The 55,731-nt window shown below is 69.6% G+C and carries 55 protein-coding genes and 1 pseudogene (2 of these 56 only partly in view); 26 read left to right on the plus strand and 30 right to left on the minus strand.

The window, feature by feature from the left end:
* A protein-coding gene (locus NRB56_RS32235; protein WP_153348114.1) for an MFS transporter crosses the window boundary here: on the minus strand, positions 1-1,087 show its 5' portion. Its footprint begins 155 nt before the window's first position; only the first 1,087 of its 1,242 coding nucleotides appear in the window; the start codon lies at positions 1,085-1,087; the stop codon falls past the left edge of the window.
* Between the two features lie 85 nt (positions 1,088-1,172).
* On the opposite strand from NRB56_RS32235, the gene NRB56_RS32240 reads away from it, so the two are divergent.
* Positions 1,173-1,526, plus strand: a complete 354-nt coding sequence (locus tag NRB56_RS32240) for an ArsR/SmtB family transcription factor (protein WP_153348115.1) — start codon at positions 1,173-1,175, stop codon at positions 1,524-1,526.
* A 9-nt stretch (positions 1,527-1,535) separates the two neighbouring features.
* Here NRB56_RS32240 and NRB56_RS32245 read toward each other — a convergent pair whose 3' ends face one another.
* Together NRB56_RS32245 and NRB56_RS32250 are read right to left on the minus strand one after the other, a co-directional pair.
* Entirely contained in the window at positions 1,536-1,724 is a 189-nt protein-coding gene (locus NRB56_RS32245; protein ID WP_153348116.1) for a hypothetical protein, read from the minus strand.
* A complete protein-coding gene (locus NRB56_RS32250; protein WP_153348117.1) occupies positions 1,721-1,933 on the minus strand; it encodes a hypothetical protein in 213 nt (70 codons plus the stop codon). The genes NRB56_RS32245 and NRB56_RS32250 overlap by 4 nt, the downstream gene beginning before the upstream one ends.
* A 219-nt stretch (positions 1,934-2,152) precedes the next feature.
* On the opposite strand from NRB56_RS32250, the gene NRB56_RS32255 reads away from it, so the two are divergent.
* Both NRB56_RS32255 and NRB56_RS32260 read left to right on the plus strand, forming a co-directional pair.
* Positions 2,153-2,632, plus strand: coding sequence for a hypothetical protein (locus tag NRB56_RS32255; protein ID WP_153348118.1), 480 nt, complete (start codon positions 2,153-2,155; stop codon positions 2,630-2,632).
* 40 nt (positions 2,633-2,672) lie between these two features.
* Positions 2,673-3,692, plus strand: coding sequence for a hypothetical protein (locus tag NRB56_RS32260; RefSeq protein ID WP_153348119.1), 1,020 nt, complete (start codon positions 2,673-2,675; stop codon positions 3,690-3,692).
* On the opposite strand, the gene NRB56_RS32265 is transcribed toward NRB56_RS32260, so the two are convergent.
* On the minus strand, positions 3,650-4,315 hold the full coding sequence (locus NRB56_RS32265) for a bifunctional 4-hydroxy-2-oxoglutarate aldolase/2-dehydro-3-deoxy-phosphogluconate aldolase (RefSeq protein WP_153348120.1): 666 nt from the start codon (positions 4,313-4,315) through the stop codon (positions 3,650-3,652). The two genes, NRB56_RS32260 and NRB56_RS32265, sit on opposite strands and share 43 nt — an antisense overlap.
* A gap of 39 nt (positions 4,316-4,354) precedes the next feature.
* Positions 4,355-5,683 (minus strand): type III PLP-dependent enzyme domain-containing protein, encoded by a 1,329-nt coding sequence (locus NRB56_RS32270; protein WP_319943846.1) that lies wholly within the window; start codon positions 5,681-5,683, stop codon positions 4,355-4,357.
* Between the two features lie 608 nt (positions 5,684-6,291).
* Between NRB56_RS32270 and NRB56_RS32275 the strand changes: the two genes are divergently transcribed.
* Both NRB56_RS32275 and NRB56_RS32280 read left to right on the plus strand, forming a co-directional pair.
* Entirely contained in the window at positions 6,292-6,648 is a 357-nt protein-coding gene (locus NRB56_RS32275) for a helix-turn-helix domain-containing protein (protein WP_319943847.1), read from the plus strand.
* A 141-nt stretch (positions 6,649-6,789) separates the two neighbouring features.
* A pseudogene (locus NRB56_RS32280) lies at positions 6,790-7,466 on the plus strand (PAS and ANTAR domain-containing protein).
* A 150-nt stretch (positions 7,467-7,616) separates the two neighbouring features.
* Here NRB56_RS32280 and NRB56_RS32285 read toward each other — a convergent pair.
* On the minus strand, positions 7,617-7,772 hold the full coding sequence (locus NRB56_RS32285; protein ID WP_153348121.1) for a hypothetical protein: 156 nt from the start codon (positions 7,770-7,772) through the stop codon (positions 7,617-7,619).
* Positions 7,773-7,953: 181 nt separating this feature from the next.
* Positions 7,954-8,376, minus strand: a complete 423-nt coding sequence (locus NRB56_RS32290) for an Hsp20/alpha crystallin family protein (protein ID WP_153348206.1) — start codon at positions 8,374-8,376, stop codon at positions 7,954-7,956.
* A gap of 135 nt (positions 8,377-8,511) precedes the next feature.
* On the opposite strand from NRB56_RS32290, the gene NRB56_RS32295 reads away from it, so the two are divergent.
* A complete protein-coding gene (locus NRB56_RS32295; protein WP_406603555.1) occupies positions 8,512-8,868 on the plus strand; it encodes a MerR family transcriptional regulator in 357 nt (118 codons plus the stop codon).
* A 217-nt stretch (positions 8,869-9,085) separates the two neighbouring features.
* Positions 9,086-9,289 carry a cold-shock protein gene (locus tag NRB56_RS32300; RefSeq protein ID WP_067806012.1) on the plus strand — a complete coding sequence of 68 codons (204 nt, stop codon included), beginning with the start codon at positions 9,086-9,088 and terminating at the stop codon, positions 9,287-9,289.
* A 98-nt stretch (positions 9,290-9,387) separates the two neighbouring features.
* Here the strand turns inward: NRB56_RS32300 and NRB56_RS32305 are convergent, their stop codons facing one another.
* Together NRB56_RS32305 and NRB56_RS32310 are read right to left on the minus strand one after the other, a co-directional pair.
* Positions 9,388-9,552, minus strand: a complete 165-nt coding sequence (locus tag NRB56_RS32305) for a hypothetical protein (RefSeq protein WP_153348122.1) — start codon at positions 9,550-9,552, stop codon at positions 9,388-9,390.
* 193 nt (positions 9,553-9,745) lie between these two features.
* Complete coding sequence (locus NRB56_RS32310; protein ID WP_319943848.1) at positions 9,746-10,639, minus strand: phosphatidylinositol mannoside acyltransferase; 894 nt, start codon at positions 10,637-10,639, stop codon at positions 9,746-9,748.
* A 152-nt stretch (positions 10,640-10,791) separates the two neighbouring features.
* Here NRB56_RS32310 and NRB56_RS32315 point away from each other — a divergent pair, with 152 nt between their 5' ends.
* A complete protein-coding gene (locus tag NRB56_RS32315; RefSeq protein WP_153348123.1) occupies positions 10,792-11,523 on the plus strand; it encodes a TetR/AcrR family transcriptional regulator C-terminal domain-containing protein in 732 nt (243 codons plus the stop codon).
* A gap of 212 nt (positions 11,524-11,735) precedes the next feature.
* A complete protein-coding gene (locus NRB56_RS32320; RefSeq protein ID WP_153348124.1) occupies positions 11,736-12,977 on the plus strand; it encodes a fatty acid desaturase family protein in 1,242 nt (413 codons plus the stop codon).
* 15 nt (positions 12,978-12,992) lie between these two features.
* Here the strand turns inward: NRB56_RS32320 and NRB56_RS32325 are convergent, their stop codons facing one another.
* On the minus strand, positions 12,993-14,432 hold the full coding sequence (locus NRB56_RS32325; RefSeq protein WP_153348125.1) for a carotenoid oxygenase family protein: 1,440 nt from the start codon (positions 14,430-14,432) through the stop codon (positions 12,993-12,995).
* 85 nt (positions 14,433-14,517) lie between these two features.
* Here NRB56_RS32325 and NRB56_RS32330 point away from each other — a divergent pair, with 85 nt between their 5' ends.
* Entirely contained in the window at positions 14,518-15,066 is a 549-nt protein-coding gene (locus NRB56_RS32330) for a TetR/AcrR family transcriptional regulator (protein ID WP_319943849.1), read from the plus strand.
* Between the two features lie 52 nt (positions 15,067-15,118).
* Here the strand turns inward: NRB56_RS32330 and NRB56_RS32335 are convergent, their stop codons facing one another.
* Genes NRB56_RS32335 through argC form a run of 6 tightly spaced genes read right to left on the minus strand, consistent with a single transcriptional unit; the run spans position 15,119 to position 21,008 of the window.
* Positions 15,119-15,616, minus strand: coding sequence for an arginine repressor (locus NRB56_RS32335; protein WP_319943850.1), 498 nt, complete (start codon positions 15,614-15,616; stop codon positions 15,119-15,121).
* Complete coding sequence (gene argF, locus NRB56_RS32340; protein WP_406603556.1) at positions 15,613-16,557, minus strand: ornithine carbamoyltransferase; 945 nt, start codon at positions 16,555-16,557, stop codon at positions 15,613-15,615. The genes NRB56_RS32335 and argF overlap by 4 nt, the downstream gene beginning before the upstream one ends.
* Positions 16,554-17,777, minus strand: coding sequence for an acetylornithine transaminase (locus NRB56_RS32345; protein ID WP_153348127.1), 1,224 nt, complete (start codon positions 17,775-17,777; stop codon positions 16,554-16,556). The genes argF and NRB56_RS32345 overlap by 4 nt, the downstream gene beginning before the upstream one ends.
* On the minus strand, positions 17,774-18,703 hold the full coding sequence (argB, locus tag NRB56_RS32350) for an acetylglutamate kinase (RefSeq protein ID WP_153348128.1): 930 nt from the start codon (positions 18,701-18,703) through the stop codon (positions 17,774-17,776). Before argB ends, NRB56_RS32345 begins: the two co-directional genes overlap by 4 nt.
* Positions 18,700-19,917, minus strand: coding sequence for a bifunctional glutamate N-acetyltransferase/amino-acid acetyltransferase ArgJ (argJ, locus tag NRB56_RS32355; protein WP_319943863.1), 1,218 nt, complete (start codon positions 19,915-19,917; stop codon positions 18,700-18,702). Before argJ ends, argB begins: the two co-directional genes overlap by 4 nt.
* A gap of 11 nt (positions 19,918-19,928) precedes the next feature.
* Complete coding sequence (argC, locus tag NRB56_RS32360; protein WP_153348129.1) at positions 19,929-21,008, minus strand: N-acetyl-gamma-glutamyl-phosphate reductase; 1,080 nt, start codon at positions 21,006-21,008, stop codon at positions 19,929-19,931.
* A 115-nt stretch (positions 21,009-21,123) separates the two neighbouring features.
* Between argC and NRB56_RS40320 the strand changes: the two genes are divergently transcribed.
* Positions 21,124-21,540: an antitoxin VbhA family protein gene (locus NRB56_RS40320; protein WP_153348130.1), complete on the plus strand. Its 417-nt coding sequence runs from the start codon at positions 21,124-21,126 to the stop codon at positions 21,538-21,540.
* On the plus strand, positions 21,537-22,106 hold the full coding sequence (locus NRB56_RS32370; RefSeq protein ID WP_153348131.1) for a Fic/DOC family protein: 570 nt from the start codon (positions 21,537-21,539) through the stop codon (positions 22,104-22,106). Before NRB56_RS40320 ends, NRB56_RS32370 begins: the two co-directional genes overlap by 4 nt.
* Before the next feature lie 30 nt (positions 22,107-22,136).
* Here NRB56_RS32370 and NRB56_RS32375 read toward each other — a convergent pair whose 3' ends face one another.
* The 4 genes from NRB56_RS32375 to NRB56_RS40325 all read right to left on the minus strand — a co-directional run bounded on the left by NRB56_RS32375 (position 22,137) and on the right by NRB56_RS40325 (position 26,390).
* Entirely contained in the window at positions 22,137-22,901 is a 765-nt protein-coding gene (locus NRB56_RS32375) for an SDR family NAD(P)-dependent oxidoreductase (protein WP_153348132.1), read from the minus strand.
* A gap of 67 nt (positions 22,902-22,968) precedes the next feature.
* Complete coding sequence (locus tag NRB56_RS32380) at positions 22,969-23,550, minus strand: TetR/AcrR family transcriptional regulator (protein ID WP_153348133.1); 582 nt, start codon at positions 23,548-23,550, stop codon at positions 22,969-22,971.
* A 68-nt stretch (positions 23,551-23,618) separates the two neighbouring features.
* On the minus strand, positions 23,619-25,088 hold the full coding sequence (locus tag NRB56_RS32385) for an alpha/beta hydrolase (protein WP_194291068.1): 1,470 nt from the start codon (positions 25,086-25,088) through the stop codon (positions 23,619-23,621).
* Between the two features lie 432 nt (positions 25,089-25,520).
* Entirely contained in the window at positions 25,521-26,390 is an 870-nt protein-coding gene (locus NRB56_RS40325; protein WP_319943851.1) for an AraC family transcriptional regulator, read from the minus strand.
* 150 nt (positions 26,391-26,540) lie between these two features.
* On the opposite strand from NRB56_RS40325, the gene NRB56_RS32395 reads away from it, so the two are divergent.
* Positions 26,541-27,545 carry a saccharopine dehydrogenase family protein gene (locus tag NRB56_RS32395; RefSeq protein ID WP_153348135.1) on the plus strand — a complete coding sequence of 335 codons (1,005 nt, stop codon included), beginning with the start codon at positions 26,541-26,543 and terminating at the stop codon, positions 27,543-27,545.
* Positions 27,546-27,550: 5 nt separating this feature from the next.
* On the opposite strand, the gene NRB56_RS32400 is transcribed toward NRB56_RS32395, so the two are convergent.
* Positions 27,551-27,919: a MerR family transcriptional regulator gene (locus tag NRB56_RS32400; protein WP_153348136.1), complete on the minus strand. Its 369-nt coding sequence runs from the start codon at positions 27,917-27,919 to the stop codon at positions 27,551-27,553.
* A gap of 64 nt (positions 27,920-27,983) precedes the next feature.
* On the opposite strand from NRB56_RS32400, the gene NRB56_RS32405 reads away from it, so the two are divergent.
* Positions 27,984-28,853 carry a polysaccharide deacetylase family protein gene (locus tag NRB56_RS32405; protein ID WP_153348137.1) on the plus strand — a complete coding sequence of 290 codons (870 nt, stop codon included), beginning with the start codon at positions 27,984-27,986 and terminating at the stop codon, positions 28,851-28,853.
* Here the strand turns inward: NRB56_RS32405 and NRB56_RS32410 are convergent.
* Together NRB56_RS32410 and NRB56_RS32415 are read right to left on the minus strand one after the other, a co-directional pair.
* Positions 28,829-29,470, minus strand: a complete 642-nt coding sequence (locus NRB56_RS32410; RefSeq protein ID WP_153348138.1) for a TetR/AcrR family transcriptional regulator — start codon at positions 29,468-29,470, stop codon at positions 28,829-28,831. The genes NRB56_RS32405 and NRB56_RS32410 overlap by 25 nt on opposite strands.
* A gap of 10 nt (positions 29,471-29,480) precedes the next feature.
* Positions 29,481-30,338, minus strand: coding sequence for an SDR family NAD(P)-dependent oxidoreductase (locus NRB56_RS32415; RefSeq protein ID WP_153348139.1), 858 nt, complete (start codon positions 30,336-30,338; stop codon positions 29,481-29,483).
* 116 nt (positions 30,339-30,454) lie between these two features.
* Between NRB56_RS32415 and NRB56_RS32420 the strand changes: the two genes are divergently transcribed.
* The 3 genes from NRB56_RS32420 to NRB56_RS32430 all read left to right on the plus strand — a co-directional run bounded on the left by NRB56_RS32420 (position 30,455) and on the right by NRB56_RS32430 (position 33,894).
* Positions 30,455-31,429, plus strand: a complete 975-nt coding sequence (locus NRB56_RS32420; RefSeq protein WP_153348140.1) for an alpha/beta hydrolase — start codon at positions 30,455-30,457, stop codon at positions 31,427-31,429.
* 388 nt (positions 31,430-31,817) lie between these two features.
* Positions 31,818-33,287: a WS/DGAT/MGAT family O-acyltransferase gene (locus NRB56_RS32425; protein WP_194291069.1), complete on the plus strand. Its 1,470-nt coding sequence runs from the start codon at positions 31,818-31,820 to the stop codon at positions 33,285-33,287.
* A 214-nt stretch (positions 33,288-33,501) separates the two neighbouring features.
* Positions 33,502-33,894: a hypothetical protein gene (locus NRB56_RS32430; protein ID WP_153348142.1), complete on the plus strand. Its 393-nt coding sequence runs from the start codon at positions 33,502-33,504 to the stop codon at positions 33,892-33,894.
* Between the two features lie 38 nt (positions 33,895-33,932).
* Here the strand turns inward: NRB56_RS32430 and NRB56_RS32435 are convergent, their stop codons facing one another.
* Complete coding sequence (locus NRB56_RS32435; RefSeq protein WP_153348143.1) at positions 33,933-34,100, minus strand: hypothetical protein; 168 nt, start codon at positions 34,098-34,100, stop codon at positions 33,933-33,935.
* 523 nt (positions 34,101-34,623) lie between these two features.
* On the opposite strand from NRB56_RS32435, the gene NRB56_RS32440 reads away from it, so the two are divergent.
* From NRB56_RS32440 to NRB56_RS32465, 6 genes are all read left to right on the plus strand, one after another.
* Positions 34,624-35,391 carry a hypothetical protein gene (locus NRB56_RS32440; RefSeq protein WP_153348144.1) on the plus strand — a complete coding sequence of 256 codons (768 nt, stop codon included), beginning with the start codon at positions 34,624-34,626 and terminating at the stop codon, positions 35,389-35,391.
* A gap of 265 nt (positions 35,392-35,656) precedes the next feature.
* On the plus strand, positions 35,657-36,403 hold the full coding sequence (locus NRB56_RS32445) for a hypothetical protein (RefSeq protein WP_153348145.1): 747 nt from the start codon (positions 35,657-35,659) through the stop codon (positions 36,401-36,403).
* Positions 36,404-36,509: 106 nt separating this feature from the next.
* A complete protein-coding gene (locus NRB56_RS32450; protein ID WP_153348146.1) occupies positions 36,510-37,712 on the plus strand; it encodes an argininosuccinate synthase in 1,203 nt (400 codons plus the stop codon).
* A gap of 265 nt (positions 37,713-37,977) precedes the next feature.
* Positions 37,978-38,874, plus strand: coding sequence for a class I SAM-dependent methyltransferase (locus NRB56_RS32455; protein ID WP_153348147.1), 897 nt, complete (start codon positions 37,978-37,980; stop codon positions 38,872-38,874).
* A gap of 17 nt (positions 38,875-38,891) precedes the next feature.
* Positions 38,892-40,313, plus strand: coding sequence for an argininosuccinate lyase (argH, locus tag NRB56_RS32460; RefSeq protein ID WP_153348148.1), 1,422 nt, complete (start codon positions 38,892-38,894; stop codon positions 40,311-40,313).
* A 48-nt stretch (positions 40,314-40,361) separates the two neighbouring features.
* Entirely contained in the window at positions 40,362-40,685 is a 324-nt protein-coding gene (locus NRB56_RS32465) for a DMT family transporter (protein ID WP_153348149.1), read from the plus strand.
* Positions 40,686-40,893: 208 nt separating this feature from the next.
* Here NRB56_RS32465 and NRB56_RS32470 read toward each other — a convergent pair whose 3' ends face one another.
* Both NRB56_RS32470 and ilvA read right to left on the minus strand, forming a co-directional pair.
* Positions 40,894-44,262 carry a serine/threonine-protein kinase gene (locus tag NRB56_RS32470; protein ID WP_227838503.1) on the minus strand — a complete coding sequence of 1,123 codons (3,369 nt, stop codon included), beginning with the start codon at positions 44,260-44,262 and terminating at the stop codon, positions 40,894-40,896.
* Positions 44,263-44,373: 111 nt separating this feature from the next.
* Positions 44,374-45,594, minus strand: a complete 1,221-nt coding sequence (gene ilvA, locus NRB56_RS32475; protein WP_153348213.1) for a threonine ammonia-lyase — start codon at positions 45,592-45,594, stop codon at positions 44,374-44,376.
* 261 nt (positions 45,595-45,855) lie between these two features.
* Here ilvA and NRB56_RS32480 point away from each other — a divergent pair, with 261 nt between their 5' ends.
* Positions 45,856-47,346: an NCS1 family nucleobase:cation symporter-1 gene (locus NRB56_RS32480; protein WP_153348151.1), complete on the plus strand. Its 1,491-nt coding sequence runs from the start codon at positions 45,856-45,858 to the stop codon at positions 47,344-47,346.
* A 103-nt stretch (positions 47,347-47,449) separates the two neighbouring features.
* Here the strand turns inward: NRB56_RS32480 and idi are convergent, their stop codons facing one another.
* The 4 genes from idi to NRB56_RS32500 are packed head-to-tail and all read right to left on the minus strand — an operon-like array spanning position 47,450 to position 51,777.
* On the minus strand, positions 47,450-48,040 hold the full coding sequence (gene idi / locus NRB56_RS32485; protein WP_319943852.1) for an isopentenyl-diphosphate Delta-isomerase: 591 nt from the start codon (positions 48,038-48,040) through the stop codon (positions 47,450-47,452).
* Positions 48,037-48,909 carry a geranyl diphosphate 2-C-methyltransferase gene (locus NRB56_RS32490; protein ID WP_153348152.1) on the minus strand — a complete coding sequence of 291 codons (873 nt, stop codon included), beginning with the start codon at positions 48,907-48,909 and terminating at the stop codon, positions 48,037-48,039. The genes idi and NRB56_RS32490 overlap by 4 nt, the downstream gene beginning before the upstream one ends.
* Positions 48,910-48,957: 48 nt before the next feature.
* Positions 48,958-50,352, minus strand: a complete 1,395-nt coding sequence (locus tag NRB56_RS32495) for a family 2 encapsulin nanocompartment cargo protein terpene cyclase (RefSeq protein ID WP_153348153.1) — start codon at positions 50,350-50,352, stop codon at positions 48,958-48,960.
* An 18-nt stretch (positions 50,353-50,370) separates the two neighbouring features.
* Positions 50,371-51,777 carry a family 2B encapsulin nanocompartment shell protein gene (locus NRB56_RS32500; protein WP_153348154.1) on the minus strand — a complete coding sequence of 469 codons (1,407 nt, stop codon included), beginning with the start codon at positions 51,775-51,777 and terminating at the stop codon, positions 50,371-50,373.
* Between the two features lie 428 nt (positions 51,778-52,205).
* On the opposite strand from NRB56_RS32500, the gene NRB56_RS32505 reads away from it, so the two are divergent.
* Positions 52,206-52,994 (plus strand): bestrophin-like domain, encoded by a 789-nt coding sequence (locus tag NRB56_RS32505; RefSeq protein ID WP_153348155.1) that lies wholly within the window; start codon positions 52,206-52,208, stop codon positions 52,992-52,994.
* Between the two features lie 131 nt (positions 52,995-53,125).
* Positions 53,126-55,731: the 5' portion of an AMP-binding protein gene (locus tag NRB56_RS32510; protein ID WP_319943853.1), read on the plus strand. 349 nt of this gene lie beyond the right edge of the window; the window shows 2,606 of its 2,955 coding nt (coding positions 1-2,606); the start codon lies at positions 53,126-53,128; its stop codon lies off the right edge, out of view.

The raw sequence follows: 55,731 nt of genomic DNA on the forward strand, positions 1-55,731 counted from the left end.
GAACGCCGGTGCCGAGGTAGAGGACCACGAGGAAGGTCGACGCCACCTCGGCGTGCCGCCCGGCGGGCGCGGCGTGGTTGACGGCGGTGAGCCCGCCGAGGAACACCAGGCCGTGGCCCACCCCCGCGGTGACGGTCGCGACGAGCAGCAAGGTCAGCGACGAGACGCTGCCGGCCACCGCCAGCAGGATCAGCCCCACCGCCACCAGCGGCAGGCCCGAGAGTTGCAGCGCCCGAGCCGATCTCCCGTAACCCAGGACCTGGGCCACGGCCGAGCACGCCAGCACCGACGCCACCGCCGCCCCACCGAGCAGCAGATTCCGGCTGCCGGACAACGTCGCCACGTAGGTCGGGACGAGCGTGAGCGCGAGCCCCACCACCGCGAACGCCAGGAATCCGGCCGAGCCGCTGGTGGCGAAGATGCCCCGCATCGCGACCGGGATCTCCGGCCGCCGCGGCCGCCACCGCGCGGTCACGGTGGTAGCCGGCAGCAGCGCGACCGTCACCGCGGCCGGGATCAGCAGCACGATCTCCAGCCCGAACGGGGTCACCCGCGGCGCCGGAAAGTATTGCGCCAGAAGACCTGCCAGCAACGGCCCGGTACCCAGCCCACCCACCGACGCGATCGTCGAGACCAGCGAGGCCCGGCGCCGATCACCGTTCGGTTCCAACTCGTTGAGCGCCGCGGTCAACGGCCCCGATGCGGCCCCGAGCGCGACACCCTGCAGAATCCGGGCCGCGAACAACCAGACGACATTCTGGGCCAGCGCGAACGCCACCGACCCGAGCACCGCGAGCGCGACCGCCGGCACCAGCACCCGCCGCCGCCCGACCGCATCCGACAAGGGCCCCGCGACCAGCAGCGACGGAATCAACACGGCCACATAGACGGCGAAGATCAGGGTCACCGTCAACGCCGAGAAACCGAACTTCAGCTGATAGCCGTGATACAGCGGCGTCGGCAGATTGGTCCCGATGAGCAGGATCAACAGGGTGTAACCGGCGGCCCAGAACCGAAGCCCGCCAGCGGCTTTCGATGGCTCCGCCCCGGCCGAGCGGAACGTGGACGAGGTACGAGTGTGCGCCATGACGTCTCCCCAACGGTCTATGTTCGATTTTCCTGAACATAACACATGTTCGGATCTGTCGAACATGAGTGGCTATGCTGTCCACATGGCGAGCCGTACTTCCACCGAACTGGTCCACCCCGATGTGGCCGACCTCGACTTCGCGACCGTCCTGGCCGCCCTCGGTGATCCGGTCCGGCTGGCCATCGTCGCCCGCCTCGCCGATGCCGATCCGGCTGTCGGACTCGCCTGTACCACTTTCGCACTCCCGGTCAGCAAGTCCACCCAGAGCGGCCATTTCCGAACCCTCCGCGAGGCCGGCATCATCCGCCAGCGCGACGAGGGCACCCGCCGCTACAACAGCCTCCGCCGCACCGACCTCGACGCCCGCTTCCCCGGCCTCCTCACCCTCGCGATCCCGCAGGGCCGCAAGGTGATCGAGAACTGGTGCGAGCGGTGAGCCGCCCCGCTACCGCGACCGCGCGCGAATGCCGGGGTCGTCGTAGCCGGGCGGGGCGAGGTCCGGCCACTGCGGGCCGAGGATGCCGAGCAGGCGTCTCGCCTCGGCGCACACGGTCGGATGGCAGTTCTCGTGGAACCGCATGAGCGCTTCGGCGCTGGCTTTCAGGACGTCGTCGGCGCGTTCGGGCACCATCACCGCACTGCCTTCAAGCCGAGCGTGCTGATGGACCATCGGGCTTCGCCTTTCGGCGAGGCGATCCAGCCGCGCCGGGCGAGCGTGCTGATGGCCTTCCGGGCGGCATGGCCGGTCAGCTCTGCCTGCCGGGCGATCTGCCCGCTGTCGAGCAGTCCGCCGGGTGCGAGCAGGCGGAGCACCTGTTCTTCCGGGTAAGCGCGAATGGGCATCGCGGCTCCTGTCGTGTGTATGCGAGAGGTCCCGGCGCTGCCCGGCGGGATCCGGGCTGCGGCCACAGAGTTGTCAGCGCCGGGACCTGGTAATGAGCGTCACAGGTACCCAGGGTGACCTCAATGGCACTGCCGCCGTAGTGGCAACGGAAGTGCCACAAGTGGCATCAAGAAGTGTTGTGGTGGTTGATGTTCCGCTTGCGAACATATATTGGACCCATGTCGGAAATCAGTGATGTGACGGCGGTGCTGGCGGGATTGTCGGACGACGATCTGCTGGCCGTGGTGCTGGGGGCGACCACCGGGCGGCCGCGGCTGGATCGGCTGCACCTGGTCGCGGCCGACCTGGCGGCGCAGGGTGGTCATGCGACGCCCGGAGTCGCTGTGAGTTCCGCCACCGAGCTGCCGGAAATCGTGGTGGAGCCGATCGTCGAGGAGCCGTTCGGGCAGGTCGGGGGCGCGGCCGGGATTCCCGGGGTGGCCGTTTCGGGCGGCCTCGGTGCGTACGGTCCCGGCGGCGTACCTACTTGGGAGTCAGTTCGGGATAAGGTCGAGCAGCGGTTCGGGACCGCGCAGGGGATGGGGGAACTGTCCTCGCAGGCGCCGACCGGCCGCACCGTGGAAGAACAGTGGGACGCGCGGGAGAAGGCCGCGCGCGAGCGCCTGGATCGGATCCGCAAGTCGATGCACGACGAGTGACCGGGCCTCCGGCGGCCCGGAGAGGATGAGGGTGGGTTCGATGACCGAGCCGCGGGAGATCGCCGCACGACTGCTGGACGCGCAGGTCGACTTCCTGCTGGCGGAGGTGAGCGGTGACCGCCTCGCGGAGGTGGTCGCGCGCGATGTCGCCGATGCCCTCGTCGTCGCGGACACCGTCGTCTTCCGCGATGTCGTGGGGATCGAGCAGGCCAAGGCGACCGTGCGCAAGGTCGTCGACCGTTCCGACAGTCCGCTGCTGCGGGACCTGGCCGGCGTGCTGTCCGACGCGTTGTACGACCACATCGTCGGCAACGAGGAGTACACCCTCGGCGACGTGGTGGACCGCGATCCGGTCGAGGCCCTGGTGGAGAAGCTGCTGGGCCTGCATCACGCGCAGGAGCGGCTGCTGGACCGCCTCGGTGAGGCGCCGCTGGCCGCGCCGGTCGCTTCCAAATTCGTCGACATGCTCGTCGACGACATTCTCGAGGCGAACAAGAAGGTGGTCGGCAAGGTGCCGGGCATGACGTCGCTGATGTCGCTCGGCCAGTCCGCGGTCAAGAGCGCGAAGAAGGCCGCGGAGGGCAGCTTCGTCGGCGATATGGCCAACCGCGGCACCCTCTACGCGCTCCGCCGCGTCACCAACGCCATCCGCGAGACCCTGCGCGAGGCGCCCGTGCACGGCGCCGCCATGCAGTTCTGGGATCTGCACGCCGGTGAGCCGGTCAGCGGGCTGCGACAGTATTTGACCCAGCACGACCTGCGCGAACTCGTGCTGATCGGGCATCGCGTCGCCACCGGCACCCGCAACAAGGAATACGTCGGGCTGCTGCTCGACGAGGCGGTCGAAGTCTTCTTCACCAAGTACGGCGACCACACCCTCGCCGCGCTGTTGCCGGAACTGGGCCTGACCGCCGACGACATCACCGAGGAGATCCTGCGATACGGCCCGGCCGTGATCGAGGCCGCGAAGCGCGACGGCGTACTGGCCGAACTGATCCGGTCCCGGCTGGAGCCGTTCTACACCTCGGACGCGGTGCTGGAGATCCTCGGCGCCGCCTGAGCCGGGCCCAGAGCGCGGACGAAATCCGCTGCGCGCGCGGCTATCTCGTTCCATCGGGCCGCGGCCACCGCGGCGGGCGGCACGACCCCGGTGCCCGCGGACACCGCGATCGCGCCGTGCGTGAGGAATTCGGCGGCGTTGCCGGTGTCGACCCCACCCGACGGGATCAGCGGTACATCGGGGAAAGGGCCGCGCAGATCCGCGAGATAACCCGGGCCGAACAGCCGCGCCGGAAAGATCTTCACGGCGGCGGCGCCGAGATCCAGTGCCTGGAGTACCTCGCTCGGCGTGAGCGCACCCATCACCACCGGAACATCATGCCGGGCAGCGACTTTCGCGACCTCCGGCCGCAGGCCCGGCGTGACCAGGAAACGCGCCCCGGCCGCGACGGCCGCTTCTGCCTGTTCGGCGGTGAGCACCGTGCCCGCCCCGAGCACGGCGATCGCGGAGCCGGCCGCCGCCCGCAGCGCCTCGACCACACCGGGTGTGGTGAAAGTGAGCTCCACGGCGCGGATTCCGGCCCCGGCGAGCGTGTCGGCGAGCGCGCGTGGATCGGGGATGTGCGGGGCGCGCACGACCGTCAGCGCCCGGTCGGCGCGAAACACCTCCACAGCCGTCGTCATGGCCTGTGACTCTCCCTCGCGCGCAAGCTGTTTCGCCGATCAGAAAAAGGTGTGCAGGAAGTCGACCACCCGGGGGCGCTCGGCATCGGCGTCGTCGATCACCGGGATCAGCCGCCACTTGTCGAATGCGGTGCAGGGGTGCGACAGTCCGAGCCGCACCACGCTGCCGATCGGGACATCACCACCGCCGGGCAGCCGCAGGAATGTGTGCTGGTCGTTGAGTTTCGACACATGTGCCGCCGCCGACATCGTGCCCGCAATCCGCTCCGCCGTCACCGCCCCGGAACCCGAAACCGACTGCGGCACGGGCATTCCCTCGTCGTACGGCAGATCCCGCTTGCCGGCATCGAGCAACGCGAGCTCCGGCTCCGGCCGGGAGACGGTACGCGCCCACCCGTGCATCGCCGACCGCAGCGGCCGCTCGGTCCGACCGGCGATCAACGGCGACAGTCCGGCGTAGAAACCGTCGTCGTGGATCAGATAGGCACCGGATCGCAGCACCACGGTGGTGGGCACCTCGGCATCGGCGGCCGTCCGGGCCAGCCGCTCCGCCGCCAGGTCCGGAAAGGCGCTACCGCCCGCCGTGACGATCGCCCGACGCGGATACCGGCCACGCAATTCCCCGTGCAGCCGCGCCAATTCGTCGAGATACCCGCGCACGGCCGCGAGCCCGGCGGGGGAGCGGTCCCGAGCGAACGGACCCTCGTAACCGCCGACGCCCGCCAGCTCCAGATGGGCGGATCGCTCGATCGCCGCGGCAACCTCCAGCGCCGCCGCGACACTACGCGCCCCGGTGCGGCCGCGCGGCCCGCCGAGCTCGACGAGCACCGACACCCGCACCCCGGCCGGAGCGCCGGCCAGATGCCGGTCCATCGCCTCGACGGTCACCACGTCGTCGGCCCAGCAGAGCAGATCGAAGGACGGATCGTCCGCGAGTTCGGCGGCGGCCCAGGCCAATCCGACCGGATCGACCAGCGTGTTGGCGATCAGGATGCGCCGCACCCCGAACCGCCGCGCCACCTGCGCCTGCCAGCCCGTGGCCAGCGTGACACCCCAGGCCCCGGCCGCGAGTTGCTCGCCCCACAACTGCGGGGACATCGTGGTCTTACCGTGCGGGGCCAGCCGCACCCCGGCAGCGCCCACCCACTCGGCCATCACGGCGAGATTGTTGTCCAGCGCACCACGGTCGATGGTGAGCACCGGCGTCTGCAACTCGTCGAGATGCGGTGTGGTGGCGAGGTATTCGCGAACCGTCCGCCCCCACGCCACCGGCGGCAGTGCCTTGTGCTCGGGCCCGATCACCCGATCGTGCAGGGCCCGCACCGCTGCCGGCCGGATCGCGGGGACGGTACCGGTGTCGCCGATCACGGTGAGCTCCTTCGAGTCTCGCCCCCGCCGGGGATGTCACTGCGTGACGGGCAACGGCCGCCGGGTTCCCGGCAACGACCGTCATTGTCACGACCGGCCGCGATGCGCACAAGCCCACCCGTACCTCGATGCCGCGCCGCTGCCGCCCGCAACAATCCGAAACCACTTCGGCGACGTGACATAGACATCCGCACCGGTAGGCGAAAATCTGTCGTGTCGGGTGTAGACATTCGTTGCGGTCCGATATACAGTCACTGTCGTTCGAAGAGAAGAGTCCAGAGGCCGGGCAGGTGAACTGCCCGGAGTACACAGTTCCACCGCCCCCTCCGGCGGAGACGGGAACCCGGCGCAATCGGCCGGCCCGCCGGAGGCGGGGCGGGAACAGCACGACCGAGTGAACAACGCGGCAGAACCCCGCAACCCAGGAGGTGGTGAGTACTGAGTAGATATCTTTCGGTTCCGCATTCCCGGGAAGTGCCGGGTGCGATGCAAGGGACCGGCCCGCACGGCCGGTGAACAGAATTGACAGTTGATCCCCCTCTTCCGATAACCCCGGGCCCCGGCGCACACGCGCCGGGGCCTGCGGGCGTTGAACAACGAGAGGTGCTGTGCAGCAACCGAATACCGACCCCACCGGCGACCGCAGCGCCGCCGACAAACTGGACGACGACACCTACCCCGCCTACAGCATGGGACGCGCCGCGGAAATCCTCGGCGTCACCCCGGCGTTCCTGCGCGGACTCGACGCCGCCGAGCTGCTGACCCCCCAACGCTCCGCCGGCGGGCACCGCCGCTACTCCCGCTACCAACTTCGCATCGCCGCCCGCGTGCGCGAACTCGTCGACGCCGGCAACCCCCTCGACGCCGCGTGCCGCATCGTCATCCTCGAGGACCAGCTCGCCGAAGCGCAACGCCTCAACACCGACCTGCGACACACCCTCGACCAACACACCGACCCCCACTGAATCGCCGAGCCACCCCCAGCGCAGGCACCCGACGACCGGCGAGGGGGCCGGCGGACCGCGACCCGTGAGCGGTGGCTGGTTCCCGGGGCGGGTGTGTCGGATAATTTGTGCGTGACACAGAGGAAGGCGACCACGGACAGCGTGCCGGGCCCGGCGGTGGAGCTCATCGCGGCGGGCCGGTCGCAGAAGGTCGGTAGTTTCCGGTTCTGGTTCGATGGGCAGCGCTGGGAATGGTCCGACGAGATCGCCCGGATGCACGGCTATATGCCCGGTGTGGTGACACCGACGACGGAATTGCTGCTGGCGCACAAGCATCCCGACGACCGTGCCCAGGTCGCGGACGCGATCGCGCATTCACTCGACACCGGGGAGCCGTTCTCCTCGCGGCACCGGTTCCTCGACACCGCGGGCGTGTGCACCACGTGATCGTGGTGTCGGACCGGCTGCTCGACGACACCGGCACCGTGACCGGGACCGCCGGTTATTACATCGACGTCACCGACACCTTCGCCGAGCACCGCCGTGAGGTGATCGCCGACGCCCTGCCGGAGGTGTTCGAGGACCGCGCGGTCATCGAACAGCTCAAAGGCATCCTCATGTACGTCTACCGCATCAGCGCCGACCGGGCCTTCGACGTGCTGCGGTGGCGATCGCAGGAGACGAACACGAAACTGCGGGACCTCGCGGCCCGGATCGTCACCGAACTCGACACCCTGCCACCGGGGCCACCGGCCAGCCGTAGCCAATTCGACCACCTACTGCTCACCGCCCACGAACGCATCCCCCGACATACCGACCGGCACACCCGACCCGCGTGACACCCGCACCCGGTCTCGGGTCGGGCACACCGTCGGCATTCCGCGAACGGGTCGGCCACCCGACCGACCTGCCCGGCCACCGCCGCAGCCGATCGCTCGACGACCCACGGGCAGCCGGCTCGAGACCCGCCGCCGCGCGTTGCCGGGGTGTCACGCGGGTGTGAGCTGCTCGGTACGCACGAAGATCGGGTAACGGGCACGCTGATCACCGGGCACCCCGATCACCACATGCTCGTCGTCGATCACCGCGGTGACGACGAAGACCTGGGCACCGGTCCCGATCCGTACCCGATCCCCAATCTGCACAGGCGGCAGCCTAGCGGGGCCGTGGATCCTCCCACGCCAGGGTGCATCGATAGCGCATCGTTTGCTCGCGATGGCCGGTCGGTGGTGGATTGTCCGCCCGGCGGCGGGTCTCTTCACCTAAGTCGTGGTCGACCTCGCGCACCGGGCGGGTTGCGGCCTGAGTGCCGCGCGCACGATCCGGTCAGGCGTCGATGGCCTGGCGATCGGGCTCGGCGCGGGAAACCTCGATCTTGCGGGGTTTGGCCTTCTCCGCGATCGGGATGCTCAACCGCAGGACACCGTCGCGGTAGTCGGCGCGGATCGAATCGGTGTCGAGGTTCTCGCCCAGGAACAGCTGCCGCGAGAACACTCCGCGGGTGCGTTCCGCCGCGATCATCGAGCGGCCCGGATCCAGTTCCGGGCGTGCGGCTTTCACGGTGATCACATTGCGTTCGACATCCAGGTCGAGGGAATCGGGGTCGATGCCGGGCAGGTCGAACTCGACGAAGAAATCGTCACCGTCCCGCCAGGCGTCCATCGGCATCACCACCGGCCGGGCCGGCGTGCCGAAGACCTGCTGCGTCAGGCGATCCAGGTCGCGGAAGGGATCGGTACGCATCAGCATGGTCGCCATCGTTAGCTCACTCCATTCTCGATCGAAGGGTGCTCAGATAATCTATGTCATCTGGCATAGATAATATTTATCACTCGAGCCAGTTGAGTGCAAGCGTGGGTGAGAGATAACTTCAGGTAGGTGACCATGAGTGAGAAACGGGAGACACGGCAGATGCCGGCAGACGCACCCGGCCATCTGCCGGCGGCCGGGCAGGCGGTGTACGCGATCTCGGTGGCCGCGGAACTGGCGGGCGTCGGCGTGCAGACCCTGCGCCTCTACGAGCAACACGGATTGATCCACCCGGTCCGTAGCGGCGGTGGCACCCGCCGCTACAGCAGCGACGATCTCGCGCGGCTGGCCCGCATCGCCGCCCTGGCCGGGCAAGGGGTCAACCTCGCCGGGATCGCGCGCATCCTCGACCTCGAAGACGCCAACGCCGCGTTGCGCGAGAGCAACAACGCCCTAGCCGCTGAGCGGTCCCGTGGTCCACATCCCGCCTAGCGGGCCGGTCGCCGACTCGGTGGATACACCGCCTCGGGCCGTGCCGTGCGGAAAGTGACTGTCCCGGTGCGACTTTCAGCCTTGGGAATGCCCATGGGCCGGGCCCCGAACTGCCCGATGCGGCGGACTGCCGATGATTGTGGCATAGTGGGAGGCTGAGAACGGGCTTCTTACAAGGATGGGCCCGGCTCACTACAGAAAAGAAGTTGTTTACAGCATGGCTCAAGGCAGTGTGAAGTGGTTCAACGGTGAAAAAGGCTTCGGCTTCATCGCTCAGGACGGAGGCGGCCCGGACGTCTTCGTGCATTACTCGGCCGTGAGCGGCTCGGGTTACAAGTCCCTCGATGAGGGTCAGCGTGTCGAGTTCTCGGTGGAGCAGGGCCAGAAGGGCCCCCAAGCCCAGGACGTCCGCGCGATCTGATTCAGCGCGATCTTCTGTGAAGAGCTTCGCACCGTCATCGGTGCGAAGCTCTTTTCGTTCGAATGGTTGAAACCACGGCAGGCCCCGGCGGGGGATGGTCAGCGGCCGTGCCGGTCCCGCTTGCGTACTTCGGCGTAGTGCTCCCTGATCGCCCGGTCGAGTTGGGCGCGGGTCGCGTGGTCGGCGGTGGTGGCGAGTGCCCTGCGGAACGCCGCGATATCGCGCATCAGCTCGAGATAGTCCTTCTCAGTCACTGTGCGCATTGCGCGGTCCTGTTCGCTCATGTGCCCGCCGGTCGCCGGAGGGGAGTGATGGGCTTGCCGGCCGTGCCCGGGCGACTCCGATTCCGCGACCGGGCGGGGGTGAATACCGTTGCAGTGCAACCGATCCGATTCGATTGGGGCATCACGCCGAAGATCCCGTCCAGCCCGGAACAGCCGGGTCTACAGCGTTACTCTACACTGCGCTGTTCGGAGTTCCGTGGAGATCGGCTGTCCACAGCGGCTGAAACATGTGCCAGTCGGCGGGGTGGGCGGCGATTCCCGCGGCGAATCGGTCGGCGAGGTACTGCGTGGTGCGCCCGATACCGCCACCGGTATCGAGGGGTGCGTCGATGTGGAAGCCCCAGCCGGTGGGCGTGAACCAGCACCGGACGGGCAGTAACGGTGCGCCCGTATCGATGGCCAGGCGTGCGGGGCCCGAGGGCATCCGGGCCGGCTCCCCGAAGAAGGTGACCGGCACACCGGTGCCGGACAGGTCGCGTTCGCCGAGCAGGCCAACCACCCGACCTCGATGAAGGCGGTCGATCAGCGTCGGGAAAGGAGGGGTGGCGTCGCCGGTGCGGGGGATGATCTCGAAGCCGAGCCCTTCGCGGAAGCGCACGAAACGCCGGAACAGCGACTCGGGGGCGAGTCGTTCGGCGACGACGGTGGGCTGTCCGATGCGCTCGACGACCCAGATTCCGGCGAGATCCCAGTTCCCGCTGTGGGGGAGGGCCAGCACCGCACCGGTGCCACGGTCGATCGCGTCCCGGATGTGCTCGAGGCCGGTCGCCGAGTCTTCGATGGTGTCGGCCAGGCGAGCCGGATCCATCCTGGGCAGCCGGAACGCTTCGCGCCAGTAACGGGCGTAGGAGCGCAGGCTCGCTCGCACGAGTCCGGCCGGGACGCGGTCGGGCGTGGTGCCCAGCACCCGGGACAGGTTGAGCCGCAACTGCCGGTGTCCGCCGCGCCGGGACGCGCGGTCGGCGGCCGCGTCGAACAGGCGAACGGCCGGCCGCTCGGGCAGGAGCCGGATCAGCTGCCATCCGGCCGCGTAGCCGAGGTCCCAGGCACGACCGGTCGAGGTCACCGATCCATCGTCCCCTTCTCCTCCGGGAGTGCCGACGCCGGGCTTCGCTCCCGGCCGCGAAGGCCGGTCGGAACCGGTGTCGAACAGACGTCAACAATGTAGGTCTACACTATCGGAGAATTTCAGCAGCTCACCAGGAGGCCCTTCCCGTCATGGCCGAATCGCCGATCGACAATGCATCAACCCCGTCCGGAACCGAGCCGGCGGCCGGTCGCCGGCGCAGTCCGGTGACGCGCGAGGCGGTGTTGCGGGCCGCGCTCGGGATCATCGACCGCGACGGGGTCGACGGTATGTCGATGCGGCGCCTGGCCGATGCGGTGGGACGCGATCCGATGGTGATCTATCGGCATGTGTCGAACAAGGCCGCGGTGCTCGACGGGGTGGCCGAAATCGTGTTCGAGCAGCTGTCGGTCGACGCCGGCGCCCCGGACTGGACATCCCAGTTGCGGGTGGTGGCAAGGGATTTCCGCCGACTGGCACTGGACCATCCGAAAGTGGTCCCGCTGCTGGTGACCCGGCCGTTGGCGACGCCGCTGGGACTGCGGTCGCAGGCGGTGCTGCGGCCGCTGGAGGACATGCTCGCGTTGCTGATGCGTGCCGGATTCTCCGGCGCCGACGCGCTGCATGTCTATCGGGCCTTCTTCGGATTCCTGTTCGGGCACGTTCTCAACGAACTGCAGGAGGTCGTGGAGAATCCCGAGGAGACCGACGGCGTGCTCCGCCTCGGGTTGTATCGACTGCCCATCAGCGAGTTCCCGCTGTTGCGCGAACTGGCACCGGTCCTCGATGCCTACGACGGCACCGCCGAACTCGAGCGCGGGCTCGACATCCTGTTGACCGGCCTGGCCGCGAACCTGTCGAACGGCGATCCGCATCGCGGATGACCTGGCCGGACCGGGTGTGTTAACAACGTTACACTACATTGTAGATATATATCGTTAGGGCACCTACGCTGGCGGTAACCGGGTCATGTGTCGAGCGACCGCCGATCCGGCAGGTCGCGCGACCGGAACCGAGCCAGGGCGAGGTCGTAGCCATCGAGGGCGCGATCATCACTTCCCGCGGCACAGCTCACAGGAACCCGAGGGTAGGAACAATGGCAATTACCGACGTCGCCGTCTACGCACATCTGAGCGCGGCCGATATCGAGGCGCTGGGAAGCGAACTCGACGAGATCCGGCGCGATATCGAGGACTGCCGCGGAATTCGGGACGCGACCTACATCCGCCGCACGATCGCTGCCCAGCGCGGTCTCGATGTCGCGGCACGGCTCGTGATCATGTTGAGCCGCAACCGGATCGGGCTCACCGTGGGCACCGTCGCGCTGGCCGTGGCGAAGAGCATCGAGAACATGGAGATCGGCCACAACGTCAGCCACGGCCAGTGGGATTGGATGAACGATCCCGAAATCCATTCCACCACATGGGAATGGGATATGGCGGGCTCGTCGGCGCAGTGGCGCCACGCGCACAACTACCGCCACCACGTGTTCACCAACGTGCTCGGCATGGACGACGACATCGGTTTCGGCGTGATGCGGGTGACCCGGGATCAGCGGTGGCGGCCGTGGATGCTGCTGCAGCCGCTGCAGAACATCCTGTTGGCGGTCGCCTTCGAGTGGGGGATCGCCATCCACGGCTTCGACGCCGAACAGGCCCGGGCCGGCACCCGGGACGAGAAGTTCGCGCAGGCCAGGATCGTGTCCGGGAAGATCGTGCGGCAGGTCGCCAAGGACTACCTGTTGTTCCCCGCGCTGAGCGGCCGCCGCTGGCGGCGCACGCTGACCGCCGTGCTCGCCGCGAACGCGCTGCGCAATGTCTGGGCCTATCTGGTGATCTTCTGCGGTCACTTCCCCGACGGCGCGGAGAAGTTCACCGCCGCGGCGATCGAACAGGAGACCGCGCCGGAGTGGTATCTACGGCAGATGCTGGGTACCGCGAATTTCGACGCCGGACCGGTACTCGCCTTCCTCAGCGGCCATCTGAGTCATCAGATCGAGCACCATCTGTTCCCCGATCTGCCCGCCAATCGCTACCCCGAGATCGCCGTGCGAGTCCGCGCCCTCTGCGACAAATACGATCTGCCCTACACCAGCGGTCCGCTCTTGCGTCAGTACCTCCTGGTCATGCGCACGGTCCACAAACTCGCCCTACCGGACCGCTTCCTCATCGCGACCTCCGACGACGCGCCGGAGACCGCTTCGGAACGAAAGTTCCTCGGCTCCACCGCGATTGCCGCCGACGGCACCGGATACCGCGGGCTGCGCACGGCCCTGCGCCGGCGCGCTCTGCGGGCAGCGGAACGTCGTATCGATCGAACGCCGGCACCGCGGAGCTGAGGTGCTGCCCGGCGGTCAGCGCCGTGCCGGAACGAACGCACCGTGGAAGGTCATGGGCACGTGGTGGCGGAGCCGGATCGTGGCGATCGGGCCACGGTCGGGCCGATCGGCCGGAAGTACCTGCACGCGAGTCCGTTTCGTGGCGGGCTGGTGTTCGAAGGTGAGTAGCCAGCCGTCGCCCTCGGTGCCGCCCTCGGAAGGGGCGAACAAGGGTTCGCAGACGGTGTCGCCGGGCGCGGTCGTGTAGGTGTGGCTGCGGCCGGTGTCGTGATCGATGGTCGTGATCGAATCCGGATCGCCGCCGTGGGCCGAGGCGGCGGCGACGTAGCTGTATCGGTGCGGCCGCGTGGCATAGCGCTGGTCAAGTTGGGGGAATTCACAACCGTTGTCGTGCAGCACTTCTCGGGTGACCCGGGTGCTGCGCCGGTCGATCGTCAGGCGGGTCAGCTGTCCGCCGAACGCGGGGCCGGGGTCGGTGCGGTAACGGCGGAGGTGGCCGTTCCAGCCGGACCAGCCGCGGCCGGGATCGTGGGTCACCAGTTCGACGGCGGTGGCGGTGTCGGTCTCGTAGGCGTTGGTGACGTGGAAGTGGAACAGTGCCTCGGTCTCGACGGTGATCGGGGCGCCGCCGGCGCGGGGTACGAGGACGATGGTGGTGCCCAGGCGCGGTTCGTAGGACATCGCGCGGTCGATCGAGCTCAGGCCGAGGACCGCCGAGATCGGGCGGTTGACCACGATCGGGGCGATCACGAAGACCAGGTGACGTTCGGTGAGCGCGAAGTCGTGCACGAAGCTGAACTGCCGGATCGGCACGGACGCGATATCTTTCAGCCGGCCGCCGGTCAGCCGATAGCAGCGGATCATCGGCCGCGGGAAGAAGTCGAAGCCGAAGTTGTAGATCTCGCCGCTCACGGGATCGCGCTTCGGGTGGGCGGAGAAGGCGCCCATGCGTTTCAGGGCGCCGCCGAAACTCTCCGCGCCGTGCGTCTCCAGGGTGCGCGGGTCCAGGCGGTAGGGGCGGCCGCCCTCCCACAGCGAGTAGAGCCGATCGTCGTGGACGAGCACGTTCGTGTTCGACATGTTCGCCGGCGGACGGAAGGCGTTGGCGAGCGCGCCACCGGCGCGCTGGGTGCCGAATCCCCGGCCGAGCGGGGCGCCGGCCGAGGTCCTGCGGTACTCGCGGGTACGAACGTACCGGTTGCGGAAGTGCACTCCGTGCTCGTCGATGGCGAGGCGCGAGACCATCCCGTCACCGTCGAAGACGTGCGCCACCGGATGCGCTCCGACGTCGAATCGACCGGGGCCGATGCGGTACAGCTCCCCGCGGAGTCCCTCGGGCAGCCGCCCTTCGATCTCGTCGACCCGATAGCCGAACTCCTGCGGTTGCGAGTCCCATGGGGACCGGCCGCCGAGGTCCGTCACAGCGGGGTCACGGAGAGATTTCGAAACGAACATGCCGGAAAGTGTCGCAAGAATGAGACACATATAGCAAGTGATGTCTCAAACCAGGGGCTCTTGCGGGGGCTTTATACTCGGCCCGGTGTCGAACGAGGATGTGACCGCGGCGGCGCGTGCCGTCGTGCGCCGGGTGGGTATCACCGCGCTGACCCTGGCCGCGGTCGCGAAGGAGGCCGGGATCAGCCGGGCTACCATGTATCGGCGCTTCGCGTCCCGGGACACCCTCATCGCGGCCGTGATCGGCGCGGAACTCGACGCGCTGGAGAAACTGGTGCTGGCCCGGCTGCGCTTCGCCGATCAGCCGCGCGAGACCACCCACATGCTCGTCCGGGAGGTTCTCGACTACCTGACCAATCATGCCGCGCTGCAAGCCGCTATCCACATCGACGGCTCGGCGCTGCTGCCCTGGCTGATCAAACGGGACGGCAGGCCGACCCTGGTCGACATCGTCACCGACCGCGCCCTCGCCCATATCGAGGGGTCCGAACTCGCCGCGCACCTGAGGCCGAATCCCGGTGCGGCCGTGGAGTTCATGGTCGGCGCGGTCTACACGCAGCTGGTCTCACCCAGCCGGTATCTCACCCATGCGAACATCGCGACGCTCGTGACCGACGCCGTCGTCGCGCCCTGACCCGTACCGCACAAGGCGAGGGCGGCCCTCGATTTCACGGGGACGTGACCGCTCAGGCCAGCTGTTCGATCTTCGCGGCCAGCTCCGCGCCGGTCAGTGGCTCGCGGGCGATGACCGCGACGGTGTCGTCGCCCGCGATCGTGCCGACCACCTCGGCCAGGGCCGCGCGATCCAGGGCGCTGGCCAGGTAGTGGGCGGCGCCGGGCGGGGTGCGCAGGACGGCGATGTTGCCGCTGTGATCGGTGGAGACCAGCAGGTCGCCGAGCAGTTTCGACAACCGGGCGGTGCCGCCGGTGACGCCGCGGACCGGGCTGCCGTCCTCGGGGACCACGTAGATGCCGGCGCCGCCGTCGGCGGCGCGCAACTTGACCGCGCCCAGTTCGTCCAGGTCGCGGGACAGCGTGGCCTGGGTGGTCTCGATGCCCTCCGCCGACAGCAGGGTCGCCAGCTCGGTCTGGCTGCGGACGGCGTGCGCGGTCAGCAGGTCGACGATGCGTTGCTGCCGGCCGGCGCGGGTACGAGCGATGGCCGGGCCGGCTCTGTCCGTCACCGGTGATCCTCCTCCGAGCGTCGCTCCAGCAGCCAGGCCAGCAGCGCCTTCTGCGCGTGCAGCCGGTTCTCCGCCTCGTCCCAGACCACGCTGTGCGGACCGTCCAGCACCGCGTCGGTGATCTCCTCGTTGCGGTGGGCCGGGAGGCAGTGCAGCACAACGGCATCCGGCTTCGCGTGGGCGAGCAGGTCGTCGTTCAGCTGGAAGCGGCGGAACGGGCCGACCCGGTCCAGCCCGTCGTTCTCCTGGCCCATCGAGGTCCACGCGTCGGTGACCAGGGCGTCGGCGCCGGTGGCGGCGGCGATCGGGTCGTCGGTGACGGTGATGGTCGCGCCGGTCTCGGCGGCCCGCTTCTGCGCGTCCTCCCGGATCCAGTCGGCCGGCTCGAAACCCGCAGGGGCGGCGATGGTCACGTGCAATCCGGCGGTCACGCCGCCGAGCAGCAGCGAATGCGCCATGTTGTTGGCGCCGTCGCCGAAGTAGGTGAGCCGGCGGCCGGCCAGGTCACCCTTGTGCTCCTGCAGGGTCAGCAGATCCGCCAGCACCTGGCACGGGTGGAATTCGTCGGACAGCGCGTTGACCACCGGAACCGTTGCCGCCGAGGCCATCTCGTCGAGCCGCTGCTGTTCGAAGGTGCGCCAGACGATCGCGTCGACGTACCGGGACAGCACCCGGCCGGTGTCGGCGAGGGTCTCCTCGCGGCCCAGCTGCGTCACGCGGCCGTCGACGACCACCGCGTGCCCGCCCAGTTGCGCGATGCCCATCTCGAACGAGAACCGGGTGCGGGTGGAGTTCTTCTCGAAGATCACGCCCACGCCGCGCGGACCCTCGAGCGGACGCCGGGAGAACGGCGCCGCCTTCAAACTTGTTGCCAGCGTGAGTACCTCGGCCTGCTCGGCAGGAGTGAGGTCGTCGTCGCGCAGGAAATGCCGGATGGTCACTTCGATCCCTTCGCCTCGGCGGCAGCGTCCAGTATTGCGGGCAGGTCGGTGAGGAATTCCTGGGCCTGGGCCTCGGTCAGCACCAGCGGCGGCGCCAGCCGGACGACGTCGGGCTTGGCCGGGTTCACCAGATAGCCCGCGGCCCGGGCGAATTGCTCGACCTGTGCCGAAAGCGGTTCGGCCAGGCGGATTCCGATGAGCAGGCCGGCGCCGCGCACGTGATCGACCAGGGGATGGTCCAGGTCTTCGATGCCGTCGACGATCGTCTTGCCGACCGTCTCCACGTGCGCGAGCAGACCGGTCTCGTCGATGGTGCGCAGCACCGCCAGCGCGGCGGCCGCGCACACCGGGTTGCCGCCGAAGGTGGTGCCGTGCAGGCCCGGCGTGAGCAGCTCGGCGGCCCGGCCCTGGGCCAGGACCGCGCCGATCGGCAGTCCGCCGCCCAGGCCCTTGGCCAGCGTGATCACATCCGGCACGACGCCGGCGGCCTGATGCGCGTAGAAGTGGCCGGTGCGGCCGATGCCGGTCTGCACCTCGTCGAGGATCAGCAGCGCGCCGTGTTCGGCGGTGATCGCGCGGGCGGTGGCCAGGTAGTCCGGCGGCGGCACCACCACACCGCTCTCGCCGAGGATCGGTTCCAGGAACACCGCGGCGGTGTCGTCGTCGACGGCGGCGGCCAGCGCCGCGGCGTCGCCGTACGGGATGTGCCGAACACCGGGCGGCATCGGCTCGAACGGCGCCCGCTTCGACGCCTGGCCGGTCAGCGCCAGCGCGCCCATGGTCCGCCCGTGGAACGCCTCCTCGCACGCGATGATGTTCGGCCGCCCGGTCAGCCGCGCGATCTTGAACGCGGCCTCGTTGGCCTCGGTGCCGGAGTTGCAGAAGAAGGCCCGGCCGTGACCGTCGCCGAAGCGCGCCAGCAGCTGTTCGGCGAGCCGGATCACCGGCTCGCTGGCATACAGATTGGAGACGTGACCGAGCGTGCCCAGCTGTTCGGTGACCGCCGCCAGGATCGCCGGATGTCCGTGGCCCAGGCTGTTGACCGCGATGCCGCCGAGGAAGTCCAGGTAGCGCTTGCCGTCGGCGTCCTCGACCACCGCGCCCTCGCCGCGCACCAGCGCGATCTGCGGGGTGCCGTAGTTGTTCATCAGGGCGGACGACCAGCGGCGCTGGAGATCCTGGGTGGCCGTGCCCGGTGGGTTCGCGTCGTGCTCGGTCATGGCACCGTCGTTTCCGTTGTGGTTTCCGCTGTTTCGGCGGCAGGGGTCACCATCGTGCCGATGCCTTCCCCGGTGAACAGTTCCAGCAGGACCGCGTGCGGGACGCGGCCGTCGATCACGTGCGCGCTCGGCACGCCGCCGAGTACCGCGCGCAGGCAGGCCTCCATCTTGGGCACCATGCCCGCGTCGAGCCGCGGCAGCAGCGCCGCCAGATCCGTGGCGCCGATGTGGGTGGTCAGCGACGAGCGATCCGGCCAATTCGTGTACAGGCCTTCGACATCGGTGAGCACCACCAGCTTCTCCGCGCCGATGCCCTCGGCCAGCGCCGCGGCGGCGGTGTCGGCGTTGATGTTGTGCACCACGCCGTCCGCGTCCGGGGCGATCGTCGACACCACCGGAATGCGCCCGGCCCGAACGAGATCCAGCACCGCGTCGGGATTCACCGAGGTGACGTCGCCGACCAGGCCGATATCGGTGGCGACGCCGTCGACGGCGACGGTGCGGCGGGTGGCGGTGAACAGCCGCGCGTCCTCACCGGAGATACCGACGGCGTACGGGCCGTGCTGGTTGATCAGCCCGACCAGTTCCCGGCCGACCTGGCCGAACAGCACCATCCGCACCACGTCCATCACCTCGGGGGTGGTGACGCGGAATCCGCCCCGGAACTCGCCCCGCAGACCGAGTTTCGTGAGCATCGCGTTGATCTGCGGGCCGCCGCCGTGCACGACCACCGGGTGCACGCCGACGGTCCGCAGGAAGGCCATGTCGGCGGCGAACGCCTGCTTCAACTGCTCGTCGACCATGGCGTTGCCGCCGTACTTGACCACCACGATCTTGTCGCGGAACTTCTGCAACCACGGCAGGGCGCCCGCCAGCACGTGCGCCTTGTCCAGCGCCGACAGCACCGGCGTGACGGTCGCGGTCATGAGCTGTAGGCCGAGTTCTCTTCGACGTAGCCGTACGAGAGGTCGGTGGTGCGGACGGTGGCGGTACCCTCGCCGACCCCGAGTTCGACCCGCACGTGGATGTCCGGCCCGGACAGATCGACCTCGCGGGCCCCGGGTGCGCCGGTGCTGTTCACGCACACCGGATTTCCGTTGAACGACACCGAGATCCGGTCCGGTGCCAGCGTGATCGGCGCGATGCCGACCGCGGCGAGCACCCGGCCCCAGTTCGGGTCGGAACCGAAGAAGGCGCATTTGACCAGGGAGTCGCGAGCGATCGCGCGAGCGCCGGTGAGCGCCTCCTCCTCGCTGAGCGCGCCGGCGACGGTGACCGTGACCCGCTTCGTGACGCCCTCGGCGTCGGCCATCAGCTGCGCCGCCAGATCGTCGCACATCGCGAGCACCGCCGCGTCCAGTTCCGCCTGCGACGGCGCGACGGCGCTCGCGCCGTTGGCCAGCAGCAGCACCGTGTCGTTGGTGGAGCAGGAGCCGTCGACGTCGAGCCGGTCGAAGGTGAGCCGAGTCGCGTTGCGCAGCGCCAGATCCAGCTGTTCCGGGGTCGCGACGGCATCGGTGGTGAGCACCACCAGCATCGTCGCCAGCGAGGGCGCCAGCATGCCCGCGCCCTTCGCCATCCCGCCCATGTTCCATGTGGCCGGATGGTGGAAGGCGGCCTGCTTCGGGACGGTGTCGGTGGTCATGATCGCCTGTGCCGCTTCGGCTCCGCCGGACAGCCCGCCGCCCATCTCCCGGACGATCTCGGTGACCGCGGGCAGCAGCTTGTCCATCGGCAGCCGGTCGCCGATCAAACCGGTTGAGCAGACCGCGATCTCACCGGCGCCGGTCTCGGTTCCCCAGTTGCTCAACGCCTTCGCGAGTTCCTCGGCGGTGGCGTGGGTGTCCTGGAAGCCGCCGGGACCGGTGCAGGCGTTGGCGCCACCGGAGTTCAGGATCACCGCGCGCAACCGGCCGCCGCCCAGCACCTGCTGGGACCACAGCACCGGCGCGGCCTTCACCTGGTTGCGGGTGAACACGCCCGCCGCCGCGTATTCCGGTCCCTCACTGAAAACCAGTGCCAGATCGAGCTTTCCGCTCGCCTTGATCCCCGCGGCGATGCCGGCGGCGCGGAAGCCGAGCGGAGCCGTGACGCCCTGGGTGCGCAGCAGGATGCCGCCGGCGACCTCGGCGCCGCTCACGGGTGTATCGGTCACGGGGCCACTCCTACGGTGGTCAGTCCGGCGGTCTCGTCGATACCGAGCGCCAGATTCATGGACTGCACCGCGGCGCCCGCGGTGCCCTTGGTCAGATTGTCGATCGCGCCGATGACCACCAACTGCCCGGCGTCGGCGTCGACGGCCACCTGCAGCGTGACCGCGTTGCTGCCGAGTACCGAACCGGTCTGCGGCAGCACACCTTCCGGCAGCAGATGAATGAAAGGCTCGTCGGCATAGGCTTTTTCGTATACCGCACGCGCCTGCGCGGCGTCCACTCCCGGCCGCAGCGCCGCGGTGCAGGTGGCGAGGATGCCGCGCGGCATCGGCGCCAGCACCGGCGTGAACGAGACCGCGATGTCGACCTCGGCTCCGCCGTCGGCCGCGGCGAGCTTCAGGTTCTGGGCGATCTCGGGCGTGTGCCGATGCGCCCCCGCGATGTTGTAGGCCCGGGCCGAACCCATGACCTCCGAACCGAGCAGCCCCACGTCGAGCTTGCGGCCGGCCCCCGAGGTGCCGCTGACCGCGACCACGGTCACCGTCGGCTCCACGATGCCCGCCGCGACCGCCGGCGCCAGGGCCAGGCTCGACACGGTGGGATAGCAGCCGGGCACCGCGATCCGGGTCGCGCCGCGCAGCCGATCCCGCCCGCCGGGCAGTTCCGGCAACCCGTACGGCCAGCTTCCGGCATGCTCGGACTTGTAGTACTTCTCCCAGGCCGCGGCATCGGTGAGCCGGAAATCGGCCCCGCAGTCGATGATCACCGTGGACTCGGGCAGCAGCCGCGCGATCGCCGCCGACTGCCCGTGCGGCAGCCCGAGGAACACCACATCGTGCCCGGCCAGCACCTCCGGAGTGGTCTCGGCCAGCACTCGATCCGCCAGCGGCAGCAGATGCGGCTGCAACGACCCCAGCGTGCTCCCCGCATTCGACCCCGCGGTCAGCGCCCCGATCTCGAGGCGCCCCGCTCGGTACGCTGGATGTCCGAGGAGCAGACGCAGCACTTCACCGCCCGCATAACCGCTCGCACCGGCCACCGCGACCCGCAACACGGGCCCACCCGAGGTATCCGCCATGTGATGATTATGCACGATTGTGCAAGCTCATTCACGGAGGGGGTGCGAGCGTGGTTCGACCTTCGTCACGACAGGCCCCGAATCGACCTCGTACGGCAGCAATTTGTACAAATTTGTGAGCAGATTCTCGCCGAGCTCCGGTATCGTCGAAGGTGTGACACCACCTCTGCTCATCCATCCATTGGCCGAAGTCCGCGAACAGCTGTCGCAGGTTGTCAGCGAATTCCGGGCCGAGGGCGCCACCGCGCAGCCGGTGGTCTTCGGCGCGCATCGCAAGGCCGAGGCCGTTCTGTTGTCGTATCAGGCCTACCGCGAAGGATACGAAGCGTTCCAATCGCTTCGCCGAGAGTGCGACGAACTGCTCGAACAGCTGTCCCGATACCGAGCCTTCGCTGCTGCTCTCGCATCGGTGCGGGCCGAAGGGCTGGAACCGCCTCCGGATCTCATCGCCCAAGGAGAACGGCTCGTCGCAGGTGAACTCACGGTCGACGAGGCATACGAAGAGGCTCTCCGGCGCTACCGCCGACAATGAGTGCCGACCCGTATGTCGATCCGCAGACAGGTTTGCTGACAAACCTTCTCGGGATCATCGAGCAGGAAGAATTGGCTCGTGCGGAGGCACACCTGACCACACTGGCCTTGTACCGTCTCGACCGCAGAGGACTGCCGGGCAAGTACGATCTCGACCATTTCTGCGCCTTCCATCGCGCGATCTTCGGCGACATCTATGCCTGGGCCGGGCAACTTCGTACGGTCACCATCGCCAAGGGAGATATTTTCTGCCTGCCGCAGTTCATCGAATCCTTCGGTGCCGACATCTTTGCCCGGCTCGCACGTGAAGGCGTGCTGCGCGGGCTCGGGCGTGAGCCCTTCCTGGACCGCTTGACCTATTACTTCGGGGAGGTCAACGCGTTGCATCCGTTCCGGGAGGGCAACGGCCGGACGCAGCGGGCGTTCTGGGGGCAGCTCGCCCGGGAGGCGGGCCATCCGATCCGCTGGCAGCGGCTGGAGCGGGAGCGGAATCTCGAAGCGTCGATCGCGAGTATGCGAGGTGACCCGGAACCGCTGCGCAAGTTACTCGCCGAGCTGACCGAATAGCTTGTGCGGCAGGCGGTTACTGGCGATCGGTCACGCGGAGGTGCCGCCGTCGACGACCAGGTCGTGGCCGACGACGTAGTTCGCGTCGGGGGAGGCGAGCCAGAGGATGGCGGCGGCGACCTCGGCGGGGGTGCCGATGCGGCCGGCGGGGGTGGCGGCGGCGATGCGGGCGTCGCGGTCGGCGGGGGTTTCGCCGGGGGCCATGGACATCGGGGTGTCGGTGGCGCCGGGGCTGACGGCGGTGATGCGGATGCCGTCGGCGATGTGGTCGAGGGCGGCGGCGCGGGTGAGGGCGCTGACTGCCGCCTTGGTGGCGGTGTAGGCGGCGGTGCCACGCAGGCGGCGGTGCGCGCCGATGTTGGAGGAGATGTTCACGATGGCGCCGCCGCCGTGTTCGCGCATGTGGGTGATTTCGTGCTTCATGGACAGGAAGACGCCGGTCAGGTTGACGTCCAGCGTTGTGTGCCAGAGCTTTTCGTCGAGATCGGCCAGCGGGGTGCGAGCGCCGAAGACGCCGGCGTTGTTCACCGCCACGTGCAGGCCGCCGTGGCGTCGGGCCACCTCGGTGACCGCGGCGGCCATCTGCGCGCTGTCGGTGACATCGGCGGTGAGCCAATCGATTCCGGCGTTGCCGGAGGTGTGGACGGCGGCCGCGGCGGCGGCCAGCGAGTCGGGATCGCGGCCGGCGAGCACCACGGTGGCACCGTGATCGGCGAACGCCTGGGCTGTGGCCGCGGCGATTGCTCCGGCGCCGCCGGTGATCAGCACGACCTTGTCGTCGAAACGGGTGCTCAACGGATCCTCTTTTCTGGAATGATCGGTCTTTTATGTTGGCGTGCGGACGTGCTCAGCTGGGCGGGAATCAGCTCAGGGTGGACAGGGCAACTCGGGCCGCGTCGCGCAGGCGGGCGGCGGAGCCGGGGGAGCGTTCCAGTACGCGGACGCCCTGGAGGAAAACCAGCAGGAAGCGGGCCAGTGCGCGCGCATCGCTCTCGGGGGACAGTTCGCCTTGGGCGCGAGCCCGGAGCAATGCGGAGGTCAGCGTGGTTTCCAGGTGGGCCCAGCTGGACTCCACCATGCGCGCGACCTCGCGGTCCCGGCCGGCGAACTCGACCGCGCTGTTGACCACCATGCAGCCGCGGCGGCGCTCGTCCTCCGCGCCATCGGTGATGTAGCGGTCCACGAGCGCCCGTACTGCGGGCAGGACCGGGCCGGGCTGCGACAGCTGCGCCATGATCAGGGGATCGGTGCGGTCGAGATAGCGTTGCAGGGCCTTGGCGAAGAACTCCTGTTTGCCGCCGAAGGTGGCGTAGATGCTGGCCTTCGCGATGCCGAGGTGCGCCACCAGGTCGGACACGGACGTCGCCTCGTATCCGTGCTCCCAGAACAACTCCAGCGCGCGTTCGAGCACGGTGTCCGGGTCGAACTCCTTGGTCCTCGGCATGGCGGCCACTCTACCCATATCTAGACCGTTCGGTCAAAATATAGTGCCGGGTGCTCCGCCGCTGCGGATCATGATGCGGGGCAATGAGTTCCGGATGCGGGCAGGGTGAGGTCCAGCAGGTATCGGTCGCCGGCGGTGGTGGTGCAGGGGGTGCGGCCGTAGGAGCCGTGGCCCCAGCCGTCGTAGCTGAGCAGCACCGCGCCGGGGGTGTGCGCGGTGACCGCAGTGGCCCATTCGTAGGGTGTCGCGGGGTCGTGCAGGCCGTTCATCACCAGGATCGGCGGTGTACCGGTGAGGCGGGGCAGGTGCGGCGGATTCGCCGGCGGTACCGGCCAGCCGGAGCAGACCGCGGCGGCTCCCCAGGCGAAATGCGCCCGCAGCGGACCGGCCGCGCGGTTCTGCTCGGCCCACAGACGTTGCCAGGTGGCCTGATCCGGAATGTCGAAGGTCCAGTCGGAGCACACGATGTACTCGGGCATCGCGGCTGTCGTGCCGCGCGGAATCGGTTGCGGGACTGTGGAAGTGGCGGGGGCGGGGGCTTCGGACAGGGTCCGCAGGTCGGTGGCGAGCGCCGGCCACTCGGGCTGGTAGAGGCGCGCGGTCACGGCGCGACCGAACATCAACGGGTCCATGGCGTGGCCCGGCGCGGCCGGGTCGGGCAGCGTGCCGCGCTCGGCGCGCCGGAACAGGTCCTCGTACAGCGCCGCGACATCCGTGCCGTGCAGCACACAGGCCGGCGTCCGATCACACCAGGACACGAATCCGGTGAACGTCTCCCGGCCGGCGCGGGCCTCCGAGGCCATGAACTCCGCGCCGCCGAGCGAGTGGTCGTCGACGCTGTCGAGGATCAGTGCCCGCACACGGTTTCCGAACTGCTCGGCATAGGACTGGCCGATCATCGTGCCGTAGGAGCGGCTGTAGAGACTGATCCGCTGTTCGCCGAGCGCGTCTCGGAGGGCGTCGACGTCGCGGGCGACGGTGGCGCTGTCGAGATGGTCGGCGATCGGGCCGGTGTAGCGTCGGCAGCTGTCCGCGAGACGCTGCGCGTAGGAATGGATCTCGTCGATCGATCCGCCGGTGTCGGGAATCAGGTTCGGCCATGCGGCCAAGCCGGCGTCACAGCGCATCGGGCTCGTGCGTCCCACCCCGCGCGGATCGAAGCCGACGATGTCGAACCGGTCGTGCAGCGCGGGGGAGAAGCGGTCACCGTGCAGCAGTGTGTCGACGCCGGAAGTACCCGGCCCGCCGGGCAATTCGATCAGGGTGCCGATCCGATCACCGCGGGCCCGGACGCGCGCCACCGCCATCGCCACCGACCCGCCGGCGGGGCGCGATCGGTCGACCGGCACGGTGATTGTGGCGCAATCGATCTCGGCCTTCTCCGGGCAGGGCCGCCACGCCAGGGGTTCGGCCGCCGCCGGGCCACTCGCCGCGGCGACCACACCGGTGCCCATCACCAGCATCACGACGAGGCGGGCGGTCAGGCCCCGGAGTATGCGCCGGCGGCTCACGATCCGTCCGGTCCGCTCGAACGACATACGTGGCAGAGCGATTCGACCGCGCGGCCCCGAGTGCGACCGGAGGCCTGCCGTCCACCGTTGGCGCCAGGCGTCCGGCTCGGCTGCGATGGTGCGCCGAACTCCGGTACTCGCGGGTAACCGACTGCGCCGGGCCGGAATTCGGCGATCGGACCCGGCCCGGAGACTTTCCGCGGCGGAGGTGGCGGTAGGCGGGAGACGATGCGCCGTGGTGCGGGGTGTGGCGCCGGATGAGCGACGATTGCCCGTGTCGGCAGGCCGGCGGCGATCACTCGTGGTGGGCGGGAGGCGATCCCCGGCGACCGGTGGTGTAGCCGAGGGTACGGAATGATCCCTCGCGGGAGACGGTGTCGCGGCGGGTGAGTAGCGCATGGGGCCGATCGTCGGGCTTCCCGGCCCTTCGGCTCATCACCCGTGCGGGTGATTCTGCGATCACTCCCCGGTACTACCCGTGGCGGGATACTCGGGCGCGGCGGCGGCGAGGTGGCGGTAGCGCCCGGGGGCGACGCCGAATTCGCGCTTGAAGGCCTTGGCGAACGCGTATTCCGAGGTGTAGCCGACACTTTCGGCGACCACCCGCAACGTGTCGTCGGTATCGCGCAGTCGCCGCGCCGCCAACGTCATCCGCCAGCGGGTGAGGTACGTCTGCGGCGCCACGCCGACGGTCTCGGTGAATCGCTGCGCGAACGACGAGCGCGACATGTGGGCGCGGTCGCCCAGCGTCTGCACGGTCCAGGCGTTGGCGGGGTCGCGGTGGATCGCGCGCAGCGCCGGGCCCAGATCCGGATCGCTCAGCGCCGCACCCCAGCCGGCGTCCCCGTCCCGGCCGTCGTACCACGCCCGCAGCATGAACAGCAGCAGGATCTCCAGCAGCGGTCCGACGGCGCCGGAATCGGGATCGGTGTCGAGTTCGCGGGTGAGCAGGTCCAGCGCGGTGTCCAGTGCGGCGGGTCGCCGGGGCCCGGCGGGCAGATGCAGTACCTCGGGTAGTTCGGTGAGCAGTGGATGCCGGCGGGAGCGATCGAAACGGTAAGCGCCGCAGAGCAACAGGGTGGGTATGCCGAGAACGTGGCCGCCGATCGAGTGGGCGACTCCGCGGGGCAGCAACACCACATCGCCCGCGCCGAGTTCCCGGGGCGGCTGCCCGGCCGCGGTCAACCGGCACGTACCGCGCAGCACCAGGTGGAATCCGACCGAATCGGTCGCCTCGAACCGGTCTTCCCACGGCGTGCGCCGCTCGGTCCGTGACGAATGCGGAGCGCCGATCCGCAACTCCGCCACGACATCGCTGATAACATCCACCCCACAACCTTATTGCGGTGCGGGCGGGTCCCGGACGATCGGACATCCGCGGCGGCAGTTCGGACATCGTCGCGGCGACAGCGCATTCCTAGCGTGGATGAGGAGCCGGCGACCGCCGGTCCACGACATCGGGACGACGGAGTATCTCTGATGAAGATCGCGGTATACGGCGCAAGCGGATTCACCGGCCGCCTGGTGGCGGCCGAACTGATCCGCCGCGAACTGACACCGGTCCTGATGGGCCGCAACGAAGTACGGCTGCGTGCCATCGCCGACGCCGAGGTCCGGGTGGCGGACCTGGACGACATCCCCGCGCTGGCGCGGGCATTCGGCGACTGCGCGGCGGTCGTCAACTGCGCGGGACCGTTCACGCTGTGGGGTGAGCCGGTGATCCGCGCGGCGCTCGCCGCCGGTTGCCACTACGTCGACACCACCGGTGAATTGCATTATCTGCACGAGGTACTGGGGACCGTGGGCCCGGCGGCCGAGGCGGCCGGGGTGACCGTGGTTCCCGGGATGGCCGACGACGGCGGGCCCGGCGACCTCATCGCGCACCTCACGGCGGCCGGTCTGCCGGATGTGACCGATCTGCTGATCGCCGATCTGCGCCGGGGTGGCGGCGCGTCGCGGGGGACCGTGCGATCCATGGTGGCGGTCGCCGAACGGGAGCCGCTCGAGTACGTGAGCGGAGAGTGGCGCGCCGTCCCGATGACGCCGGTCGCGCCGATCGAAACCCCCGGAGAGTCGGAACCGGTTGCGGTGCAATCGTTCCCGCTGCCGGGCGTGGCCACGATTCCCCGTCACATCACCACGGGCCGGGTGCGCTCGGCGATCCGGGACGAAACCGCCGCGCTGTTCGGGAGCTTGACCGCCGAAGTCGTGGAGTCCGTGCCGGAGGTGGTCGACGAGCAGCAGCGGGCCGAGGGTCGCTGGCTGATGCTCGCGGAGGCGACCGCGGGCGACGGCACCCGGGCCCGCGGCTGGGTCACGGGCCCCGACGCCTACGGGCTCACCGCGGTGATCGCCGTCGAGGCCGCACATCGGCTCGTTGCGGGCGGAGTACCGGCCGGTGCGCTACCACCCGCCGTGGCTTTCGACCCCGCCGATTTCCTCGATTTCCTTATCCCGCATGGGGTTACCTGGAAGGTCGAGTGATCGGCTCAGACGCTGGTGCAGGTGCGCAGCGAGGCGACGTAGGCCGTCATCGCGTCGCGGTTGCGGGTGAGCAGTTCGATGCGCTGGGTGAGGCGGTCGCGCTGCTGCTCGAGGGTGTCGATGATCTCCGGTGAGGCGTCCGCGAAATGGATGTCGGCCGGATCCTCGAGGCAGGGCAGGATCTGCCTGATCAATCGGGTGGGCAGGCCGGCGTCCAGCAGACCGCGGATGTGTATCACCTGGTCGACCAGGCGCTCGTCGTAGTCGCGATAGCCGTTGGGGGAGCGGGCGACTCGGATGAGACCCTGCTCCTCGTAGTACCGCAGCAGCCGGGCCGGGGTACCGGTGCGCTCCGCGAGCTCGCCGATGCGCATATGTCCTACCTCACAGGATTCTCGGTTGACCTTCACATCTGTGTGATGGTTTCAGGATAGCCGCATGAGCACCGACATCACCCTCTTCGACTACAGTCCCATCACCGAGCGGGAGGCGATCCACTGGCCCGATGACAAGCGGGTCGCCTGCTACATCGGCCTGAACATCGAGCACTTCTACGCCGATCTGCCCGGCACCGCGACCCACGAGGGCACCACCGCGCTGACCCCGGACCCGCTCAACTACGGCTGGCGCGACTACGGCCCCCGGGTCGGCTTCTGGCGGGTACTCGAACTGCTCGACAAGTACGGTATCAGGGCCAGCGCTCTGCTGAATTCCGATGTGGCCGAACGGTATCCGCAGATCATCGCGGCCGGGAATCAGCGCGATTGGGCGTGGCTCGCGCACGGCAGCAGCAACAGTCTGCTGCACACCGGTTATTCGGCCGACGAGGAACGAAACGTGCTGCGCGACATCGTCGGCACGATCGAGAAGGCCACCGGCGTCCGTCCGCGCGGGTGGATGGGACCGGGCCTCACCGAGACCTTCCACACCGCCGAACTGCTGGCCGAACTGGGCTTGAGCTACACCCTGGACTGGACCAACGACGATCAGCCCTACCGCCTCAACGTCCCCGGCGTGCTGAGCGTGCCGTATTCGGTGGAGCTCAACGACATCGGCGTCTTCGTCAGCAAGGGACTGACCGGTCCCGATTTCGTCCGGATGGTGCGCGATCAGCTGGATCAGCTGTACGCGGATTCCGCGGACAGCGGCCGGGTGCTGGCGCTGGCCCTGCACCCGTTCGTCATCGGGCAGCCGTTCCGGCGCCGCTACCTGGACGAGGCGCTGGACTACATCGCGAACCATCCCGGCGTGTGGCTGACCACCAGCGACGAGATCGCCGGCCACTACCTGCGCGGCGCCGGGGCCTGACCGGCGTCCGGCCCGAGTTCGGCGCGGCCCGCGACCAGTGCGCGGGTGGCTGCGGCGGCCTGCTCGGCGGCGGACTCCCGCGCGGATTCGCCGGTGCCGAAGGCGCCGTCGAGCAGCAGCAGGGCATGGCCCTGCGCGGTCGCCGCGACGACCGCGGCGAGTGTTTCCCCTTGTGCGCCGGCCAGTTCGGTGGCCGGGCCGGCGAAGGCGGTGATGATCGGGGCCGCCGCGGCGGCGATCTCGGGGTGCCGGGTCTTGTCGAGCCCCGAGGTCGTGAGCGCGCGGAACAGCGGCCGCTCGGTATCGGCGAACCGGACGAAGGCCCGGACGGCGGCGCACAGCCGATCCTGCGGGCCGGCGTCGCCGTCGATGCCGGCCAGGTGCTCGGCCAGCCGCTGTGCCGCGCGGACGGCGACGGCGACGAGCAGCGCCTCCCGATCGGCGAAGTGCCGGTAGGGGGCGGAGGCGGCGACGCCGAGGCGGCGGCTCGCCTCGGCCAGGCTGAACGACTCCGGGCCCTTCTCGGCGAGCAGTTCGATGGCGGTGTCGACGAGTGCGGCGCGCAGGTCGCCGTGGTGGTAGCGACCGCGTCCGGACGGTCCTGCGCGCCGGATCATGCCGACCGGTTCATGCGGGCCGGGGGAACGGGGTCATCCGGCGCATGACCGCGTCCCAGCCGCGATCGCCGAGCCAGCGGCGGACGACGGGCGCGGCCTTGGCCTGGGCGCCGACCGGGTACCGCGGCCGGGGGCGGCGGGCGGTGACCGCCCGCAGGATCACCGCCGCGACCTCCTCGGCCGGGAGGATCCCGCGGGCACCCTCCCGGTACGCGCGCTCGATCATGGCGTCCACACTTGCTTTGTACACCGTGTACGCGCCGGTGCCGGGACCGGTGGGGTTGTTGCGGTAGGTGTTGGCCACGAATTCGGTGCGCACGGCGCCCGGTTCGATCAGCGATACCCGGACGCCGAACGGCGCCACCTCGAATCGCAGTGCGTCGGAGAGGGATTCGAGCGCGTACTTGGTCATCGAATAGGGGCAGCCCAGTGGCGGAGTGACCAGGCCGGCGGCCGACCCGACGTTGACCACGAGACCGGCGCGCTGGGCGCGCATGCCGGGCAGCACCAGCCGGCACAGGCCGATCGGCCCGAACACGTTGGTCTCGAACGTCTCCCGGACCAGGTCGAGCGGCACCTCCTCCACCGGCGCGCCGCCGCCGTGTCCGGCGTTGTTGATCAGCACGCCGACGGCCCCGTGCTCGGCCTCGATCCGCCGCACCGCCGTGGCGCGCGAATCCTCGTCGGTGACATCGAGTTCCAGGGTCCGGCAGCCGGCCTGTTCCAGGTCCGCCAGGGTTTCGGGGCGGCGGGCCGAGGCCCAGGTGGGGAATCCGGCGCGGACCAGCGCCAGGGCGGTGGCCCGGCCGATGCCGGAGGAACATCCGGTCACCAGGACCGCGCGGGAGGGCTGTTCGCGAGAGTTCATGTGAGAAGCATTCACAATGTGAATGGTACTCACACGAGCGCGTGGCGGCAACGGCCCGGCTCGCGGCGGGAACGGACGTACCGGGCCCGCCGCCACCGGTCGCCGATACTGACCGCATGGGACTCCACCGACGCCGGCGCGACCCGCTGACCTCCGAGGATGTGTCGTTCGACGGCGCGGGCTGCCGGTTGGCGGGTACCTTCGCGCCCGTCACGGATCCGGTCGCGGCCGCGCTGCTGGTGCCCGGATCCGGCCGGGTGGACCGGGATTCGAATCTGCGCTGGCTGCGGCTCGACCTCACCCGGCTGCTCGCCGAAACGCTCGCGCCGCTGGGTGTCTCGACCCTGCGCTACGACAAGCGCGGAGTCGGCGCCAGCGGCGGCGACTACCTGTCCACCGGTTTCGACCGCCGCCGTGACGACGCGCGCGCCGCACTGGACTGGCTGGCCGGGCGGCTGCCGGGGGTGCCGTTGCTGATCGTCGGGCACAGCGAGGGCGCCATGCACGCGATCGAACTGGCCGCCGAGGGCGCGGTGTCCGGCGCGGTACTGCTGAGCGCGGCGGCCAGGTCCGGCGAACAGCTGCTGGAGTGGCAGGGCGCCGCGTTGCTGTCCACGCTGCCCGGCCGGCTGACCGCGTCCCTGCGGTACGCGCACCTCGACCCGCTGGTGTCGCAACGCAAGCGGCTGGCCCGGATCCGCGACTCCCCGGCGGCGGTCATGCGCCTGCAGGGCGTGCGGGTGAACGCCCGGTGGCTGCGGGAATTCGCCGGCTACGACCCGGCCCCGGCGCTGAGCCGCATCACCGTGCCGGTGCTGGCGATCACCGGCGGTCACGATCTGCAGGTGCCGCCGGAGGACGTCGACGCGATGGGTCGCCTGGTCCGCGGCCCCTTCGACGGCCGGGTGGTCGGGGATCTCGGCCACCTGCTGCGACCCGATCCGCGGCGGCTGGGCATGCGCGGGTATCGCCGTACGGTGCGGCTCCCGATCGACCCGGTGGTGCCGGCGTCGATCGGGGAATGGGTTGCCGCACACTGGCCGCGGACCGACCGGTCCGACGCCGATGACGTTCTCATGATCGATTGTTGAGCGCTCGGAGAGTGGGTACGTCCCAGTCTGTGACCGGTTCCAGCGAGCCGTTCGGACGCGCAGTATTAACAAGCCGTTCCGGCCAGACCGCCACGAACGGGCTTGTCGCCCACTAGACTCGCTGGCAGCCAAGGCCCTCGAGGATCGGCGCTCCCCGCGCAGCGTTGCCGGAGCCGACCGTTCCGCGCTCGTGCCGCGATGCACGACAACCGCCAGTGATGCCGCCCGCGGAGCGTCCGTCGATGGCGCCGTACAGCGTGTCTGTCAGAAGTCGTCGGCCCGTATTCGTGGTCGGTTGTGATGTTTTCCGGAGACAACCATGACTCGTGCCCCTGACCGTTCCACCGAGACGTCCGCGCCGCGGATGCCGGTGAATCCCATCCGAATCGTGAAAAGCCAGCTGTGGCAGCACATCCGGCCCGATACCGCTCGCGATGTCTCGCCGCCGGTGTCGGAAGATGATACGGTGCACCGGATTTCGCGTGCCGGCTCGACTGCCGCGCCGCGCCAGCTCACCTCGCTGGATCATCAGCTGCTCGATGCCGACCTCGAGACGACCCCCCTGCACATCGGGGTGCTCGCCCTGCTGGATTCGGGTGCCGCGCCCGCGCCCTTGACCGCGCCCGCCGTACGGCGGCTGTTCGCCGAGCGACTACATCTGGTCCCGGCGCTGCGCTGGCGGCTGCGTACCGTGCCGTTCGGGGTCGACCGGCCGTACTGGGAGGACTGCGCCACGGTGGATCTCGGTTGCCATGTGCGCGAGATCCGGCTCGGCGGCGACGCCGGTGACGAGGAACTCGGTGCGCTGATCGCCCGGCTGCACGAGACACCGCTGGACCGCGATCGGCCGCTGTGGGAGTGCTTTCTGGTGTCGGGGCTGTCCGCCGGCCGGCAGGCGCTGTACGCCAAGGTGCACCACGCCGTCATCGACGGAGTGTCGGCGGCGGAGATCTTCGCGGCGGTCTTCGACGCCTCGCCCGAGCCGGTGGCGCCCCCACTGCCCGCCGACGGGGTGCGCCTGCACCACACGCCGGGCATGGTCGAGATGCTGGCGCGCAGCGTCGGTACGGTGGTCGGCCGGCAGGCCGAGCGGGTGCGGACCCCGGTGCGGGTGGCGCCGACGCTGCTGCGCGCGGTCGCGGATCTGCGCAAGAAGCATCCCGGCGTGCCGTTCAACGCCACCAACACCGCCCGCCGCAGCGTCGCCTACACCTCGCTGCCGCTGGCGCCGATCAAGGAGATCAAGCGCAGCGTCGACGGCACCGTCAACGACGTGGTGATGGCCTTGTGTACCACCGCGTTACGGCGCTGGCTGGCCGACCACGACGTACCCGCCGACGCGCCGCTGCTGGCCGCCGTGCCGATCTCGGTGCGGACCGCCGAACAGGCCGGCACCGCCGGCAATCAGTTCTCGGTCATGTTGTGCGAGTTGCCGATCGACGAGCCGGATCCGCATCATCGGCTGAAGCTGTTGCACGCCGGTCTGCTGGAATCGAAGCAGAAGTTCCGGGCCGGGACGCCGACGGTGCTGCACGAGGCCGCCGGGCTGCTGCCGTCGGTCGCGCACGGCGCCGCCACCCGCGCGTTGCTGCGGGTCGCCGCGCCCGCGCTGCCGCTGACCAACCTGATCATCTCCAATGTCCCGGGCCCGCAGTTCCCGTTGTACGCCGGCGGCATCCCGGTGCTGGCCGGCTATCCGATATCGGTGCTCACGGATCTGTCCGGCGGATTGAACATCACGGCCATCTCCTTCGACGGCCACCTCGACGTCGGCATCGTCGCCTGCCCCGACAGCGTGCCCGATGTGTGGGACCTGGCCCGGTATCTGCACCACGCCCTCGCGGAACTGCGGTACTGATCCACTCCCGGTGAGTGCGATTGGCAATCGTCTGGCAACTGTGGGAAATGTGGCTGCAACAAGGGAGCAACGGATCGGAAATCGATACCTGCTTCCATGGTGCGGGTCCGGACCGCCGCACCGCTCGGAGGGAGTGCCGATGTTCGAATCCTGTTGCACACCACATGATGTCACGCACTTATTGCGTTTCCGTTTCGGACTCCCGGTGCGGCTGGTGGCCGGTCGGCCCGCGGTGGTGTGCGGCGGTGCGATCGGTGCGATCGGCATGCCCGCCGAGCTCGGTGTCCAGGTTCTGCAGCTACTCAGCAATCATTGCGGGCCGGTGGTGACCGATCCGCGGGGCACGATGTGGACGTTCTTGGTCGCGGGTATGCGGTCCGGTGTGGCCGGGTCCGGCGACGGCGCGGGCGCCGGGGAACGGTTCGGCGACACTACCGTGACCGTGCACCCGGCCGGTCGATCGGTATTGCTGCCGATGTCCGACACCGGCTTCGGCTGGCGCTGGGCCCGGGAGCCACAGCCGGGCCGGTTGCGGCTGCCGCAGCCGGCCGCGGTGCTGGACGCGCTGGACGCGGCGCTCGGGTCCGAGCGCGCCGCGGCCGGCTGACGCGTGCCCGGCCCGGTCACCGGGCCGGGCACACCCCGTCATGCCAACGGATACTGCCCGGGCGGGAAACCGCCATAACCGCCATAACCGCCGTACCCGTAACCGCCCGGGTTCGCGAGATCGCCGATGAGCGTGAAAATCGATTGCCCCAGGGACAGTACGTCCGAACCGATGGTGCTGAAGATACCCGCAAACGTCGACAACATTCGCCACGTCCTTCTGCCTACCGAGGGATGGTCCGTCCCAGCGTGACATACCGCCGGCCCTCCGCCGACGCGAATTCATTGAATACCAGTAACTTTGGGGCAATTGTCGCCTTCGCTCCATGTTCCGAGGTGCGGTATCGCGCCGCCGCGCAAGTGATCCGGGCTTTTCGACGTACCCCTCCGCCGAATTACATCCGATGAATTCGACGCGTGAAGAGTTCAGATTCCGATCGGAACATTCGTTGCGAATTGGCAATCTATTGGTTACCTTGACGGGGCAAATTGTCACCGATGCCCGCGAACCGACGCGGATCGATACGTCGTGTTCGGCGTGGAGACGGCGGAAGCGCGCGGGTATTCATCCGCCCGGCTCGTGCCAGTTCGGCCCGAGCCATCCCGACGGGTGGTGGCAGCGCAGTTAGGAGCCCCGGAGAACGGCTCTCGACGATGTGATTACTTCGTACTCGTATACACGCGCAGGCAACGTGATTCGAGCTACGGACCCGGAATGGAAAGACAGTAGATGAGGAAGTTCACGGTCTCGCTCGCACTCGTCATCAGTGCGGCGACCATCGCCGGTGGTGTGGCAAACGCCGATCCGGCGCCCGCCCAGCAACTGGCTCAGCCGATCGCGACCGACGTCCAGGACGTCGACGCCAACGGCGTGCACTACACCGTCGGGCGTGACGGCGACGCCGTCGTCCTGACGTCCGAGAACGGCAGCTTCCAGGCCGTCGACGGCAGCCTGGTCGTCTCCGACGGGGACGGCGCGGCGGTCGACTCGCTGCCGCTGTCCTACAACAAGGACAACGTGGCGTTCCCGATCGCGGCCCAGATCGACGGCGGCAACGTGCGGCTGACCCCGGCGACCACCGGCGGCGTCCCGGCGGACATCGCGCAGGCGCAGCACACCACCGAGTCGTTCACCCCGCGTGACCAGCAGGAGCTGTCGGCGTTCTCGTCGCGGGCCTCCATCGCCAGCACCACCGGCGCGATCATCGGCGCGATCGTCGGCGGCGGCATCGGCTGCATCGCCGGCGCGGTCGTCGGCTCCGTGTCGACCGCCATCACCACCCTGTTCGCCGGCGTGCTGCCCGGCGCCGTGGTCGGCTGCATCGCGGGTGTGGCCACCATCGGCGCGGTCGGCACCCTCGCGGGCGCGGCCCTGGTCGCGGGCCCGATCGTGCTGTGGTCCGCGTACCAGTACTTCAGCACCATCACCGCGCCGTGCACCGGCCCGGGCGCGTACTGCGTCGATCCGGCCGCTCCGAAGGCGCCGGACGCGAAGTAATCGCACCGTGTGAACGATCGGGCGTGCCATCGAATTCGGTGGCACGCCCGATTCTTTCGTGCCGAGCCGCGTTCCTGCCGAATTCTCTACTCTAGAGCAATTTTTCGGTGATCAGGGCTGTTCGGAATTGTTCCGCGAACTCGCCCGCACCCGGTGCTTCCGGCCCTACTCTTGTTGCGCTCGTGCCGAACAAGTTGCCCCGAATCCGGAAGCGCTTCAGCAACACGGCCTTCCGCGATCCGGATCGAGGGAAGGTGCGCAGATCATGAAATCCGGTGTCCCCTTCGCGATCGCCGCGATCGTCATCGTGCTCGCCGGTGGCCTGGCCGCCGCGGATCCGCTGCCGCCGTCGTCCCCGCCGGGACAGGCCGTCACGATCGAGGGCAGACGGTACTTCGTCGCCCGCGACGACGACGCGGTGATCGTCACCGCCGCCGACGCCGACTTCGAGACCGCCGGCGACAGCCTGCTCGTCCGCGACGGCGACGAGGTGGTCGACTCGCTGCCGCTGTCCTACCGCCTGGACGCCGTCGCCTTCCCGATCGATGCCGACGTCGACGGGAACACCGTGCGGCTGACCCCGGCGACGGATGCCGGAGTCCCCGAACGAGGTCTGTTCGCCGCCGCGGCCACGGCCCGGACCGTCGAATCCTTCACCCCCCGCGATCAGCAGGAGCTGACCGCGTTCTCGCAGCGGGCCACCATCGCCGGCCTGGTGGGCGCGGTGGTCGGCGCGATCGTCGGCGGTGGGCTCGGCTGCCTGGCGGGCGCGATCGTCGGCTCGGTGACCGCGGCGGTGACCACGCTGCTGGCCGGAATGCTGCCGGGTGGGATCGTCGGCTGCATCGCCGGTATCGCGCTGATCGGCGCGGTCGGCACCATCGCCGGGGCGGCGCTGGTCGCCGGTCCGATCCTGCTGTGGTCGGCATTCCAGTACTTCACGACGATCCTGTCGCCGTGTATCGGGCCGGGCAACTACTGTGTCGATCCGGCGGCGCCGAAGGGCAGCTGAACCGGTCCGACCCCCGATTGTGAATGGGCTTGCATCATCGTGCATAATCATTTGCAGGTGGAGCGGGCTGCCCATTCGTACAAAAAATTCTGAGGAGCGCATGAACATGGCCGATCGCGTCGTACTCGCCTACTCCGGCGGGTTGGACACCTCCGTCGCCATCAGCTGGATCGGCAAGGAGACCGGGGCCGAGGTCGTCGCGGTGGCCATCGACCTGGGCCAGGGCGGCGAGGATATGAACGTCGTGCGGCAGCGCGCGCTCGACTGCGGCGCGGTCGAGGCGGTCGTGGTCGACGCGCGCGACGAGTTCGCCGACGACTACTGCCTGCCCACCATCCAGGCCAATGCGCTCTATCAGGGTCAGTACCCGCTGGTGTCGGCGATCAGCCGCCCGCTGATCGTCAAGCACCTCGTCGAGGCCGCCAAGTTCCACAACGCGAGCACCGTCGCGCACGGCTGCACCGGCAAGGGCAACGACCAGGTGCGGTTCGAGGTCGGCATCGGCGCGCTGGCCCCCGATCTGACCGTCATCGCCCCGGTCCGGGACTACGCCTGGACCCGGGAGAAGGCCATCGCCTTCGCGGAGGAGAACAGCCTCCCGATCAACGTCACCAAGAAGTCGCCGTTCTCCATCGACCAGAACGTGTGGGGCCGCGCGGTCGAGACCGGATTCCTCGAGGATCTGTGGAACGCGCCCACCAAGGACGTCTACGACTACACGGTCGACCCGACCGTCAACTTCGAGGCCCCCGACGAGCTGATCGTCACCTTCGACCGCGGTGTGCCGGTCGCGATCGACGGCCGCCCGGTCAGCGTGCTCGAGGCGATCGTCGAGCTGAACCGCCGCGCCGGCCGCCAGGGCGTGGGCCGCCTCGACATGGTCGAGGACCGGCTCGTCGGCATCAAGAGCCGCGAGATCTACGAGGCGCCGGGCGCGCTCACCCTGATCGCCGCCCATCAGGCGCTGGAGAACGTCACCCTCGAGCGCGAGCTGGGCCGCTACAAGCGCCAGATCGAGCAGCGCTGGGGCGAGCTGGCCTACGACGGCCTGTGGTACTCACCGCTGAAGCGGGCCCTGGACGCCTTCGTCCGCGACACCCAGGAGCACGTCTCCGGCGACATCCGGATGGTGCTGCACGGCGGCAACGCCGTGGTCAACGGCCGCCGCAGCGAGCAGTCGCTGTACGACTTCAACCTGGCCACCTACGACGAGGGCGACACCTTCGACCAGTCGCTGGCCAAGGGCTTCGTGCAGATCCACGGCCTGTCCTCCAAGGTCGCCGCCCGCCGGGACCTCAGCAAGAAGTAACCGGACCGCGACCGCACGACCGGTCGGGCCGCTCCGACCCGCAGGTCGGGAGGCGGTATGGCTGCTGCGCTGAGCGGGTGGCCGGGCGCCGCGCGTTCCGGCGGCAGACCCGGGTGCGACAGCTGAGAGCGGTCGGCGGATCAGCGGGTGCCCGCTGCGTGCCGGCCGCGCGGTCCAGGCGTAGCGTCGGGTGGCGTTCGACCACCGACGTGGGTGTCCTGACGCGGTATCCGGCAGGAACCGGTGGAGTCCGACAGGAGGCGTGATGCGAACCGACGGCGACAGCTGGGAGATCACCGAGAGCGTCGGTGCGACCGCCCTCGGGGTGGCAGCCATGCGGGCGGCGGAGACCCGCCGTGACGACGCGCTGTTCCACGATCCGTATGCCGAGCGGCTGGTGCGGGCCACCGGTGACAGCGGCTGGGCCCGGATGCTCGACGGTGACTTCGCGCGGCGGCGGGCGGAACTCGGGCGCGCGGGTGTGGGCAACGGTGGCTTCCTGGTCGGCCGTACCGTCTACTTCGATGAGTACTTCGCCGCCGCGACCGCCGCGGGGCTGCGGCAGGTCGTGATCCTCGCCGCGGGGTTGGACGCGCGGGCCTTTCGACTCGAATGGCCTTCCGGCACTGTGCTTTTCGAGCTCGATCAGCCGAAGGTGCTGGCGTTCAAGGCTGGCGCGCTGACCGGTGTGGCGCCGGCCGCCGATCGCCGTGAGGTGGCTGTCGACCTCCGGCAGGACTGGCCGAAGATATTGCGGGACAACGGCTTCAACCCCTCCGCCCCGACCGCCTGGCTGGCCGAGGGACTGCTGCGGTACCTGCCCGCCGACGCCCTGGATCGCCTGTTCGACAACATCGACGGGCTCAGCGCGACCGGCAGCCGGATCGCCCTGAACTCCGGGCAGGTCCGGTCGCGGCGCTCCGAGTACGAGCGGGTGGCCCGTGCGAAGCTGTTGGCCGACATCGGCATTCAGCTCGATCTGGACGGCCTCTGGTACGACGAGGCGGGCCGTAGCGATCCGGCGGAATGGTTCGGCGGGCGCGGCTGGACGGTGTCGTCCACCAGCCTGGCCGAGGTGCTGAGCGCACACGGCCGCCCGACCTCGGCGGACGAGTCCGCCGACATCGACCGACACACACTGTTGACCGCGATCCGCGGGTGAGGAGAGACGACGCAGCGATGAGCCAGGGTGGCAGCACCAACGAAGGGGCGTTGTGGGGCGGCCGGTTCGCCGCCGGTCCGGCGGAAGCGATGGCGGCGCTGAGCAAGTCGACCCATTTCGACTGGGCGTTGGCGCCCTACGACATTCGCGCCTCCAAGGCCCACGCCCGGGTCCTGCACAAGGCCGGGCTGCTGTCGGACGCGGAGCTGGCGGGTATGCAGGACGGCCTGGACCGGCTCGCCACCGACGTCGCCTCCGGCGCCTTCGCCGCCGCGGAATCCGACGAGGATGTGCACGGCGCGCTGGAACGCGGCCTGATCGACCGGGTCGGTCCCGAACTCGGCGGCCGGCTGCGAGCCGGCCGGTCCCGGAACGACCAGGTGGCCACGCTGTTCCGGATGTGGCTGCGCGACGCCGCCCGCCGCGTCGGCGCCGGCGTCCTGGACGTGGTCGACGCCCTGGTGGCGCAGGCCGCCGCCCATCCGGACGTGGTGATGGCCGGTAAGACCCATCTGCAGTCCGCGCAGCCGGTGCTGCTGGCGCATCAGCTGCTCGCGCACGCTCATCCGCTGCTGCGCGACCTGGATCGGCTGCGCGACTTCGACAAGCGCGCGGCGATCTCCCCCTACGGCAGCGGCGCGCTGGCCGGCTCCTCGCTCGGCCTCGATCCGGAGGCGATCGCCGCGGATCTGGGTTTCGATGCGGCGGCGGCGAATTCGATCGATGCCACCTCCGCCCGTGACTTCGCCGCCGAGGCCGCGTTCGTGTTCGCCATGATCGCCGTCGACCTCTCCCGGCTGGCCGAGGAGGTGATCATCTGGAGCACACCGGAATTCGGCTACGTGACGCTCGCCGACGCCTGGTCCACCGGCTCCTCGATCATGCCGCAGAAGAAGAATCCGGACGTCGCCGAGCTGACCCGCGGCAAGACCGGCCGGCTGATCGGCAACCTCACCGGCCTGCTGGCCACGCTGAAGGCCCAGCCGCTGGCCTACAACCGTGATCTGCAGGAGGACAAGGAACCGGTCTTCGATTCGGTCGCCCAGCTGGAACTGCTGCTGCCCGCGCTGGCGGGCCTGGTCGCCACCCTGACCTTCCACCCGCAGCGGATGGCCGAATTGGCTCCCGCCGGTTACACACTCGCCACCGATATCGCCGAATGGCTGGTCCGCCAAGGCGTTCCGTTCCGCGACGCGCACGAGGCCGCGGGAGCCTGTGTGCGACTGGCCGAATCGCGCGGTGTCGGCCTGGCCGAACTGACCGACGGCGAGTTCGCCGCCATCGACCTCGCGCTGTCCGCGGAGGTGCGCGAGGTTCTGACCGTCGAGGGCTCGATCGCCTCCCGCAACGCCCGCGGCGGCACCGCCGGTGTCCAGGTCGCGAAGCAACTCGACGAGGTCCGCCAGGCGGTCACCGAGGCCCGCGCCCGGCTGCGCTGATCGTCCCGTGGCGGTGGCTCCGGCCGCCGCCACGGTTATCGTGCGGTCATGATGTTCGTGCTGTTGGCGCTGGCCATCGCGTCCGAGGTGTCGGCGACGATATCGCTGAAGTTGTCCGAGGGGTTCACCAAACCGGCGCCGGCGGTGGTGGTCGTGATCGGCTACGTGGCGGCGTTCGTCTTCCTGTCGCAGGCGCTGAAGCGCGGCATGGCGGTCGGCGTCGCCTACGGTGTGTGGTCGGCGGTCGGCGTGGTCGCCGTCGCGATCATCGGCGCGCTGTTCCTCGGTGAACGGCTGACCGCGATCCAGATCGGCGGGATCGGGCTGCTGGTGCTCGGTGTTCTGGCCCTGGAACTCGGTGGGGCGCATTGATTTCGGCGCCGACCCAGCCGAGCTCGCGCTTTCCAGCAGCCGGTCGGTGCCGAAGCCTCCGCGGTGCACCGATTATCGAGCACGCCGATCCGGTCGGGATGCGCCGCCGTAGCCGAGGGCCTCACTGATCGGGCCGGATGCGTCACCGCCGACCGTACGGCCACAGTTGTCGGGCGCGCCCGACCGCGAAACGCGAGACGCACAAGCCCTATTCGCCGGTAGCAGGGACGAGTCCGAGGGCGGTGACGATGTCGGAGATGCCCGGCCCCGCGTCCGCGATCGGCCGCGGCAGGCCGTGCTCGATGCACAGCGTCACGGCCGGGCGTGCCGCTGTCCGGGCGTCCTCGGCCCGGCCCGCGGCCCACAGGCAGCAGGCGTGCAGCAGCCGCGCGTCGACGAGTGCCCCGGCGCGCTGCGGCTGGATCTCCCGCACGAGCCGTTCGGCACGTTCGCAGGCGGCGGCGGTGGCCTCCGGCGAGCCCTGTGCCAGCAGCAACCGGATCGCCGAATCCTGATCCAGCTCGGCGGTCGCCGCGAGCACCCGGGTCGGTTGCCGCCGATACAGCGGTAGCTGCGTGAGCCGATCCCGCACCTCGTCCGGGATCGGCAGCCCGATCCGCACGCGCTCGTTGGTGATACGGGCGGCAACGCGGGGCATCGAGAGTTCGGCGGCGAAGCGATCGCCGATGCCCAGCAGATGCGTCGCGCGTTCGATGTCGCCACGCGCGGCCGCCAGCCGCGCGCCGGTGCCGTAGGTGGAGAGCAGGAAATCACCGGTGCCCGGATGCCGTTGCGCGGCCGCGGCGGCGGTCAGCAGCGTGTCGGCCTCGGCGAGGCGGCCCTGCTGATAGCGCAGGCCGCCGAGCAGTGCCTGGGTGAGCACCGTGGCGCGGGCCACCAGTTCCGAACCGCGCGGCGCGGCGGCCTCGGCCGCGGCGAAATGCGCTTCGGCGGCGTCGATGTCGAGTTCCTCCGCGGCGGCCAGCCCCCGCATGCAGTGCGGATGCAGGGTCGCGAACGGCGACAGGTCCCGGCTGAAGCGCAGCACGGTCCGATACCAGTGGTCCATCGCGGCGAAATCCAGCCGGTTGAACGCGTCGGTCGCCGCGAGATCGGCTGCCGCCAGCGCCATCCCCGGATCGGGCAGAGTGTCGATGTACGCGGTCACCGACTCCGGTACCGGTTCGAACCGATCGGAGATGTAGCTCTCGATGCCCGCGATCAGGTCCGCCTCGACATGGAAGACGGTGTTCTCCGGCTCCGGCGGCGGGTTCGCCGCCAGCGCGGCGCGGGCCCGGCGGAGCGCCGCGCGGACCCGGGCGCCGCGGCCCAGACCCGCGTTCGCCCAGCCGACACACAGGTGCAGCAGCGGCCGGTCGTCGGTCAGCGGGCTGGGCAGCTTCGCCATCAGGCCCAGGAAGGTGGCCATCTGGGAGGCCGCGATCAGTTGCATGGCATGGGATTCGACGAGGGTCACCGCCAGTTCCTCGTCGTCGGCGGCGAGCGCGTGGTCGACGGCGTCGGTGAGCAGATTGTGCTCGGCGAACCAGGCCGAGGCGCGCGCGTGCAGGACCGGCACGTGGTCGGGGTCCAGATACCCGAGCCGCCGCTGCAGGTGGTCGGCGAACAGCCGGTGGTAGTGGAACCACTCGTCGTCGTCCTGCCGTTGCAGGAACAGGTTGCGATCGGCGATCTGCTCCAGCAGTTTCCGGCTGTCGGTGCGGCCGGAGAGCGCGGTGGCCAGACTCGCGCAGATCCGGGACGTGACGGTGGTGGCCATCAGGAAGTCCAGCAGTTCCGGATCGAGCGACTCCAGCACGTTCTCGGTGAGATATTCGCCGATCGCGTGGTGCCGGCCGCTGAGGTTGTCGATGAACCCGGCCGGATCCGCGCGCCCGGACAGCGACAGCTGGGCCAGCCGCAGTCCGGCGGCCCAGCCCTCGGTGGATTCCCGGACCTTGCCGACCTCGGCGGGGTCCAGCTCCAGCCCCGAGGTCCGGACCAGGAATTCGTCGGTCTCCGCCGGATCGAAACGCAATGCGGTCGTGTCGATCTCGACCAACTCGTCGTCGACCATGAGTCGGCTCAACGGCAGGCCCGAGCGGTCCCGGCCCACCAGGACGATCCGCAGATGATGGCAGCCGTGTTCGAGCAGATAGGCCATCGCGGCCCGGGTGGCGACACTGCCCACCCGCTGCCAGTCGTCGACGATCAGCACGACCGCCTGCCGGCTGTCGTGGATCTCGTCGATCAGCGTCGACAACACGGAACGCGTGGCGTCGGTGGCCCGCTCCTGCAGCAATGCCACGAGTTCGCGGGCGATTTCGGGCCGGACCCGGCGGATCGCCTCGATCAGATGGGTCAGGAACCAGACGACGTTGTCGTCGTCCGGATCGGCGGTCAGCCACGCCACCGGCACACCCTCGGACCGCAACCGCCGGGCCCACTGCGCGGCCAGCGTCGTCTTGCCGAAACCGGCCGGGCCCAGGATGGCGATCAGGCGCCGCTGCTCACCGCCGCGCAGGATGTTCAGCAGCCGCGGCCGGTCGATCATGGTCCGGGTGGCGGCGGGCGGCCGGAATTTCGTCGCGGCGAACGGCGGTGGCGGCGGCGTCGGGGGACCGGCGATCTGGGCCATCGGCGGCCGGTCGGTCGGCTCGGCCGCCCCGGGCACGGCCATGGCGTCGACGGGTTGCCCGGTGAGCCGCTGGGCCTCGCGCAACTGCTCGCCGAATTCGATCGCGGACGCCGGTCGCTCGCGCGGATCCACGGCCAGCGCGCGCTCCAGCACCGTGCACACCGCATCGGGGACACCGTGTTCGCGCAGGTCCGGCGGCCCGCCCGCGGCGATCCGGGCCAGTTCGGCGTCCGAGACGTCGCGCAGTGGCCCGCTGCCGTGCCGCCGCGCCGGAGAATGCCCGCTGACCAGCGAGAACATTGTGGCGCTCAGCCCGTAGACGTCGGCGCCCGCGGTCGGTGTGGCGCCGTGCAGGATCTCCGGCGCGGTGAAGGCGGGCGTGCCGTGGACCATCGCCGAGGTGATCGTGGCGTCGTCGCCGAAGCGGGCGATCCCGAAATCCGACAGCTGCGGTTCGCCGTAGTCGGTGAGCAGGATGTTGCCGGGCTTGACGTCGCGATGCACCATCCCGAGGGCGTGCGCGGCGGCGAGCGCCCCGGCGATCTTCACTCCGACGGACACCACGTCGGGCCAGCGCAGCGGACCGTTCGCGCGCAGCAGCCGATCCAGCGAGCCGCGGGCGTAGAACGGCATGACCAGATACGGCCGGCCGGTCGAGGTGATGTCCACGTGCAGGATCTGGACGATGTTCGGATGGCCGGACAGCCGCCCGAGGGCCCGCTGTTCCCGCAGGAACCGGACGCGCTCGTCGCCGCCGACGTCGGAGGTCAGCACCTTGACGGCCACCGAACGGTCGAGGGCGGGTTCGCGGCAGCGGTACACGACGCCGAAACCGCCGCGGCCGACCTCCTCGGGTGCATCGAAACCGGCCGCCACCAGTTCTGCGGCGACCCCGGTGAACATGCCCCGCTGCGTCGCGGCCTCGTCCGATTCGGCCATCAGTTGCTCATCGTTCCACGGGTGGGTCATGGCTGACCCCGACCTGTTGCCCAACGATAACCCCGATCGATGCCGGACGGTAGCCTGCGCGGCGCGCCGCCGACGGCCCGGTCAGTCCTGCACCCGGACGGTGTACCCGGAGGCCCGCAGCGCCTCCAGCACCTCGTCGCGGTGGGTCCTCCCGCGGGTCTCGACGGTGATCGCCACCTCCGCCTCGTCGATCGCGAGCCAGGCGCCGGTGCGGGAGTGCGCGATCTCGAACACGCTGGCCCCGACCCGGCCGATCTCCGCCAGCATCCGGCCCAGGCTGCCCGGCCGGTCCGGGATGGTGATGCGCATGGCCAGATACCGCCCGCCCGCGGCGAGGCCGTGGCCGATCATCCGGGTCAGCAGCAGCGGATCCACATTGCCGCCGGAGACGACCGCGCACACCGGACCGGTGACGCCGAGCCCCTCCGGTCCGTGCGCGAGCAGCGCGGCCACCGCGGCGGCGCCGGCGGGCTCGACCACCAGCTTCGCGCGTTCCATGCACAACAGCAGCGCGCCGGACAGCGCGTCCTCGTCGACGGTGACGACGTCGGCCGCGTACTTCGCGACATGCTCGAACGGCACCACACCGGGCATGCCGACCGCGATACCGTCGGCCATCGTCGACATCCATTGCAGCGCAACGGGTTTACCGACATCGAGGGAGTCCGGCCAGGCCGCCGCGGCGTCCGCCTGGACACCGATCACCCGCACGTGCGGCGCGCGGTGGTGCATGACGGTGGCGATGCCGGCCAGCAGCCCGCCGCCGCCGAGCGGTACCAGCACGGTCTGCACATCGGGCATCTGCTCGAGCAGCTCCAGGCCCACCGTCGCCTGCCCGGCGACGACATCGGGGTGGTCGAATGGGTGGATCATCGTGGCCCCGGTGTGGTCGGCGAATTCCCGTGCCGCCGCGAGCGCGTGGTCGACGGTGTCGCCGACCTGGTGCACGGTGGCGCCGTAGGCGCGGGTCGCGGCGAGCTTCGGCAGCGACGCGCCGATCGGCATGAACACCGTGGACCGGATGCCGAGTGCGGAGGCCGCCCAGGCCACCCCCTGTGCGTGATTGCCGGCGCTGGCGGCGACCACACCGTGCTCGTGGTCCGCGGCGGGCAGGTTCGCGATCCGGTTGTAGGCGCCGCGCGGCTTGAACGATCCGGTGCGCTGCAGGTTCTCGCATTTCAGCAACACCTGGAACCCGGTGCGTTCGGAGAGCACTCGCGACGCGACCAGTGGGGTGCGGCGAATCACCGGCTCGAGCAGCCGAGCAGCCGCCTCCACATCCTGCCACGCGATCAGCGTCATGCGCGTCATGCTGCCAGACCATGGCCGATCGCGACGGCCGCGTGGATAGCAATCTCATAGCAAGTACGGCGATGTTGTGCGATCGTCATCTCGCGCCGGGCCGGTCACGGTGGCCGCTTATGCTGGTCCACATGCTCGCCGCGGTCGCGAGCCGGACGGATATATATTTCGCGCAATGCCGGGGAAATGGCGGAGCAACGGGCGGGCAATGGTGTGCTCCTACGGTCGGTGGGTCAGTTTCGACTCCGGATCGGATGCACCATGACCGAGACCATCACCCCCGCCGCGCCGGCGACCGCGCCGGCGCCCGGCGCGCCGGCGGAATACGACCCCCGCCTGACCAACGACGACCTGGCGCCGCTGCCCGAACAGTCCTGGGGCACGTACAACATCTTCGCGTTCTGGATGTCGGACGTGCACAGCGTCGGGGGCTACGTGACCGCCGGCAGCCTGTTCGCGCTCGGCTTGGCCAGCTGGCAGGTCCTGCTCGCGCTGCTGGTCGGCATCACCATCGTGTACGGGCTGTGCAACCTGGTGGCCGCGCCCAGCCAGCGGGCCGGGGTGCCGTATCCGGTGGTGTGCCGCAGCGCCTTCGGGGTGCTCGGCGCCAACGTCCCGGCGATCATCCGCGGCCTGATGGCCGTCGCCTGGTACGGCATCCAGACCTATCTGGCCTCGGCGGCGCTGATCGTGGTGGCGATCAAACTGTGGCCCGGGCTCGCGCCGTACGCGGAGGTCGGCGACTACGGCTTCCTCGGGCTGTCGCTACTGGGCTGGGCGGCCTATCTGGTGCTGTGGGTGGTGCAGGCGGCCGTGTTCTGGCGCGGCATGGAAGCCATCCGGCGGTTCGTCGACTTCTGTGGTCCCGCTGTGTATCTGGTGATGTTCGTGCTCTGCGGCTACCTGATCCACAAGGCCGGATGGTCCTCGGTGAACCTGAGTCTCGGTGAGGTGAAATACCATGGCCTGGATGCGGTTCCGGTGATCCTGGGCGCTATCGCGCTGGTGGTGTCGTACTTCTGCGGCCCGATGCTGAATTTCGGTGACTTCTCCCGGTATTCGAAGTCGATGACCGCCGTGCGGCGCGGCAACCTGCTGGGGCTGCCGCTCAATTTCCTCGCGTTCTCGATCATCGTCGTGATGACCGCGTCGCTGACGATTCCGGTGTACGGCAAGCTGATCACCGATCCGGTGGAGACGGTGGCGAAGATCGACTCGACGTTCGCGATCGTGCTGGGCGCGCTGACGTTCACCATCGCCACCATCGGCATCAACATCGTCGCCAACTTCATCTCGCCGGCGTTCGACTTCTCGAACGTCAGCCCGCAGAAGATCAGCTGGCGGGCCGGCGGCATGATCGCCGCGGCCGGCTCGGTGGTGATCACCCCCTGGAATCTGTACAACAACCCGGACGTCATCCACTACACCCTGGAGGTGCTGGGCGCCTTCATCGGCCCGCTGTTCGGAGTGCTGATCAGCGACTACTACCTGATCCGCAAGCGGCACATCGAGGTCGACCAGTTGTTCACCATGTCGGAGACCGGAAGTTATTGGTACCGCAAGGGTTACAACCCGGCGGCGATCATCGCCACCGTGATCGCGGCGGTCTTCGCGGTGTTCCCGGTGCTGTTCACGCACATCAGGGGCATGCACACCGCGGCCCAGTACAGCTGGTTCATCGGCTGCGGCGTCGCCCTGGTGGTGTACCGGCTGATCGCCCCGCGGTTCGTGAAGCTGCCCGCCGCGGTGTGACATGCGAAGTGCCGGAACCGAATTCGGTTCCGGCACCCGAAGCGGAAGGCGGGCTGCCGCGGACCCATCGGTCCGCGGCACGCCCGCCCGGTCGTACCGGCGGTCAGCCGGGGCCCGGCGAAAGCCGTTGCGGCCCGGTGCCGTCCGAGGCGAGTGCCACTGCGAGCACTCCGCCCAGCCACGGCGTGTACTTCTCCGGATCCGCCGCGAGGGCCGCGGTGAGCTGGTCCGGCGCCACCCAGGCCCAGTCGGCGATCTCCGCCGGATCCGGTTGCGGTGGCGCACCGGCGAACCGGCCGATCACGACGTGGTCCCACTCCCGCTCGATCCGGCCGGTCGCCGGGTCGAGCGCGTCGTAGCGGTGGACCCCGGCCTCGGTCAGGACGGTCCGTACGCCCAGCTCCTCGTCCAGTCGCCGGGCCGCGGCGACCGGTACCGGCTCGCCGGGCTCGGGATGTCCGCAGCAGGCGTTCGACCACCGCAACGGGAAGCGGGTCTTGACCGCGGCGCGCTGCTGCAGCAGCACCCGCCCGGCGGCGTCGAACAGCAGCACCGAGAACGCGCGGTGCAACTGTCCCGGCGCGGTGTGCGCCACGAGGACCGAGCACGACCCGACGGGCCGGCCCCGCTCGTCCACCAGCTCGACCGGGAGGGTTTCCCGGTCGACCGGTGTCGCCGCCTGGTTGCTCGTCACCTACCCACCTTATCGGCGGCGATCAGCAGGTACTGGAAGCTCCCCTCCTTATACGAGGTGAGGAAGGGTTTCTCCACGCCGGTCGCCAGCTCGGAGTGGGTGCGCAGCTCCCAGTAGGGGATCGTCGCGGGCGTCAGGTCGACGACGTTCACCGGGACCAGGTTGTTGGCCGCCAGCGCCCGGAAGTACTCGCTGCGCGGGTGGATCATGCAGCCGTAGTGCGCGTCGATCCAGCTCACCGAGGACGACTTGCCGCCGATCACGTCGTTGGAGCAGCCGGTGATGCACACGTAGCGGCCACCGGGCTCCAGCAGCCGGGAGAACTCCGCGAACAGATCCATCAGGTCGACGTACATCGTCGTCTCGTTGGTCCAGATGCCGCGCTTGCTGCCGGTCTCGAATCCGGTCTCGAGCATGTTCCGGAAGTGGAAGCGCACCTTGTCGGACACACCGCGCTCCCGGGCCTGCTCGTTGGCGAAGCCGACCTGGTATTCGGAGATGGTCACGCCGTCGACCCGGCAGCCGAACCGCTGATTGGCCATGAAACTCGTGCCGCCGCGGCCGGACCCGCCGTCCATCAGGCTGTCGCCGGGCCGGACGTCGCCCAGATGGTCGAGCAGCAGGTCGGCCTGGGCGGTCTCCAGCCGGTGCAGGTCGCGGACGATGCGGTCCTCGCGGCCCAGCTCGGGGCCCTCCAGCACCGACCAGTCCGGCTCACCGATCCCGTAGTGGTGGTGGTAGAGGCCGTCCACCTCACCCAGCTTGGTGTTCACCCGATCGTCGTTCGGATTGTTGTTCCAGTACTCGGCGACCGACCGCTGATAGGTGGTGCGCAGAACCGACTGGGATTTCGGGTCGAGCATGGTCATGACGATCATCCTCTCGATCTGTGGAGAACCGCTGGGTGGTGCCGGAAATCAGTGATCGTGGTAGCGGCGGCTCTGCGCGTGCCAGGCGCGGTTGCCACCCATCCAGGACCACAGCCCGACGAGGAACCGGTGCAGTTCGGGGGAACCGCCGGCGGCCGCGACGGCCGCCTCCCGCTCGAACCGGTGCATCAGTTCGTCGTGGACGTCCGCGGTGCGCCGGACGGCGTCGGCGCGGGAGCACTGCTCCTCCGCGGCCAGTACTGTCGGCAGGTTGAATTCCCTTCCGCCGGAAAGGTCTTCGCGTGCCATCGAGTACAGGTCGTTGACCATCTGCGCGGCCAGGGCCGCGGTGGTGACCACCCGCCGCACCTGCGGGTGGCAGTATTCGGCGGCGCCGAGTTCGTAGCCGCCGACCAGGTCGATCGGCGCCATGCAGGGCAGGAAGCTGTGCGGCTGCCGGTTGGTGAGGTACTCCCACACCGGTGGCATCCGCCCGGCGGTCCGCCAGCCTGCCTCCGCGCCGAGCGCGATGAACCAGCCGCCGATCTCGGTGCGCAGCCGCGCCGACTGGGCGGGGGTGGCGTAGTGCGCGAGATGTTCGAACGAGGTGCGGAACGCGCGCAGGATCGGGTCGGCGGCGAGCGCCCGCTCGAGCTGCGTCACGTACTTCGCCGGCAGGTGGGCCGGATCCATCCCGGCCATGGCCAGTTCCAGCCGGGGCCCGAGTTCGGCTTCGGCGGTGGACATGCTGCCGTCGGGCGCGTGCGGGTCGGCGTCCTCCTCGCAGTAGTAGTCGTCCACGGACCATTCGGAGACGGCGCATTTCGCCACCGCCAGCAGCCGATCGGCGTTGTCGCAATCGGGATGGGCCAGCATGATCAGGCGGCCGAAATCGGCCTTGCGCAGATCGTCCAGCCGGCCCTCGTACAGTCCGATCGCCTCGGCCCACGCGATGATTCCCGCGTTGACCGCCTCCGCCAGCACCGGTTCGTCGCGCACCGGGGGAGGGCAGTACAGCGGCGGAATCGACTCCGGCCCACCGGCTGTCGAGGTTTCGGCGGCCGGCGGCGCGACGGTGCCGCCGGGGCCCGACGGCAGTCCGGACGTGCCGAGTCCGGTGGGGCCCGCGGGGATCCGCGGCCACGTGCGGATCACGGAATCCGGAACATTCGGTGCCACAGCGGTTTCCGGATCGCTGTCCGGAGGCGTGAGCAGCAGTCCGGCGGCGCCGAGGCCGACCGGTCCGAGCAGCCGCCGCGGGACCGGGCCCGCTGTCATCCCCGCCAGCGGGCTCGAATGTGGTTGCGGGGTGAGGTGATCCGTGAACCCCGGCAGCACGAGCACCGCCGGGGGCGCGGAGGCGAGATCGCTCAGCAGTGCCGCGACCGCCGCGGCCACCTCGTCGGTGGCCGGCGGCGCCGCGGCACGGGACAGTACCGACATGGTCCCGTCACCGACCCGTCAGTCCGTCTGACGTGCCACGAGGACGTTGTCCAGGATGCCGAGCGCGTCGGGTACCAGCACCGCCGCCGAGTAGTAGGCGCTCACCAGGTACGAGATGATCGACTGGTCGTCGATGCCCTTGAACCGGACGTTGAGGCCCGGCTCGTACTCGTCGGGAATCCCGGTCTGGTGCAACGCGATCACGCCCTGATCCTTCTCGCCGGTACGCATCGCGAGGATCGAGGTGGTGGAACCGCCGCTGATCGGGATCTTGCCGCACGGCAGGATCGGCACACCGCGCCAGCCGGGCACCCGATGGCCGTCGAGATCCACCGGATCCGGATAGATGCCGCGCCGGGTGCATTCCCGGCCGAAGGCCGCGATCGCCTTCGGATGCGCCAGGAAGAATTTCGTCCCGCGCCGCATGCTGAGCAATTCGTCCATATCGTCCGGCGTCGGCGGACCGGATTCGGTGTAGATACGCTGTTTCAGATCGCAATTGTTGAGCAATCCGTAGTCCGGATTGTTCACCAGATCGTTCTCGCGCCGCTCGTAGAGCGCCTCGATCGTGAGCCGCAACTGCTGTTCGATCTGATTGTGCGGCTCGTTGAACAGATCGGCCACGCGGGTGTGCACCCGCAGCACGCTCTGCGCGAGGCTCAATTCGTATTCCCGCGGCGCCGTGTCGTAGTCGACGAAGGTACCCAGCAGGGTCGGTTCCCCGGAATGGCCGGAGGAGATCTCGATCTCGGCCTCGCCGTGCTTGTTCTGCGCCGGCGCCGGCGCCTCGGCCACCATCGCCAGATGCGCCGCCAGCGCGGGAATGTCCTCGACGAGCCGATCGACCGCGCCGCGCGACAGGGTCAGCAGGGTGGTGCGGGTGACCGTCTTGACCGTGACCGGCCAGATCGCGGCCGGGTCGACGAGCGCGGCATCGCCGAAATACTCTCCGCCGCCGAGCAATCCGAGCCGGGTGGTCTCGCCGAAGTCGCCGGTGCCGAGCTTGCTCAGCTTGCCGCGCACGATCAGCAGCACCTGGTCCATCGGGTTGCCGAATTCGGCGACCACCGTGCCGGGTTCGAGTTCGCGCTGCTCGAAGCGCTGCGCGACCGCCCGCAGCGCCTCCTCGTCGTCGAAGCCCCGCAACTGCGGCAGCTCCTGCAGTTCCAGCGGGATGACCCGGGCCTGCGAACCGTCGACGGCGAATTCCACCTCGCCGTTGCCGACGGTGTGGGTGAGTCGCCGGTTCACCCGGTAGACACCGCCGCGGACCTCGACCCACGGCAGCGCGCGGGACAGCCACCGGGAGCTGATCCCCTGCATCTGGGGTTCGGATTTGGTGGTGTGCGCCAAGGGGCGGGCGGCGGCGGTGGAGAGACTCTTCGGAGCGTGATTGTCGGTCTCGAGGGGGAGTTCAAGGGTCATGCTGGGTCCTCACTTCGTGACGACCATTGCGCGACGACGCAATGGGTGCAACGGAGATCGGCGGCAGGTTCGATTCCGGCGGCCGGGAAAGATCGGACGTGGTCCGAAGGTGAATTGACAAGTGCGGCAGTGCGTTCCAGCGACACCGATCTTACGTCCAGAATCGGCGTCAGGGAACAGCTATCGAGAAATATCCCCGAAAGTGCTTGCGTGATAACGGACCGGTATCGATTCGGGTGCCAGGACCATCCGAATCCGGTGTCCGGCACATTGTTCCGGACATGCCGGACGATACGGTTATCGACGGCAATTCGGTCGTACTTCGGGATATCCACTACCCCTTCGGCTTACGGCTCGCTACCGTATATCGCGGTTTCACTTCTGCTTTTTCCGTTTCGTGCCTCGCACCCTTCGTCAGGGGTTTTCGCATGTTCACCTGGATGTACCAACTGCCGACCTGGGCCGGTTTCGTCGTCATCACCGGGGTGTCGGTGCTATTGGTGTCGGTCGGCATCCTGCTGGCCCGGCCCCTGGTCCACAAGCTGTTCGGGCCGGAGCCGGGCCGCAACGAGCAGGTCACCATGGTGCTGACCGTCGGCGGCGTCTTCTACGGGCTGCTGCTGGGCCTGGTCGCCGCGGCGACCTATCAGTCGTTCGACACCGCGCAGAACCTCGTCGCCGACGAGGCCGCCGCGATCGGCACGCTGTATCGGGAGGTATCGGCGTATCCGGAACCGCAACGCGGTGTGCTGCAACAGGATCTGGCCGACTACACCGACAATCTGCTCACGGTCGCCTTCCCCGGACTGCGCGAGGGGGAGGACCCGCCCGGCGGCACCGCCCTGGTCACCCGCTTCCAGGGTGATCTGCTGGCCTTCCAGCCGCAGACCCGCGCCCAGGAGATCGTGCATCAGGCCGCCATCGAGCAGTTCGCCCAGTTCGACGAGGAGCGCCGGCATCGCATCAACGCCTCGGCCGGCGGGCTGCCGAACGTGCTCTGGTACGTGATCGTGCTCGGCGCGATGGTCAACCTCGTGCTGGTGTGCCTGTTCAGCCTGTCCGGCCGGGGCGCGCACCTGCTGCTCGGCGGCCTGTTCGCCTTCTTCCTCGGCACGATGATCTTCCTGATCGCGGCGATGGACTATCCTTTCCGCGGCGATCTCAGCGTGACCCCGGACCCGGTGGTGACGATGTACCACAACGTGATGGGCCGGTGACGGCGGCCGCCCGGCCGGGTGACGGCGGGTTGCCGCCGAAGGGTTGCCGCAGCGGGCAGGGGTTGTGGCAAGCTCGACAGGGCGGGTCTCGCCGGAGTCCCACGCGCCGGGTATGAGGGCTGGGAGCAATCGTGAAGTTCGGGACGAGGTCGGTGGTCGAGTCGGCGCGGCGGTTGATGTCGACCGCGCGCAACGGGCTCGAGGTGATCCGATTCGGCGGGCTGGGGCACGACCTGGAGTCCTCCCCCTACGAGATCGCCGAGCGCAAGCGGATGTACCGGTTGCGGCGCTACTTCCCCGGCGCCGGGGGCGACCGGCCGCGGGATCGTCCCGTCGCCCTGTTCGTCCCGCCGCTGATGGTCTCCGCCGACGTCTACGACGTGAACGCCGAGGGTGGTGCGGTGGGTATCCTGCATCGTGCCGGAATCGATTGCTGGGTGGTGGATTTCGGTTCCCCGGCCACCGAGGAGGGCGGCTGGGAGCGGGATCTGTCCGATCACGTGCTGGCCCTGTCTGCGGCCATCGACACCGTCGTCGAGGCTACCGGCCGCAACGTGCACCTGATGGGCTACTCCCAGGGCGGCATGTTCGCCTACCAGACCACCGCCTACCGGCACGGCCGCGGCGTCGCGAGCATCGTCACCTTCGGCAGCCCGGTCGACATCGTCGCGGGCATGCCGTTCGGCCTGCCCTACGGCCTGGTCTCGGAGGTGACCGACTTCATCGCCGACCACGTGCTGAACCGATTGCCGATCACCGACGCCATGGTCCGCGTCGCCTTCCAGCTGCTGGATCCGGTCAAGACGGCCAAGGCCCGGCTGGATTTCCTGCGCCAGCTGCACGACCGCGACGCGCTGCTGCCCAAGGAACGGCAGCGCCGGTTCCTGGAACAGGACGGCTGGGTCGGCTACGCCGGGCCGGCCGCCGCGGATCTGCTCAAGCAGTTCGTCACGCACAACCGGATGATGCTGGGCGGCTTCGTGATCGGCGGTCAGCCGGTCTCCCTGGCCGAGCTGAAGTGCCCGATCCTGGCCTTCGTCGGCGAGATCGACGACATCGGCCAGCCCGCCGCCGTGCGCGGCATCGTCCGCGCCGCGCCGAACGCCGACGTCTACGAGGCCGATCTGGTGGCCGGTCATTTCGGCCTGGTGGCCGGCAGCACCGCCACGATCAGCACCTGGCCGATGGTGCGGGACTGGGTGTTCTGGCAGGAAGGCGGCGAGGGGCCGCCGGTGGGTGTCGAGCCGATGCCCGAACACGTCGAGGGCGGCGGGCCCGCGTCGGCGATGACCCGCGTGGTGGACACCGTCGCCGGCCTCGCGGAGGCCGGCGCCGGTATCGGCCGCACGCTGGAGACCCTCGCGGGCAAGGCGTTGCGCGGCTCGGTGGAACTCACCGGGGAGGCGGCGCGTGCGCTGCCGCGGCTCACCCGGCTCGGCATGATCCAGCCGCACACCCGGGTGTCGCTCGGCCGACTGCTGGCCGAACAGGCGCGGCGGGCCCCGCAGCGGGAATATCTGCTGTTCGACGACCGCGTCCACACCCACGCCGCCGTCGACACCCGCATCGACAACGTGGTGCGCGGCCTGATCTCGGTCGGCGTGCGGCCCGCCGCGCGCATCGGCGTGGTGATGGAGACCCGGCCCAGCGCACTGGTCGCCGTCGCGGCGCTGTCGCGCATCGGCGCGGTCGCCGTGCTGCTGGCACCCGGCCGCGATCTGCCGCGCGCGCTCGAACTGACCGGCGCGCACACGGTCGTCACCGATCCGGAGAACCTGCGGGACGTGGCCGCCACCGGCGCCCGGGTGCTGGTGCTCGGTGGCGGCGAGGCGCGCGGCCTGGACCTGCCGGCCACCGGTGACGTGACCGATCTGGAGCGGATCGATCCCGCCGGAGTGACGCTGCCGGGCTGGTTCCGCCCGGATCCGGGCCTGGCCCGCGAGCTCGCCTTCGTCCTGGTGACCGGTACCGGCCCGAGCCTGGCGCCGAGGTACGTCACCAACCACCGCTGGGCCCTGTCCGCCTTCGGCACCGCCACCGCCGCCGACCTGGACCGCGGCGACACCGTGTACTGCCTTGCGCCGCTGCACCATTCGTCCGGACTCCTGGTGAGCCTGGGCGGCGCGGTGGCCGGCGGCAGCCGGATCGCGCTGGCCCGCTCGCTGGATCCGGCGCGCTTCGGTGAGGAGGTGTACCGCTACGGCGTCACCGTCGTCACCTACACCTGGACGATGATGCGCGACATCCTCGACGCAGACACCTTCCCGAACGGCCACCAGCATCCCATCCGGTTGTTCATCGGCTCCGGCATCCCCGCCGGCCTGTGGCGCCGCACCACCGAGAGATTCGCTCCCGCACGGGTTCTGGAGTTCTACGCCTCGGTCTCCGGAGATGTGGTGCTGGCCAACGTCGCCGGGTCCAAGATCGGCAGCAAGGGCCGTCCGGTGCCCGGCACGGCCCGCGCCGAACTCGTCGCCTACGATCCGGCGACCGACGAGATCATCACCGACGCACAGGGTTTCGCGCGCCGCGCCGCCGACAACGAGGTGGGCCTGCTGATCGGCCGGGCCACCGACGCGACCGATCTGTCCGGCGGGGTGCTGCGCGGCCTGTTCGCCCCGGGCGACGCGTGGCTGCCGACAGAGAACCTGTTCCGTCGCGACAGCGACGGCGACTACTGGCTGATGGACCGCCGCGACACCGTGATCGGCGCCGCGCGCGGACCCGTCTACACCGA

Source organism: Nocardia aurantia (genome assembly GCF_009604425.1).
GTDB classification, from domain to species: Bacteria; Actinomycetota; Actinomycetes; order Mycobacteriales; family Mycobacteriaceae; genus Nocardia; species Nocardia aurantia.

Excerpts from the sequence above, each read along its gene's own strand:
- argC (WP_153348129.1), bottom strand. The coding sequence starts at position 21,008 with ATGGCGGATACCTCGGGTGGGCCCGTGTTGCGGGTCGCGGTGGCCGGT.
- NRB56_RS32500 (WP_153348154.1), bottom strand. The coding sequence starts at position 51,777 with ATGACCCTTGAACTCCCCCTCGAGACCGACAATCACGCTCCGAAGAGT.
- NRB56_RS32345 (WP_153348127.1), bottom strand. The coding sequence starts at position 17,777 with ATGACCGAGCACGACGCGAACCCACCGGGCACGGCCACCCAGGATCTC.
- NRB56_RS32260 (WP_153348119.1), top strand. The coding sequence starts at position 2,673 with ATGACCGAGCCGCGGGAGATCGCCGCACGACTGCTGGACGCGCAGGTC.
- NRB56_RS32295 (WP_406603555.1), top strand. The coding sequence starts at position 8,512 with ATGAGTGAGAAACGGGAGACACGGCAGATGCCGGCAGACGCACCCGGC.
- NRB56_RS32445 (WP_153348145.1), top strand. The coding sequence starts at position 35,657 with ATGAAATCCGGTGTCCCCTTCGCGATCGCCGCGATCGTCATCGTGCTC.
- NRB56_RS32440 (WP_153348144.1), top strand. The coding sequence starts at position 34,624 with ATGAGGAAGTTCACGGTCTCGCTCGCACTCGTCATCAGTGCGGCGACC.
- ilvA (WP_153348213.1), bottom strand. The coding sequence starts at position 45,594 with ATGACGCTGATCGCGTGGCAGGATGTGGAGGCGGCTGCTCGGCTGCTC.
- NRB56_RS32480 (WP_153348151.1), top strand. The coding sequence starts at position 45,856 with ATGACCGAGACCATCACCCCCGCCGCGCCGGCGACCGCGCCGGCGCCC.
- NRB56_RS32395 (WP_153348135.1), top strand. The coding sequence starts at position 26,541 with ATGAAGATCGCGGTATACGGCGCAAGCGGATTCACCGGCCGCCTGGTG.
- NRB56_RS32370 (WP_153348131.1), top strand. The coding sequence starts at position 21,537 with ATGAGTGCCGACCCGTATGTCGATCCGCAGACAGGTTTGCTGACAAAC.
- NRB56_RS32240 (WP_153348115.1), top strand. The coding sequence starts at position 1,173 with ATGGCGAGCCGTACTTCCACCGAACTGGTCCACCCCGATGTGGCCGAC.
- NRB56_RS32315 (WP_153348123.1), top strand. The coding sequence starts at position 10,792 with ATGGCCGAATCGCCGATCGACAATGCATCAACCCCGTCCGGAACCGAG.
- NRB56_RS32405 (WP_153348137.1), top strand. The coding sequence starts at position 27,984 with ATGAGCACCGACATCACCCTCTTCGACTACAGTCCCATCACCGAGCGG.
- NRB56_RS32470 (WP_227838503.1), bottom strand. The coding sequence starts at position 44,262 with ATGGCCGAATCGGACGAGGCCGCGACGCAGCGGGGCATGTTCACCGGG.
- NRB56_RS32255 (WP_153348118.1), top strand. The coding sequence starts at position 2,153 with ATGTCGGAAATCAGTGATGTGACGGCGGTGCTGGCGGGATTGTCGGAC.
- NRB56_RS32465 (WP_153348149.1), top strand. The coding sequence starts at position 40,362 with ATGATGTTCGTGCTGTTGGCGCTGGCCATCGCGTCCGAGGTGTCGGCG.
- argH (WP_153348148.1), top strand. The coding sequence starts at position 38,892 with ATGAGCCAGGGTGGCAGCACCAACGAAGGGGCGTTGTGGGGCGGCCGG.
- NRB56_RS32400 (WP_153348136.1), bottom strand. The coding sequence starts at position 27,919 with ATGCGCATCGGCGAGCTCGCGGAGCGCACCGGTACCCCGGCCCGGCTG.
- NRB56_RS32450 (WP_153348146.1), top strand. The coding sequence starts at position 36,510 with ATGGCCGATCGCGTCGTACTCGCCTACTCCGGCGGGTTGGACACCTCC.
- NRB56_RS32410 (WP_153348138.1), bottom strand. The coding sequence starts at position 29,470 with ATGATCCGGCGCGCAGGACCGTCCGGACGCGGTCGCTACCACCACGGC.
- argB (WP_153348128.1), bottom strand. The coding sequence starts at position 18,703 with ATGACCGCGACCGTCACGCCGGTGCTGTCGGCGCTGGACAAGGCGCAC.
- NRB56_RS32250 (WP_153348117.1), bottom strand. The coding sequence starts at position 1,933 with ATGCCCATTCGCGCTTACCCGGAAGAACAGGTGCTCCGCCTGCTCGCA.
- NRB56_RS32505 (WP_153348155.1), top strand. The coding sequence starts at position 52,206 with ATGTTCACCTGGATGTACCAACTGCCGACCTGGGCCGGTTTCGTCGTC.
- NRB56_RS32435 (WP_153348143.1), bottom strand. The coding sequence starts at position 34,100 with ATGTTGTCGACGTTTGCGGGTATCTTCAGCACCATCGGTTCGGACGTA.
- NRB56_RS32325 (WP_153348125.1), bottom strand. The coding sequence starts at position 14,432 with ATGTTCGTTTCGAAATCTCTCCGTGACCCCGCTGTGACGGACCTCGGC.
- NRB56_RS32305 (WP_153348122.1), bottom strand. The coding sequence starts at position 9,552 with ATGCGCACAGTGACTGAGAAGGACTATCTCGAGCTGATGCGCGATATC.
- NRB56_RS32495 (WP_153348153.1), bottom strand. The coding sequence starts at position 50,352 with ATGTCGGTACTGTCCCGTGCCGCGGCGCCGCCGGCCACCGACGAGGTG.
- NRB56_RS32300 (WP_067806012.1), top strand. The coding sequence starts at position 9,086 with ATGGCTCAAGGCAGTGTGAAGTGGTTCAACGGTGAAAAAGGCTTCGGC.
- NRB56_RS32415 (WP_153348139.1), bottom strand. The coding sequence starts at position 30,338 with ATGAACTCTCGCGAACAGCCCTCCCGCGCGGTCCTGGTGACCGGATGT.
- NRB56_RS32420 (WP_153348140.1), top strand. The coding sequence starts at position 30,455 with ATGGGACTCCACCGACGCCGGCGCGACCCGCTGACCTCCGAGGATGTG.
- NRB56_RS32490 (WP_153348152.1), bottom strand. The coding sequence starts at position 48,909 with ATGACCATGCTCGACCCGAAATCCCAGTCGGTTCTGCGCACCACCTAT.
- NRB56_RS32290 (WP_153348206.1), bottom strand. The coding sequence starts at position 8,376 with ATGCTGATGCGTACCGATCCCTTCCGCGACCTGGATCGCCTGACGCAG.
- NRB56_RS32455 (WP_153348147.1), top strand. The coding sequence starts at position 37,978 with ATGCGAACCGACGGCGACAGCTGGGAGATCACCGAGAGCGTCGGTGCG.
- NRB56_RS32265 (WP_153348120.1), bottom strand. The coding sequence starts at position 4,315 with ATGACGACGGCTGTGGAGGTGTTTCGCGCCGACCGGGCGCTGACGGTC.
- NRB56_RS32320 (WP_153348124.1), top strand. The coding sequence starts at position 11,736 with ATGGCAATTACCGACGTCGCCGTCTACGCACATCTGAGCGCGGCCGAT.
- NRB56_RS32385 (WP_194291068.1), bottom strand. The coding sequence starts at position 25,088 with ATGTCGTTCGAGCGGACCGGACGGATCGTGAGCCGCCGGCGCATACTC.
- NRB56_RS32380 (WP_153348133.1), bottom strand. The coding sequence starts at position 23,550 with ATGCCGAGGACCAAGGAGTTCGACCCGGACACCGTGCTCGAACGCGCG.